56 protein-coding genes (1 of these 56 cut by a window edge) are annotated in these 55,969 nt (G+C 74.6%); 40 read left to right on the top strand and 16 right to left on the bottom strand.

The window, feature by feature from the left end; genetic code table 11:
* Positions 1-1,532, bottom strand: partial view of an AfsR/SARP family transcriptional regulator gene (locus tag IE321_RS02510; protein WP_190221551.1) — the 5' portion only. 1,792 nt of this gene lie to the left of the window's left edge; only the first 1,532 of its 3,324 coding nucleotides appear in the window; its start codon is at positions 1,530-1,532; its stop codon lies beyond the left edge, outside the window.
* A gap of 173 nt (positions 1,533-1,705) precedes the next feature.
* Here IE321_RS02510 and IE321_RS02505 point away from each other — a divergent pair, with 173 nt between their 5' ends.
* The gene (locus tag IE321_RS02505) at positions 1,706-3,091 is read left to right on the top strand and encodes an MFS transporter (protein ID WP_190221550.1); all 1,386 of its coding nucleotides are present in this window, start codon (positions 1,706-1,708) and stop codon (positions 3,089-3,091) included.
* A 21-nt stretch (positions 3,092-3,112) separates the two neighbouring features.
* Here the strand turns inward: IE321_RS02505 and IE321_RS02500 are convergent, their stop codons facing one another.
* The gene (locus IE321_RS02500) at positions 3,113-3,427 is read right to left on the bottom strand and encodes a hypothetical protein (RefSeq protein WP_190221549.1); all 315 of its coding nucleotides are present in this window, start codon (positions 3,425-3,427) and stop codon (positions 3,113-3,115) included.
* A 153-nt stretch (positions 3,428-3,580) separates the two neighbouring features.
* On the opposite strand from IE321_RS02500, the gene IE321_RS02495 reads away from it, so the two are divergent.
* Positions 3,581-3,946, top strand: a complete 366-nt coding sequence (locus IE321_RS02495) for a MarR family transcriptional regulator (protein WP_043227680.1) — start codon at positions 3,581-3,583, stop codon at positions 3,944-3,946.
* A 33-nt stretch (positions 3,947-3,979) separates the two neighbouring features.
* Here IE321_RS02495 and IE321_RS02490 read toward each other — a convergent pair whose 3' ends face one another.
* Positions 3,980-4,240, bottom strand: coding sequence for a lipopolysaccharide assembly protein LapA domain-containing protein (locus IE321_RS02490; RefSeq protein ID WP_043227679.1), 261 nt, complete (start codon positions 4,238-4,240; stop codon positions 3,980-3,982).
* 655 nt (positions 4,241-4,895) lie between these two features.
* On the opposite strand from IE321_RS02490, the gene recQ reads away from it, so the two are divergent.
* A complete protein-coding gene (gene recQ, locus IE321_RS02485; protein WP_373316597.1) occupies positions 4,896-7,016 on the top strand; it encodes a DNA helicase RecQ in 2,121 nt (706 codons plus the stop codon).
* Between the two features lie 130 nt (positions 7,017-7,146).
* On the opposite strand, the gene IE321_RS02480 is transcribed toward recQ, so the two are convergent.
* From IE321_RS02480 to IE321_RS02465, 4 genes are read right to left on the bottom strand one after another with little or no spacing between them, the layout of a single operon-like run.
* On the bottom strand, positions 7,147-8,592 hold the full coding sequence (locus IE321_RS02480) for an MFS transporter (RefSeq protein ID WP_190221548.1): 1,446 nt from the start codon (positions 8,590-8,592) through the stop codon (positions 7,147-7,149).
* Positions 8,579-10,348: a condensation domain-containing protein gene (locus IE321_RS02475; protein WP_229916277.1), complete on the bottom strand. Its 1,770-nt coding sequence runs from the start codon at positions 10,346-10,348 to the stop codon at positions 8,579-8,581. Before IE321_RS02475 ends, IE321_RS02480 begins: the two co-directional genes overlap by 14 nt.
* Positions 10,345-11,691, bottom strand: coding sequence for a DUF6271 family protein (locus tag IE321_RS02470; protein ID WP_226652681.1), 1,347 nt, complete (start codon positions 11,689-11,691; stop codon positions 10,345-10,347). Before IE321_RS02470 ends, IE321_RS02475 begins: the two co-directional genes overlap by 4 nt.
* On the bottom strand, positions 11,673-12,779 hold the full coding sequence (locus IE321_RS02465) for a phytanoyl-CoA dioxygenase family protein (protein ID WP_190221547.1): 1,107 nt from the start codon (positions 12,777-12,779) through the stop codon (positions 11,673-11,675). The genes IE321_RS02470 and IE321_RS02465 overlap by 19 nt, the downstream gene beginning before the upstream one ends.
* Before the next feature lie 447 nt (positions 12,780-13,226).
* Here IE321_RS02465 and IE321_RS02460 point away from each other — a divergent pair, with 447 nt between their 5' ends.
* From IE321_RS02460 to IE321_RS02450, 3 genes are read left to right on the top strand one after another with little or no spacing between them, the layout of a single operon-like run.
* Positions 13,227-14,084: a class-II aminoacyl-tRNA synthetase family protein gene (locus IE321_RS02460; RefSeq protein WP_043227677.1), complete on the top strand. Its 858-nt coding sequence runs from the start codon at positions 13,227-13,229 to the stop codon at positions 14,082-14,084.
* A gap of 54 nt (positions 14,085-14,138) precedes the next feature.
* Positions 14,139-14,369 carry an acyl carrier protein gene (locus IE321_RS02455; RefSeq protein ID WP_043227676.1) on the top strand — a complete coding sequence of 77 codons (231 nt, stop codon included), beginning with the start codon at positions 14,139-14,141 and terminating at the stop codon, positions 14,367-14,369.
* Positions 14,366-15,028: a 4'-phosphopantetheinyl transferase family protein gene (locus IE321_RS02450; protein ID WP_190221546.1), complete on the top strand. Its 663-nt coding sequence runs from the start codon at positions 14,366-14,368 to the stop codon at positions 15,026-15,028. The genes IE321_RS02455 and IE321_RS02450 overlap by 4 nt, the downstream gene beginning before the upstream one ends.
* Positions 15,029-15,055: 27 nt before the next feature.
* On the opposite strand, the gene IE321_RS02445 is transcribed toward IE321_RS02450, so the two are convergent.
* Positions 15,056-17,446: an ATP-binding cassette domain-containing protein gene (locus tag IE321_RS02445; protein WP_190221545.1), complete on the bottom strand. Its 2,391-nt coding sequence runs from the start codon at positions 17,444-17,446 to the stop codon at positions 15,056-15,058.
* A 135-nt stretch (positions 17,447-17,581) separates the two neighbouring features.
* Between IE321_RS02445 and IE321_RS02440 the strand changes: the two genes are divergently transcribed.
* Both IE321_RS02440 and IE321_RS02435 read left to right on the top strand, forming a co-directional pair.
* Entirely contained in the window at positions 17,582-17,875 is a 294-nt protein-coding gene (locus IE321_RS02440; RefSeq protein ID WP_043227674.1) for an ArsR/SmtB family transcription factor, read from the top strand.
* Positions 17,872-18,258 (top strand): VOC family protein, encoded by a 387-nt coding sequence (locus IE321_RS02435; RefSeq protein ID WP_043227672.1) that lies wholly within the window; start codon positions 17,872-17,874, stop codon positions 18,256-18,258. The genes IE321_RS02440 and IE321_RS02435 overlap by 4 nt, the downstream gene beginning before the upstream one ends.
* A gap of 63 nt (positions 18,259-18,321) precedes the next feature.
* Here the strand turns inward: IE321_RS02435 and IE321_RS02430 are convergent, their stop codons facing one another.
* Entirely contained in the window at positions 18,322-18,957 is a 636-nt protein-coding gene (locus IE321_RS02430; RefSeq protein WP_190221544.1) for a LysE family translocator, read from the bottom strand.
* Between the two features lie 94 nt (positions 18,958-19,051).
* On the opposite strand from IE321_RS02430, the gene IE321_RS02425 reads away from it, so the two are divergent.
* From IE321_RS02425 to IE321_RS02395, 7 genes are all read left to right on the top strand, one after another.
* Entirely contained in the window at positions 19,052-19,849 is a 798-nt protein-coding gene (locus IE321_RS02425; RefSeq protein WP_190221543.1) for an alpha/beta fold hydrolase, read from the top strand.
* Positions 19,850-20,030: 181 nt separating this feature from the next.
* Positions 20,031-21,686, top strand: a complete 1,656-nt coding sequence (locus IE321_RS02420; RefSeq protein WP_190221542.1) for a glycosyl hydrolase family 8 — start codon at positions 20,031-20,033, stop codon at positions 21,684-21,686.
* A gap of 465 nt (positions 21,687-22,151) precedes the next feature.
* Positions 22,152-22,505 (top strand): polyprenyl synthetase, encoded by a 354-nt coding sequence (locus tag IE321_RS02415; RefSeq protein ID WP_190221541.1) that lies wholly within the window; start codon positions 22,152-22,154, stop codon positions 22,503-22,505.
* A complete protein-coding gene (locus IE321_RS02410; protein ID WP_190221540.1) occupies positions 22,498-23,553 on the top strand; it encodes a polyprenyl synthetase family protein in 1,056 nt (351 codons plus the stop codon). Before IE321_RS02415 ends, IE321_RS02410 begins: the two co-directional genes overlap by 8 nt.
* A gap of 104 nt (positions 23,554-23,657) precedes the next feature.
* Positions 23,658-24,833, top strand: a complete 1,176-nt coding sequence (locus IE321_RS02405; RefSeq protein WP_190221539.1) for an oxygenase MpaB family protein — start codon at positions 23,658-23,660, stop codon at positions 24,831-24,833.
* A gap of 100 nt (positions 24,834-24,933) precedes the next feature.
* Positions 24,934-25,392, top strand: a complete 459-nt coding sequence (locus tag IE321_RS02400) for an STAS domain-containing protein (RefSeq protein WP_308076737.1) — start codon at positions 24,934-24,936, stop codon at positions 25,390-25,392.
* A gap of 29 nt (positions 25,393-25,421) precedes the next feature.
* The gene (locus IE321_RS02395; RefSeq protein ID WP_190221538.1) at positions 25,422-25,892 is read left to right on the top strand and encodes an ATP-binding protein; all 471 of its coding nucleotides are present in this window, start codon (positions 25,422-25,424) and stop codon (positions 25,890-25,892) included.
* Here IE321_RS02395 and IE321_RS02390 read toward each other — a convergent pair.
* Positions 25,840-26,763, bottom strand: a complete 924-nt coding sequence (locus tag IE321_RS02390; RefSeq protein ID WP_190221537.1) for a SigB/SigF/SigG family RNA polymerase sigma factor — start codon at positions 26,761-26,763, stop codon at positions 25,840-25,842. The two genes, IE321_RS02395 and IE321_RS02390, sit on opposite strands and share 53 nt — an antisense overlap.
* A 160-nt stretch (positions 26,764-26,923) precedes the next feature.
* Between IE321_RS02390 and IE321_RS02385 the strand changes: the two genes are divergently transcribed.
* From IE321_RS02385 to IE321_RS02375, 3 genes are all read left to right on the top strand, one after another.
* On the top strand, positions 26,924-27,373 hold the full coding sequence (locus tag IE321_RS02385; RefSeq protein ID WP_190221536.1) for an ATP-binding protein: 450 nt from the start codon (positions 26,924-26,926) through the stop codon (positions 27,371-27,373).
* 79 nt (positions 27,374-27,452) lie between these two features.
* Positions 27,453-27,803, top strand: a complete 351-nt coding sequence (locus IE321_RS02380; protein ID WP_190221535.1) for a DUF3040 domain-containing protein — start codon at positions 27,453-27,455, stop codon at positions 27,801-27,803.
* 20 nt (positions 27,804-27,823) lie between these two features.
* Entirely contained in the window at positions 27,824-28,147 is a 324-nt protein-coding gene (locus tag IE321_RS02375; protein ID WP_190221534.1) for a plasmid stabilization protein, read from the top strand.
* Between the two features lie 66 nt (positions 28,148-28,213).
* Here the strand turns inward: IE321_RS02375 and IE321_RS02370 are convergent, their stop codons facing one another.
* The 3 genes from IE321_RS02370 to IE321_RS02360 all read right to left on the bottom strand — a co-directional run bounded on the left by IE321_RS02370 (position 28,214) and on the right by IE321_RS02360 (position 30,601).
* On the bottom strand, positions 28,214-29,569 hold the full coding sequence (locus IE321_RS02370; protein ID WP_190221533.1) for a carboxyl transferase domain-containing protein: 1,356 nt from the start codon (positions 29,567-29,569) through the stop codon (positions 28,214-28,216).
* A gap of 86 nt (positions 29,570-29,655) precedes the next feature.
* Positions 29,656-30,033 carry a DUF6114 domain-containing protein gene (locus IE321_RS02365; RefSeq protein WP_190221532.1) on the bottom strand — a complete coding sequence of 126 codons (378 nt, stop codon included), beginning with the start codon at positions 30,031-30,033 and terminating at the stop codon, positions 29,656-29,658.
* Positions 30,034-30,142: 109 nt separating this feature from the next.
* The gene (locus IE321_RS02360; protein WP_190221531.1) at positions 30,143-30,601 is read right to left on the bottom strand and encodes a cyclic nucleotide-binding domain-containing protein; all 459 of its coding nucleotides are present in this window, start codon (positions 30,599-30,601) and stop codon (positions 30,143-30,145) included.
* A gap of 153 nt (positions 30,602-30,754) precedes the next feature.
* Here IE321_RS02360 and IE321_RS02355 point away from each other — a divergent pair, with 153 nt between their 5' ends.
* The 12 genes from IE321_RS02355 to IE321_RS02300 all read left to right on the top strand — a co-directional run bounded on the left by IE321_RS02355 (position 30,755) and on the right by IE321_RS02300 (position 42,812).
* Positions 30,755-31,447: an alpha/beta hydrolase gene (locus IE321_RS02355; RefSeq protein ID WP_190221530.1), complete on the top strand. Its 693-nt coding sequence runs from the start codon at positions 30,755-30,757 to the stop codon at positions 31,445-31,447.
* Positions 31,448-31,547: 100 nt separating this feature from the next.
* Entirely contained in the window at positions 31,548-32,318 is a 771-nt protein-coding gene (locus tag IE321_RS02350) for an amino acid ABC transporter ATP-binding protein (RefSeq protein WP_043227656.1), read from the top strand.
* Positions 32,319-32,338: 20 nt separating this feature from the next.
* Positions 32,339-33,187 (top strand): glutamate ABC transporter substrate-binding protein, encoded by an 849-nt coding sequence (locus tag IE321_RS02345; protein ID WP_043227693.1) that lies wholly within the window; start codon positions 32,339-32,341, stop codon positions 33,185-33,187.
* A gap of 10 nt (positions 33,188-33,197) precedes the next feature.
* Entirely contained in the window at positions 33,198-33,863 is a 666-nt protein-coding gene (locus IE321_RS02340; RefSeq protein ID WP_190221529.1) for an amino acid ABC transporter permease, read from the top strand.
* Entirely contained in the window at positions 33,860-34,831 is a 972-nt protein-coding gene (locus IE321_RS02335; RefSeq protein WP_190221528.1) for an amino acid ABC transporter permease, read from the top strand. Before IE321_RS02340 ends, IE321_RS02335 begins: the two co-directional genes overlap by 4 nt.
* Before the next feature lie 95 nt (positions 34,832-34,926).
* The gene (locus IE321_RS02330) at positions 34,927-36,999 is read left to right on the top strand and encodes an ATP-binding protein (protein ID WP_229916275.1); all 2,073 of its coding nucleotides are present in this window, start codon (positions 34,927-34,929) and stop codon (positions 36,997-36,999) included.
* Between the two features lie 44 nt (positions 37,000-37,043).
* Positions 37,044-38,171: a sulfite oxidase gene (locus IE321_RS02325; protein ID WP_190221526.1), complete on the top strand. Its 1,128-nt coding sequence runs from the start codon at positions 37,044-37,046 to the stop codon at positions 38,169-38,171.
* A gap of 76 nt (positions 38,172-38,247) precedes the next feature.
* On the top strand, positions 38,248-39,078 hold the full coding sequence (gene nadE, locus IE321_RS02320) for an NAD(+) synthase (RefSeq protein ID WP_308076735.1): 831 nt from the start codon (positions 38,248-38,250) through the stop codon (positions 39,076-39,078).
* A 121-nt stretch (positions 39,079-39,199) separates the two neighbouring features.
* A complete protein-coding gene (locus IE321_RS02315) occupies positions 39,200-39,595 on the top strand; it encodes a VOC family protein (protein WP_043227650.1) in 396 nt (131 codons plus the stop codon).
* 83 nt (positions 39,596-39,678) lie between these two features.
* A complete protein-coding gene (locus IE321_RS02310) occupies positions 39,679-40,986 on the top strand; it encodes an alpha/beta fold hydrolase (RefSeq protein ID WP_043227649.1) in 1,308 nt (435 codons plus the stop codon).
* Positions 40,987-41,130: 144 nt separating this feature from the next.
* Positions 41,131-42,063, top strand: coding sequence for an SIS domain-containing protein (locus IE321_RS02305; RefSeq protein ID WP_043227647.1), 933 nt, complete (start codon positions 41,131-41,133; stop codon positions 42,061-42,063).
* Positions 42,060-42,812: a PIG-L deacetylase family protein gene (locus IE321_RS02300; RefSeq protein ID WP_190221525.1), complete on the top strand. Its 753-nt coding sequence runs from the start codon at positions 42,060-42,062 to the stop codon at positions 42,810-42,812. The genes IE321_RS02305 and IE321_RS02300 overlap by 4 nt, the downstream gene beginning before the upstream one ends.
* Positions 42,813-43,029: 217 nt before the next feature.
* Here the strand turns inward: IE321_RS02300 and IE321_RS02295 are convergent, their stop codons facing one another.
* Positions 43,030-43,809 carry a VOC family protein gene (locus IE321_RS02295; RefSeq protein WP_190221524.1) on the bottom strand — a complete coding sequence of 260 codons (780 nt, stop codon included), beginning with the start codon at positions 43,807-43,809 and terminating at the stop codon, positions 43,030-43,032.
* Positions 43,810-43,933: 124 nt separating this feature from the next.
* Positions 43,934-44,896, bottom strand: a complete 963-nt coding sequence (locus tag IE321_RS02290; RefSeq protein WP_226652676.1) for an NAD(P)/FAD-dependent oxidoreductase — start codon at positions 44,894-44,896, stop codon at positions 43,934-43,936.
* 67 nt (positions 44,897-44,963) lie between these two features.
* Between IE321_RS02290 and IE321_RS02285 the strand changes: the two genes are divergently transcribed.
* The 4 genes from IE321_RS02285 (at position 44,964) to IE321_RS02270 (ending at position 48,856) form a co-directional block, all read left to right on the top strand.
* Entirely contained in the window at positions 44,964-45,551 is a 588-nt protein-coding gene (locus tag IE321_RS02285) for a helix-turn-helix domain-containing protein (RefSeq protein ID WP_043227642.1), read from the top strand.
* Between the two features lie 70 nt (positions 45,552-45,621).
* Positions 45,622-46,590, top strand: coding sequence for an NADPH:quinone oxidoreductase family protein (locus IE321_RS02280; protein ID WP_079022283.1), 969 nt, complete (start codon positions 45,622-45,624; stop codon positions 46,588-46,590).
* The gene (locus IE321_RS02275) at positions 46,587-47,774 is read left to right on the top strand and encodes an acyl-CoA dehydrogenase family protein (RefSeq protein ID WP_190221523.1); all 1,188 of its coding nucleotides are present in this window, start codon (positions 46,587-46,589) and stop codon (positions 47,772-47,774) included. The genes IE321_RS02280 and IE321_RS02275 overlap by 4 nt, the downstream gene beginning before the upstream one ends.
* A complete protein-coding gene (locus tag IE321_RS02270) occupies positions 47,771-48,856 on the top strand; it encodes an acyl-CoA dehydrogenase family protein (RefSeq protein ID WP_190221522.1) in 1,086 nt (361 codons plus the stop codon). Before IE321_RS02275 ends, IE321_RS02270 begins: the two co-directional genes overlap by 4 nt.
* 284 nt (positions 48,857-49,140) lie before the next feature.
* On the opposite strand, the gene IE321_RS02265 is transcribed toward IE321_RS02270, so the two are convergent.
* A complete protein-coding gene (locus IE321_RS02265) occupies positions 49,141-49,806 on the bottom strand; it encodes a class I SAM-dependent methyltransferase (RefSeq protein ID WP_190221521.1) in 666 nt (221 codons plus the stop codon).
* 124 nt (positions 49,807-49,930) lie between these two features.
* Here IE321_RS02265 and IE321_RS02260 point away from each other — a divergent pair, with 124 nt between their 5' ends.
* The 6 genes from IE321_RS02260 to IE321_RS02235 all read left to right on the top strand — a co-directional run bounded on the left by IE321_RS02260 (position 49,931) and on the right by IE321_RS02235 (position 55,325).
* A complete protein-coding gene (locus IE321_RS02260) occupies positions 49,931-51,544 on the top strand; it encodes an ABC transporter substrate-binding protein (RefSeq protein ID WP_190221520.1) in 1,614 nt (537 codons plus the stop codon).
* Complete coding sequence (locus IE321_RS02255; RefSeq protein ID WP_190221519.1) at positions 51,541-52,533, top strand: ABC transporter permease; 993 nt, start codon at positions 51,541-51,543, stop codon at positions 52,531-52,533. Before IE321_RS02260 ends, IE321_RS02255 begins: the two co-directional genes overlap by 4 nt.
* Positions 52,526-53,362, top strand: coding sequence for an ABC transporter permease (locus IE321_RS02250; protein WP_043227634.1), 837 nt, complete (start codon positions 52,526-52,528; stop codon positions 53,360-53,362). The genes IE321_RS02255 and IE321_RS02250 overlap by 8 nt, the downstream gene beginning before the upstream one ends.
* Entirely contained in the window at positions 53,359-54,351 is a 993-nt protein-coding gene (locus IE321_RS02245) for an ABC transporter ATP-binding protein (RefSeq protein ID WP_226652675.1), read from the top strand. The genes IE321_RS02250 and IE321_RS02245 overlap by 4 nt, the downstream gene beginning before the upstream one ends.
* Positions 54,344-55,012: an ABC transporter ATP-binding protein gene (locus IE321_RS02240; RefSeq protein WP_190221517.1), complete on the top strand. Its 669-nt coding sequence runs from the start codon at positions 54,344-54,346 to the stop codon at positions 55,010-55,012. Before IE321_RS02245 ends, IE321_RS02240 begins: the two co-directional genes overlap by 8 nt.
* A 118-nt stretch (positions 55,013-55,130) precedes the next feature.
* A complete protein-coding gene (locus tag IE321_RS02235) occupies positions 55,131-55,325 on the top strand; it encodes a hypothetical protein (RefSeq protein WP_043227631.1) in 195 nt (64 codons plus the stop codon).
* Positions 55,326-55,969 lie beyond the last annotated feature (644 nt).

The following is a 55,969-nucleotide window of genomic DNA, read 5'->3' as shown; positions in this document are numbered from 1 at the left end:
CGCACCCCCAGGGCGCGCACCCGGGTCGCGGCCAGTTCCAGGGCGAGCGGGATGCCGTCGAGGCGGCGGCAGATCTCCTCGACGGCGGTACGGTCCTCCGGGCCGACGGCGGCCGGGTCGGCGGGGAAGTCCGGTGCGGAGGCGGCGGCGCGTTCCGTGAAGAGGCGCACCGCGTCCGGCGCGGCGAGCGGCTCGACCGGGACCACCGTCTCGCCGCTCAGCCCCAGTGGCTCCTGGCTGGTGGCCAGCACCCGCACGCCGGGAGCGGCGGCGAGCAGCCGTGCGGCGAGTTCGGCCGCGGCGTCCACCACGTGCTCGCAGTTGTCCAGCACCAGCAGGCCCCGTCGGTCGCGCAGCGCGCCGGCCAGGTGCCCGAGGGCGGAGAGCGGGGCGGTGCCGGGCGCGGTCGTACGGGCGTCGTCCCGCAGTCCGAGCGCGGCGGCCACGACCTGGGCCAGGTCCGCCGCCGTGCCGGCCCGCACGCCGGCGAACTCCACCAGCCAGGCGTCCGTCCCCGCCCCTCGCGCCGACGCGACGGCGACCCGTGTCTTGCCGACCCCGCCCGGCCCGGTGAGCGTCACCTGCCGCGACGCTCCGAGCGTCCGGCGTACGTGGGAGACCAGGGCGTCCCGGCCGATGAGGGGGGTCAGGGGTGAGGGGAGTGGTTCAACCGCGGCCGGGGCGGGTGGGGTGGTGGGGACCGGCGGGGCCAGTGGGATGAGTGAGACGAGCGGGGCCGGTGGGACGAGCGGGACCAGTGAGGGGTCCGGGGCGTCCGGGGTGGACGAGGGCGCGCGTACGGCGAGCTCCGGGGCGTGCCGGAGGAGCGCGGTGTGCAGGGAGGCCAGTTCCGGGCCGGGGTCGACGCCCAGCTCCTCGGCGAGCCGGCCGCGCAGCTCCTCGTACGCGGCGAGTGCCTCGCCCTGGCGGCCCGCCGCGTACAGGGCGCGCAGGCGCAGGGCGTGCAGGGACTCGCGCAGCGGGTGCGCGGCGACGAGCCCGGCCAGTTCCCCGGCGAGCGCGGCTCCCGCGCCGGCCGCGAGGAGGGCCCGGGCCCGTTCCTCCTGGGCGGTCGCCCGCTCCTCGACCAGGCGGGCGGCGGCCGGGCCAGCATGGCCGAGGTCCGCGACGACCGCGAACGCGGGGCCCCGCCACAGCTCCAGCGCCTCCGTCAGCAGCGCGGCCCGGTCGCCGGGAGCGGGTGCGGCGGCGGCCTGTGCCACCAGCGCGCGGAACCGGGACGCGTCGACCTCCTCGGGGCGTGCGTCGAGGAGGTAGCCCGGCGGGCGGCGCACCACACGCTCCTTGCCCAGGACCCTGCGCAGCTGTGAGACCCGTGCCTGGAGCGCGCCGGACGGGTGGGCGGGCAGCCGGGTGCTCCACAGGACGTCGACGAGCCGGTCCGCCGCGACGGTCCCGCCCTCGTGGGCGAGCAGGAGGGCGAGCAGCGTGCGGACCTTCGCCTCGGGGACCACGACCTCCACGCCGTCGTCGTCCCAGACGGCGACCGGCCCCAGCACCCCAAACCGCATGTCGGCCACCCTATCCGCCCCGCGCCGGCGCCTCCGGGGGCGGTCGGCCTCGCACCGGAAGCGGAACCGAAGGATTTCCGAAGGGAGCTGACGCACAGTCGGGCTCGCCGGGAGGGCGGCGACGCCGGACCGGCGAGCCCGCCCCCTCCGGACGAACCGACTTGGAGCACCCCATGAGCACCGCACCGGACACCGCACCGAACTCCGTGCCGCCCGACGCGACCGCAGCGACCGCAGCGACCGAAGCGACCGAAGCCACCGCAGCGACCGCAGCGACCGCAGCGACCGCAGCGACCGCAGCGACCGCAGCGACCGAAGCGACCGAAGCCACCGAAGCGACCGAAGCGACCGAAGCGACCGCAGCGCCCCCGCCCGCCCCCGACCCGGCCGGTGGGCGGCAGGGGCTGCCGCTCCTCGCGCTGCTGGCCCTGGCCACCGCCGTCTTCGTCACCAGCCTCACCGAGACGTTGCCCGCCGGGCTGCTGCCCGCGATGAGCGGCGACCTCGGCGTCAGCACCTCGGTCACCGGGCAGACGGTGACCGTGTACGCGCTCGGCACCGCCCTGACCGCGATCCCGCTCACGGCGGCGACGGCCGGATGGCGGCGCAAGCGGCTGCTGCTGGTCTCCATGGCGGGCTTCGCCGCGGCCAACACCGTCACCGCCGTCTCCTCGGAGTACGGTCTGACGATGGCCGCCCGCTTCGTGGCGGGCGTCGCTGCCGGTCTGGCCTGGGCGCTGCTCGCGGGATACGCCAGGCGCCTGGCCCCGGAGCGGCTCCAGGGCCGCGCGATCGCCGTCGCGATGGCGGGCATCCCGGTCGCGCTCTCCCTGGGCGTGCCCGCCGGAACCTACCTGGGCAAGGTCACCGACTGGCGGGTCGCCTTCCTGGCGATGACCGGCCTGACCGTGCTGCTGCTGGGGTGGATCGCCGCCGCCGTCCCGGACCAGCCGGGCCAGCGGGCGGGCGAACGCCCGGGCATGATGCGGGCGCTGAGGGTTCCGGGCGTGCCGGCCGTGCTCTTCGTGACGCTGGTCTTCGTGCTGGCCCACACCGTCCTGTACGCGTACGTGGCCGCCTTCCTCGACGACCTGGGCATGGGTGACCGCACCGACCTGGTGCTGCTGGAGTTCGGCGCCGCGTCGCTGCTCGGCATCTGGGTCGTGGGTGCCCGCATCCACCGGCAGCTGCGCCTGCTCACGCTCGCCGGCACCCTGCTCGTGGCGGTGGCGGCCGCGCTGCTGGCGGTCCTGGCCGACCACACGGCCTTCGTCCACCTGGCCGCCGTCCTGTGGGGGCTGGGATGGGGCGGTGTGCCGACGCTGCTCCAGACGGCGGCGGGGGAGGCCGGTGGCGCGCAGGCCGACGGCGCGCAGGCCATGCTCGTGACCCTCTGGAACGTGGCGATGGCCGCGGGCGGGGTCCTCGGCGGAGTCCTCCTGGACGCGGCGGGCAGCGGCTCCTTCCCGTGGACGCTGCTGGCCCTGCTCGTACCGGTCCTGGTGGTGGTGCTCCGGGCCCGCTCGCACGGCTTCCCGCCCGGCGGGGCCGAGACCTGAGCCGGAGAACGGCGAGGGGGTTCAGCCGGCCGGAGAGGCGGCTCGGACGGCCGTGACGCTGATGAAGCCCTCGGGGTGGCTGAGCGGGACCAGGCCGGCGGCGAGGAAGACGCTGGTGAGGGCGGCGTCCAGGGCGCTGCGGATGCCGGAGATCTCGGCGGCGGCGTGCACGTCCGGGTCGTCGGCGTGGGCGGTGATGGTGGGCCGGATCAGCCGGTCGGGGTGCCAGGAGACGATGACCGCCGAGCCGTCGCTCTGGGCGGTCAGTCCACTGCCCGGGCCGAAGCCGGCGTCGGCGAGGGCGGTCCGGACCCGTTCGACGAGTTCACCGCTCATGAGGTGCTCCGGTCGTGGGGTGCGCCGCTCGCCCGTGCGCGGGGGACGTCACCGGGATGTCTCACTCCGAGTGTCTGCCTTCCCGGCATATGCGTCAATGTTTCACGAAACGTGTCTCGCATGATCCTGTCCGGTACAGGGGAGGTGCTCCCTATGGGAGAGAACGGAAGCGGACAGTCGGGGTGGACCTTCCTCACCAACCACGCCCGGGTCCTGCTCACGGTCGCCCGGGATCCCGAGATGCGCCTCCGGGACGTGGCCGCCCGCTGCGGGGTGACCGAGCGGACCGTCCAGGCGATCGTCGCCGACCTGGAGCAAGGCGGGTACCTCGCCCGGGCCCGCGCCGCCGACGGCCGCCGCAACCGCTACCGCGTGAACCCGGACGCCCCGTTCCGGCACCCGGCCGAGGCCGGACACGAGATCGCCGGACTGCTGGAGCTCCTCGCCCGCGAGGACGACCGCGAACCGGGCCGTACCCCCGATCCCTCGTCCGCCATGGACGAGGGGGCGGACGCCTGAGCGTCGGATGCCCGGGGCCGGGTGCTCGCGCGGTCAGTCGCGCGCGGCGCGGCGGCGCGCGATGAAGAGGCCGAGCAGGACCCCGACGAGGAGCGTCACGGTCAGGACGCACCAGAGGGGGAGGGTGACCGTCGGAACCCAGAGCCGGATGGTGACGGAGCCGGTGTTGGCGGCGATGAACCAGATGGCGAGGGCCGCGACCAGCAGGAACCCGATGGTTCGGAACCGCATGTTCCGCCCCTTGACCGTGACGCTCGCCGGCTGGTGCGGCTTCTTCGCGGTGTTCCGCGACATGAGTCGGTCCTCTCTCGGGGGAGGAGGGGTGCCCTCCCCAGTATCGGCGCCGACGAGACCTCTGTCCCGCCCAGCGGAGGTCCTCCGGCCCGGCCGTCCGGCCCTTTCGGGCCGTACGCGCCGATCGCCCCGGAGAGGCGGCCGCTCGACCCCGCAATCGACAACCGCGTTCATCAGGGTGGGTTCCTTCCCGCCCGGACGGCGGGCCGCCCCGCCGCCGCACCCACGGAGGAGGCCGGAACGTGCGACACCACCGGGAGGCGTCGGACCCCCTCGGGGAGCACGTCGACCGCAGGGGCGTCTGCGCCGTGCCCTGCGTGGCGCTGTGTGATCTGCTGCTCGGCCGGGAGGCGCGCCTGCTGCCGGCCACGAGGGCGCCGACGACCGCGCCCTGCTCCTGGTCGAGTACGCGGGCGGCCCCGCGCCCGGGCGGGGTGAGCCGGACGCGGCAGCGCCCCCGGGCCCCTCACCCGCGCCCACCTGGGCTGCGCGGTCTGCCCGGTGCCCGACTGCCCCCTCGTGGCGAGCCTGGAGACGGGCGGCGGCAGGGCTCGCACTCACCCCACCGAGTGACCGGAGCACCCCGCTGACGCGCGTTGTCCACAGGTCGCGGCGGGCGGCCCGGGCGGGGTGTCCGGGCGGATAGGCTTTTCGGGTGGCCCTCATCGACGCTTCTTCCGACGCCTCCTCCTCGCCGAGCCCCGACGGATCCTCCGACGCCCTGGAGGTCCTCCACCGGGTCTTCGGCTACAGCTCCTTCCGGGGCGAGCAGCAGGAGATCATCGAGCACGTCGTGGCCGGCGGCGACGCCCTCGTGCTCATGCCGACCGGCGGCGGCAAGTCGCTGTGCTACCAGATCCCGGCACTGGTGCGGCCCGGCACGGGCGTGGTGATCTCGCCGCTGATCGCGCTGATGCAGGACCAGGTGGACGCGCTGAACGCGCTCGGCGTCCGGGCGGGCTTCCTCAACTCGACCCAGGACCCGTACGAGCGGCAGACCGTCGAGCAGGCCTTCCTCGCCGGAGAGCTGGACCTCCTCTACCTGGCCCCCGAGCGGCTGCGCACCGAGGGCGCCCAGCGGCTGCTCGACCGGGGCACGGTCTCCGTCTTCGCGATCGACGAGGCGCACTGCGTCTCCCAGTGGGGCCACGACTTCCGGCCCGACTACCTCGCCCTCTCGATGCTCCACGAGCGCTGGCCCAAGGTGCCGCGGATCGCGCTGACCGCGACGGCCACCGAGGCCACCCACGGGGAGATCGCCACCCGTCTCGGCCTGGACGAGGCGCGGCACTTCGTCGCCAGCTTCGACCGGCCCAACATCCAGTACCGGATCGCCGGCAAGAACAACCCGACCCGGCAGCTCCTCGACCTCATCCGCGCCGAGCACGCGGGGGACGCCGGAGTCGTCTACTGCCTGTCACGCTCCTCCGTGGAGAAGACCGCCGCCTTCCTCGCCGAGAACGGCGTCGACGCCATCCCGTACCACGCGGGCATGGACGCCGCGACGCGCGCCGCCAACCAGGCGCGGTTCCTCCGCGAGGACGGCGTCGTGGTCGTCGCGACGATCGCCTTCGGCATGGGCATCGACAAGCCCGACGTGCGCTTCGTCGCCCACCTCGACCTGCCCAAGTCCGTCGAGGGCTACTACCAGGAGACCGGCCGTGCGGGCCGCGACGGCGAGCCGGCCACCGCCTGGCTCGCGTACGGCCTCCAGGACGTCGTCCAGCAGCGCAAGATGATCGACGGCTCCGAGGGCGACGAGAACCACCGGCGCGCCCTCGCCGCCCACCTCGACGCCATGCTCGCCCTGTGCGAGACCGTCGAGTGCCGCCGCGTCCGCCTGCTCGCCTACTTCGGCCAGAAGTCCGGGCCCTGCGGGAACTGCGACACGTGCCTGACCCCCGCCGAGTCCTGGGACGGCACCGTCGCCGCGCAGAAGCTGCTGTCCACCGTGTGGCGGCTGGCCCGCGAGCGGCGCCAGAAGTTCGGCGCCGGGCAGATCATCGACATCCTCCAGGGCAAGAAGACCGCCAAGGTCATACAGTTCGACCACGACAACCTCTCGGTCTTCGGCATCGGCGCCGACCTTGGCACCCCCGAGTGGCGGGGCGTGGTCCGGCAGCTCCTCGCCCAGGGGCTGCTCGCGGTGGAGGGCGACTACGGCACCCTCGTCCTCACCGAGGCCAGTGGCGACGTCCTCGGCGGGCGGCGCCAGGTCCCGATGCGCAAGGAGACCGCGAAGGCGGCGCCCCGCAAGGAGAGCGGCGGCCGCTCCGGCAAGTCCCGCGTCCCCGTCGACCTGCCCGCCGCGGCCGTGCCCGTCTTCGAGGCCCTGCGCGCCTGGCGCGCGGCGACCGCGCGCGAGCAGGGCGTGCCCGCGTACGTGGTGTTCCACGACGCGACGCTGCGTGAGATCGCGACCGGCCTGCCGCGGAGCGTGGCCGAGCTCGGCACGGTCGGCGGCGTCGGCGAGGCCAAGCTCGCCAAGTACGGCGAGGGCGTCCTGGAGGCCCTCGCCGAGTTCGCCGGAGCGGGCGGCGGCGACACGCCGGCGGCCGCGGCGGCCGAGGCGGCCGAGATGGCCGAGACCCCGGCCCGTCCGGCGGCCCGGGCGACGGACCGGCGGGCGGCCCGCTCGGTCGGCACCTCACCGGCCCCGGCCGCCCGTCCCGCCCCCGCGGCGGCCCGCCCCGCCGTCGCGGCCCCGGCAGCCGGGGACGAGCCCCTCTTCTTCGGCGACGACGAGACCGAGCCGTCCTGGGACGACTGGGAGTGACACGCCCCGGGCGCGGCCGGACGGCGACCGCCCGCCGGTGACACAGCACGGGCCCGGCCGGACGGTCACCGTCCGGCCGGACCCGAGGATTCGGGGCCGCCGCCCCACGGGGGCCGCTCTCGGGGCTCCCTCACACCTCCGCCGCAGCCGACTCCTTCCCGGACACCGGCGCCGTGGCCGTCCCCGGCGCTGTCTCCGTCTCCGTCTCCGTCTGCGACTTCGACTTCGACTCCGGTATCGACTGGGTCGTCGTCTCCCCGTCCCCGTCCCCGTCCCCGTCCCCGTTCCCGTTCCCGTTCGTGTCCTTGTCCGCGTCCGCCGCCGGCCGGTCGCGGCGGGTGAGGCCCCGGATCGCCGGGACGCAGAGCATGGCGCCCAGGAGGACGAACGACACCGCCGAGGAGAAGAGCAGCACCCGGTCCGCGCCGAACGACTCCGCCACCGGGCCCGCCAGCGCACGGCCCAGCGGGATCACCATGATCGACCCGGCGATGTCGTAGGCCGACACCCGGCTCAGCACGGCCAGCGGGATGTGGGACTGCACGCTCGTCGCCCACATCACGCCCCAGAAGGCGAAGCCGCAGCCGGCCACCATGCCCGTGACGGCAGTGACGGCGAAGTTCCAGCCCAGCGCCGGTGCCAGCGGGTTCAGGGCGAAGAAGAACATCGCGCAGACCCCCGCCACCAGCGGGCGGCGCGGCCTGACCCGCATGCCGAGCAGGCCGCCGATGATCGTGCCCAGTCCGTCGGCCGAGGCGATCCAGCCGTAGCCGGTGGCGCCGTGCTGCTCCGTGAGGAGCGCCGCGCCGAGCGGCAGCGACGGGCCGAAGACGAAGAGCCCGTACACCGCCCACAGGGAGATGACGCCCCACAGCCAGGACCGCGACCGGAACTCGTGCCAGCCGGTGGCGAGCCTGCGCCACATCGGAGCGTCGCTCTCGTCGGCCCCGTCGCCGTCCCGTCCGGAGGCCAGCCCCCGCAGCGGCAGCAGCCCGCCGGCGCTGACCGCGTACGCCGCCGCGATCACCACGAACGACCCGGCCAGGTCCCAGTAGGCCACCAGGAAGCCGGCCAGACCCGGGCCGATGAGGGTGGCCATCGACTCGGAGATCCGCAGCAGCGCGTTGGCCCGCTGGATGTCGTCGGCGACCCGCGGGACGATGCTCGCGAGCCCCGGCTGGAACATCGCCGTCGCCGCGCCGCTCACCGCCATCAGGGCCATGATCTGCCAGAGCCGTACGCCGCCCCCGGCGAACAGCGCCGCCATCACGAGCATCGCCACCACCCGGACCGCGTCCGCGCCGACCATCATCACCTGCGGGGTGAACCGGTCGGCGAGGACTCCGCCGAAGAGGATGAGCAGCACGATCGGCGCCATCCAGGCGGCGAGCGCGTAGCCCACCCCGGTGGCCCCGAACCCGGCGCCGAGGACCGAGGTGGTCACCGAGACCATCAGCATGCCGTCGGCGAGCAGCGAGGCGCTGCGCGCGGTGAAGAAGAGCCGGAAGCGACGCGACCGCCAGGGGCTGGGCAGCGGCCCGGACCCGTGCGCCGCGGCGGTGTCAACGGTGGTCATGTGGCATCTCCCGGCTCCGGCCGGTCCCTTCGCTCAGAATCCGCCGCGCCGCGGCGGGGTGCCGCGGCGGGCCCTCGACGAACACGTACCGGTGCGGGGCCAGCACCCCGGGCCGCCCCGGCAGCGCCGTCATCAGCGCGGTGTGCGCCGCCTCGGGCGTCAACGCCCCGTCCGGCCAGGTCCGTTCGTCCGCGCCGATGTACGCGGTGAGTCTCCGGCCGCTCTCGTCGCCGTCGGCGCCCTCCACCACGACCTCGACGGGCCGCCCGCCCAGCGCCTCGGTGAGGGCGGCGGCGACGGCGGCGGGGGAGACCCAGCAACCGTCCACCCGGGTCCACTCCGGGCCGCGCTCCACCGGGCGCACGCCGGTCACCTCGGTGAGCGGCCCGGGGGCGTCGAGCGGGACGTCGGCCTCGGCGACGGCCTCCAGGAGCCGCACCAGACCGGTGGCCAGCTCCTCGGCCGCCGGCCGCGGGAACAGCACGGGGTCGGCCCAGGTGGCGAGGCGCAGCACGGGCTCCGTCTGGTAGACGAAGGTCAGCAGCCGTGTCGGCAGTGACTGGGCCTCGCCCCAGGCCAGTTCGAGCTCGGGGGTGTGCGCGTCCGGTGCCGTCGCGCCGGCGAGGGTGCTGGGCAGGGCGCTGATGTCGTTGAAGACGGCGTCGCGCGCGAACTGGCTGCCCCGCTCGGTGGTGACCCGGCCGATCAGCTCCCACAGGGCGAGCGCGTCGAAGCGGCTGTGGCGGTACGCGTTCATCGCCGCGCCCCACGCCTTGGCGAGCAGCGCGTCGAACGACGGCGCCCGGACGTCGAGGCCCAGCAGGGCGTCCTGGGAGAGGGTGCTCACCGAGCGCGCGAGCTTGGGCCGGAAGCGGTTCGAGGTGGGCACCGCCGCGACGCAGACGGACTGGCCCGCCCGGTGGGCGGTGAGGACGCACCAGGCGGTCAGCAGGACGGTGCCGGGGAGGGCGCCGGTGCGCCACGCGGCGCCGGCCAGCGCGCGGCCGCCGCGCGCCGAGCGGAGGGTGAGGCCGGGGGTGTCGGTCTCGGTGCCGGCGGCGCCGTCCTCGGCGAACATCGCCTGCGGCCCGGTGCGCAGGATCCCCTCCCAGTGGGCCAGGGAGTCCGCCGACCTGCGCCGTCCGGCCGGGGTGTGCTCCTCGGCGGCGAGGTCGAGCGGGGTGACGGTGACCGGCGGCAGCGGCTCGCCCGCCAGGAGGGCGAGCCATTCGTCCCGGAGGACCCCGAGGGCGCTGCCGTCGGTGACGGCGTGGCTGGCGGCGAGGGCGACGCGGACGGGCCGGCCGGCGCGGGCGATGATCCGCAGCCGCAGCGGGAAGTCGAGGTCGAGGCGGAAGCGGGTGTCGCGGGCCGAGCGGGCCACGGCCTCGGCGTAGGTGTCGGGGTCCTCGGGGAGCGCGTCGTGGTCGAGGACGGTGACGGTGAAGGAGCCGGCGGGGGCCACGACCTGCTCGGCGGGGGCGGCGCCGCCCTCCTCGTACGGGAAGGTGGTGCGCAGGGCCTCGTGGCGGGCGGCGAGTTCCGCGAGCGCGGTGAGGGCCGCGTCCATCGCGGTGCCGTCGGGGACCGGCCACACGTCGTGGATGTTGATGCTGTCGGGCTCGTCGCGCAGGATGCAGCGGATCATGTTGGCCTGGCCCATGGTGACCGGGCCCCGGCGCGCGCCGCCGCCCGCGTAGCGCACGGTGAGGGTGCGGGCCCCGGTGACGCCGTCGGCGACGGGGGCGGCCGTCACGGCGTCACGGCCGGGGCGGACGCGGCCCGGGGGACGGGGAGGTGGTTCACGGCGGTGCCTTTCGCGTGCGCGGTCAGGGAGTCCCAGGCGTCGACGAGCAGGGCGAAGTCCTCCATGTCGGAGCGGGCCTCGGCGAGCATCCGGTCGCGCCGTTCGGCGAAGAGCGCGGCGGCGGTGGCGTACCGGCCGCCGAGGGCGCGGTAGCGGCGGTCCAGGACGTCGAGCCGGGCCTCGTCGGCCGCGGGGTCGAGTCCGGCGCTCTCGCGGACGAGGGCGGAGACGGCGTCGGGCCGCACCCGGCCGCTGGTGTCGAGGAGCGCGTCGCCGGCCGCGGCGAGTCCCGTGTACACCGCTTCGAGGCGCGGGGCGGCGAGCAGGTACTTGGCGAAGCGGAGCTGGTAGGCGAGGAAGCCTTCGTCCGAACGTCGTTCGCCCGTGTAGTAGTTGACGATGTGCCGGTTGTGCAGCACGCCTGGCAGCCGGGCGTGCCGCACCACGTGCAGGAGGAAGTAGTCGGTGCCGATGGTGTCGGTGGCGGGCGGCAGCGGGATCCGGCCGTAGACCTCCCGGCCGAGCGCCACGTTGCACATGTCGACGCGGGTGGGGCTGACCAGGGTCAGGGTGGACAGGTCGGTGGTGAACGGGGTGGTGCCGGCGCCCCGGAACGCCTCGTCGATCAGGTTCCGGCGCCAGATCTCCGGATGCCCGGCGGGCACGGACAGGCCGACGACCTCGTGGTACGCCTCCGGGTCGAGCGTCCGGATCTCGGCGACGTCCACGGACGGCTCGCCGATGAAGGACGCGCCGGCGAGGGCGACGGTCCGGTCGGCGCAGCCCGGGTCGAGCCGGCTGCGGGTGACCGAGCCCGCCACGTCCGCCGCCCGCCGACCGAGGGCGGCCAGTTCGTGGCGGATCGGGAAGACCGGCGCGCCGTCGTGGAGTTGGTAGCGGCTGTCGGAGTCACGGCGGTGCACCGAGGCGCAGCCCAGGGCCTCGGCCAGCAGGAAGGCGCGGTTGGTGCAGGCGCCGTACGAGACGGTGGCGGGCAGCATCAGGTCGAGCAGCCGGTCGGCTCCGGGGAGTCCGGCCGCCGCGACGGTCTCCCGCAGGAAGGCGCGCTGCCGCTCCTCGTCGAGGTGGTGGACGACGACGCCGGGGGCCGGGGGCAGCGCGGCGACCGCGGTGCGGTGCGCGGCGAGGTCGGCGGGGGCCGAGGAGTCGAGGACGAGCAGGTGCACCTCGACGCCGAACTCCCTTGCGCCGTAGGCCGCTTCCTCGGCGACCGCCGCGATCGTCGCCGTACAGGCCCGGTTGGTGGGGAGGGTCAGGCAGACGCGGCGCACGCGGGCTCCCCGGTCGGCGCGGCGGGTTCCGCCTCGGCGGCGGCCTCCTCGTGCCAGGAGGTGAGGCCCAGCAACCGGGAGCCGAGAGGGCTGAGTTCGGCGGTCGGGTAGCGCTTGGACTCGTGCAGGACGGGGTCGCCGACGAGGGTGCGGTTCCAGCGGGGGGTGCGCAGGTGGCGCCAGGACTCGACGCGGGAGCGGCGCAGCTTCGCGTGCTCCTCCAGGGCGGGCATCATCGAGAGGTACTGGACCGCGCGGACCCCGTTCTCGGAGGTGTTGCGGGCCACCCCGTGGGCGAGCAGGCCGTTCCAGATCAGCAGGTCGCCGGGGTGCAGGTCGGGGCGGACGACGGGGTACTTGGCGCGGTCGATGTCCGGGCGGATCGGGTCGCGGCCGTCGGGCTGGGCGAGCTTCCACTCCTCGAAGCGGCGGAAGAGCTCGGGGTCGCACTGGAAGCCGCCGGTCTCGGGGCTGGTGTCGTTGAGCGCGATGATGCCCTGGACGCGCTGCGGAGGCACCCCGAGGGTGGTGTCGATGTCCCAGTGCAGCTCGATGTCGAAGCCCCGGTCGGTGGGTTCGATGAGGGCGCGGTCGCGGTTGCGGACGTTGGGCGGGTTGAGGTTGAGCCGGTCGAGGGTGACCCACAGCTCCTCGCAGTCCCACACGTCGACGAAGGCGTCGTAGACCCGCTGGGCCTGACGGCTGTCCCAGAGCAGCTGGTGGTGGTACGCCTCGACGAAGCCGTAGATGAGCAGCTGCTGGTCGAGCTCGGAGCGCAGCGGCCGCTCCTCATACCAGCTTTCCGGCCGCTCCGGGTCGAGTCCCTGGAAGTCCCAGGTGAAGTCGAGGAGCCGGCGGGCCGCCTCGGCCGGGATCGCCTCGCGCACGATGACGTAGCCGTACGTCTGCCAGTGCGCGAAGTCCGCCTCGGAGAGCACCCGCAGCGGGCGGGTCTTCTCGAGCTCCCGCAGGGTCGTCGCCGCGAGGTAGGACTCGCCGTCGTCGCTGAAGTACGGGCGCTCGGTCGCGGCCCGGTGCAGATACGGGGTGCGGGGGCGGCGCGGGGCGGGTGCGGGTGTCGTCGTCAAGGGTCCCTCCAGGCGGGAGTCGGGCGGCGTGCGGGCTCGGGGTGCGGGGGGCACGGCGGGACGGGAGCGGGGGCGCGGACCTGGCGACGGTGGAGGAGCCGCGGGGGACGAGGGACAGAATTGGTGTAGACCAACGCCGGTGTCAAGTGACCCGGCGGTATGCCCCGCGTGTCGGACAACGGCTTGAAATCGAGCCCTCCGAAGGCCCGTTGGTCAGCGATCTTTGGTCTAGACAACCATCGGCGAACTGGCCTACTGTCCTGCTTGCGCAGCGCCGGAACGACCCGACCAGTCGACCCCGGCCCGACCGCTGCGCCCCGGTCGACGGCGACCGCGAGCGAGGCCCCGCCCGCCGCCCCGTCCGCATACCGGCCCGGGGACGGTGCCGGCCGCGCCCGCACGAGCGACGCCCTTGACCGACCACCCACGCCGAGAGGGAACGGTTCCATGAGCACACCCAGCGCCACGACCCCGTCCGTCGCCGGTCTCCGCAGCCCCGGCCCGGGACTGATCACGCTGGACCCGGTGCACACCGCCCTGCTGCGCGGCCTCGACACCCTGCTCACCGGACTCGCCGCACGGCTCTCCGCCCCCGAGGTCACCGGCCCGCCGTTGCTCGCCGCCGACGGGCTCGCCCGCCTCGACTACTTCCGCAACTTCCCCCACCTCGGCGTCTCCGCCGGCCGGTTCGCCCCCGACGCCCACGACAGCCTCGCCGCGGGCCAGGCGCCCGGCGGCCGGCCCCTCGAACCCACCGGCTATCTGCTGCCCTCCGCCACCTGCTACGGACTGCTGCTCTCCCTGGAGGGCACCGACGTCGGCGAGGAGGGCCTGCGGATCTCCGCCGCGGGCCGCTGCTTCCGCAACGAGACCCACTACGACGGCCTGCGCCGCCTCTGGGGCTTCCACATGCGCGAGGTCGTCTACCTCGGCACCAAGGAAGGCGCCGTCGAACACCTGGAGCGAGGCGGGGAGTTCATCCAGGAGACCGCCGGACTCCTCGGCCTCGACCTCACCCGCGCCACCGCCGACGACCCCTTCTACGACAAGGGCGGCTCCCGGGCCCGGCTGATGGCGCTCGACCCGGTCAAGCACGAGTACAGCGCCCCCGACGGCACCGCCATCGCCTCCGTCAACCGCCACCGCAACTTCTTCGGCGAGCGCCTCGACATCCGCGCCGGCAGCCACGGCCCCGCCTACAGCGCCTGCGTCGCCTTCGGCCTCGAACGCTGGGTGCACGCCATGCTCCGGGCCCACGGCGGCCCCGAGCGCGCCCTCGACCGGCTCCGCGCCGCCACCGACTGACGCACCGTCACCACCATCGACCCCATCGACCCGCAAGGAGTGGAGAACCGCACCATGGAACGTGTCGCCGCCTGGATCCAGGAGAAGAACCCCGGCCTCGACGGGCCGATCGACGCCGACGAGGACCTCATCGAGGCCCGGCTCATCGACTCCATGGACTTCCTGGAGTTCATCGACCTCCTGGAGGACATCTCCGGCACGTCGATCGACCTCCAGGAGGTCACCATCGACGACTTCCGCACCCTCGCCCGCGTCCGGGAACGCTTCCTCACGCCCGCCGGGTGACCCCCGGCGCCTTCGCGGTGGTGGCGACCACCCGGGAGGTCCTGGACACCCCCGGCCTCGGCCCGCACCTCCTCGCCCCCTGGGAGCGCCGCCGCCTCTCCGCGATCCGCGTCCCGTCCCGCCACGACGACGTCCTGGCCGCCCGCCTCCTGCTCCGCCTCTGCGCCGCCCGCCTCACCGGCCGCCCCCCGGCGGCCACCGGCCTTGCCCAGCGGTGCCCGGACTGCGGCCGGGACGGCCACGGACGCCCGTACCTCGCCGACGGCCCCGGTCTCGGCGTCAGCCTCGCCCACGCCGACGGCCTGGTCGCGGCGGCGGCGGCCCCCGGCCCCGACGGTGTCGACGTCGAACCGGCCGCCCGCCGCCCCGGCCCCCTCCCGGTCCTCCGCCGCGTCCTGCCCGGACCCGAGCTCGACGAAGCCCTGGCCCGTCCGGACCCGGGCCCGTCCCTGCTGCGCGCCTGGGTCCGCGCGGAAGCCCGCTTCAAGGCGGGACCGCCGCCCCCGGAGACCGCCCACCACCTCGCGGAGTGGACCGACCGCCGGCGCGGCGCGGTGGCGGCGACGGTGGCGGCCAGGGCCCCGCCGTCCCTCCTCCCGCCGTCGGCGGTCCTCGGCGGGCGGGCGCGGCGGGACCGCGTCCGCCCGGCCGGAGCCTGATCGGCCCCCGGCCGGGCGGGTCGGCGATCAGGCCCCGACGTACCGCGCCAGGTGCTCGCCCGTGAGGGTCGAGCGGGCGGCGACCAGGTCGGCGGGGGTGCCCTCGAAGACGATCTGGCCGCCGTCGTGACCCGCGCCGGGACCGAGGTCGACGATCCAGTCCGCGTGCGCCATCACTGCCTGGTGGTGTTCGACCACGATGACCGACTTGCCGGAGTCCACGAGGCGGTCCAGCAGCCCGAGGAGCTGCTCCACATCGGCCAGGTGGAGACCGGTGGTCGGCTCGTCGAGCACGTAGACCCCGCCCTTGTCGCCCATGTGCGTGGCCAGCTTCAGCCGCTGCCGCTCACCGCCCGAGAGCGTCGTCAGCGGCTGTCCCAGCGTGAGGTAGCCCAGGCCGACGTCCACCAGCCGCTCCAGGATCCGGTGCGCCGCCGGCGTGCGCGCCTCGCCCGCGCCGAAGTACTCCTCCGCCTCGGACACCGACATCGCCAGCACCTCGCTGATGTCCCGGCCGCCGAGCCGGTACTCCAGCACCGAGGCCATGAACCGCCGGCCCTCGCACTCGTCGCAGGTGGTGGCCACGCCCGCCATCATCGCCAGGTCGGTGTACGTCACCCCGGCACCGTTGCAGGTCGGGCAGGCGCCCTCCGAATTGGCGCTGAACAGCGCCGGCTTGACGCCGTTGGCCTTGGCGAACGCCTTGCGGATCGGGTCGAGGAGCCCGGTGTACGTCGCCGGGTTGCTGCGCCGCGAGCCTCGGATCGGGGTCTGGTCGACCGAGACCACCCCGGCGTCCGCCGGGATCGAACCGTGCACCAGCGAGCTCTTGCCGGAACCGGCGACGCCGGTGATCACGGCGAGGACGCCGAGCGGCAGGTCGACGTCCACCTTCCGCAGGTTGTTGGCGGTCGCGCCGCGGATCGGCAGCACCCCGCTCGGCGTCCGGACCGCGTCCTTCACCGACGCCCGGTCGTCCAGGTGCCGTCCGGTCACGGTGCCGCTGCCGCGCAGCCCGTCGAGCGTGCCCTCGTAGCAGATCGTGCCGCCACCGGTGCCGCCGGCGGGCCCGAGGTCCACCACGTGGTCCGCGATCGCGATCGTCTCCGGCTTGTGCTCCACGACCAGGACGGTGTTGCCCTTGTCCCGCAGCCGCAGCAGGAGTTCGTTCATCCGCTGGATGTCGTGCGGGTGCAGCCCCGCCGTCGGCTCGTCGAAGACGTAGGTGACGTCCGTGAGCGAGGAGCCGAGGTGACGGATCATCTTCACCCGCTGCGCCTCGCCGCCCGACAGGGTGCCCGCCGGCCGGTCGAGGGCCAGGTAGCCCAGGCCGATCTCCACGAACGAGTCGAGCGTCTGGCGCAGCGACTCCAGCAGCGGGGCCACCGAGGGGTCGTCCAGCTCCCGCACCCAGGCGGCCAGATCGCTGATCTGCATCCGGCAGGCGTCCGCGATGCTGATGCCCTTGATCTTCGAGGAGCGGGCCCCCTCGTTGAGCCGGGTGCCGTCGCACTCGGGACAGACCTGTGTGGTCGTGGCCCGCTCGACGAACGTCCTGATGTGCGGCTGGAGCGACTCGACGTCCTTGGCCAGGAACGACTTCTGGAGCTTGGGGATCAGGCCCTCGTACGTGACGTTGACGCCCTCGACCTTGACCCGGGTCGCCTCCTTGTACAGGAGCGTGTCCAGCTCCCGCCCGGTGTACTCCCGGATCGGCTTCGCCGGGTCCAGGAGACCGGAGAGGCGGTAGGTCCGGCCGTACCAGCTGTCCGCCGTGTAGCCGGGGATGGTCAGCGCGCCGTCGTCGAGCGACTTGGTGTCGTCGTAGAGCTCGGACAGGTCGATGTCGGAGACCCGGCCGCGGCCCTCGCAGCGCGGGCACATGCCGCCGGTGATCTGGAAGCTCGCCTTCTCCTTCACCGTCCGGCCGCCGCGCTCCACGGTGACGGCGCCCGCGCCGCTCACCGACGGGACGTTGAACGAGTAGGCCCGCGAGGAGCCGATGTGCGGGGTGCCGAGCCGGCTGAAGAGGATGCGCAGCATCGCGTTGGCGTCGGTGGCGGTGCCGACGGTGGAGCGCGGGTCGGAGCCCATCCGCTGCTGGTCGACGATGATCGCGGTGGTCAGGCCGTCGAGGACGTCGACGTCGGGCCGCCCGAGCGTCGGCATGAAGCCCTGGACGAAGGCGCTGTACGTCTCGTTGATCAGCCGCTGGGACTCGGCGGCGATCGTGTCGAAGACCAGCGAGCTCTTGCCGGAGCCGGAGACCCCGGTGAAGACCGTCAGCCGGCGCTTGGGGATCTCGACGCTGACGTCCTTGAGGTTGTTCTCCCGGGCGCCGAGCACGCGGATCAGCTCGTGACGGTCGGCGATGTGCGTGGCGGACGACGTCGCGCCGTTCCGCTTGGCCGTGCTCAAAGGTTTCTCCCTCGTCAGGGCGGGCGCGTATCCGCCCCACCTTAGGCCGAGGGTCCGACAGCGGTCCGGCCGTCGCCCGATCCGGGTCCGCGTGCCCGCTTGATAGGCAAGTGGCTACTTGCCTATCGTGGCGGCATGGAGGAGGATCTGTTCAAGGCGCTGGCCGACCCGACGCGCCGGGTGATCCTCGACGAGCTGACCGACCGCAGCGGGCAGTCGCTCTTCGAGATATGCGCCCGGCTGGCGACCCGGCACGGCCTCGCCATCTCCCGGCAGGCCGTCAGCCAGCACCTCGCCGTGCTGGAGGCCGCCGGTCTGGTCACGACCCGTCGCGAGGGCCGCTACAAGTTCCACGACCTCGACACCCGACCGCTGGAGCACATCGTCTCGCGATGGCTCACCCCCGCACCCCCGGAGGACACCCCATGAGGATCAACCTGGCCAGCGTCTTCGTCGACGACCAGGAGCGCGCGCTCCGCTTCTACACGGACGTGCTCGGTTTCGCGCTCAAGCACGACGTGCCCATCGGCGAGGACCGCTGGATCACCGTCGTCTCCCCGGAGGACCCCGACGGCACCGAACTCGTCCTGGAGCCCTCCGGCCATCCCGCCGTCCCCCCGTACAAGGAGGCCCTGGTCGCCGACGGCATCCCCGCGACCTCCTTCGCCGTCGACGACGTCCGTGCCGAACACGCCCGCCTCACCGCGCTCGGGGTCCGCTTCACCCAGCCCCCCGTCGACATGGGCCCCGTCACCACCACCGTCCTCGACGACACCTGCGGCAACCTGATCCAGCTTGCGCAGTACGCGTAGCCGTCGACCGAGTCCCGTGCCCGCGTCCCGCCGCCGGGGCGATCGGGCGCGGGCCCGCTCCGGTCAGTCGCCGACCGCCAGCCGGACCGCGAAGGCTCCGATCACCGTGCCCGTGACGCGGTCCAGGACGCGCCGTGCCCGGGCTCCGCGCAGCCAGGTGCCGAGGGCGGTGGCGGACGCGATCAGGACCGTCGACCAGATCATGCCGAGCACGACGTGCACCGAGGTCAGGGCGAGGCCCATCGCGAAGTGCGGGGCCTCGGCCGGGATGAACTGGGGGAGGACGGCGACGTAGAAGACGCCGACCTTGGGGTTGAGCAGGTTGGTGAGGGTGCCCTGGCGCCAGCCGCCGGAGAGGGTGTCGGCGCCGCCGACCTCCACCTCCGCGCTCGCGCCCGCCCCGCCGCGCCGGAACGTCTCGGCGATCATGCGTCCCGCCATCCACAGCAGGTAGGCGGCGCCCGCCCAGCGGAGGATCTCGTACGCGAGGTGCGAGGCGGTCAGGAGGGCCGTCACGCCCAGCGAGGTCAGCGCGCCCCAGGTCAGGGTGCCGGTCTGGATGCCGAGGACGACGCCCCAGGCGCGGGTGCGGCGGCCGAGCGCGGCCGTGCGCAGGATGAGGGCCGTGTCGAGGCCCGGGGTGAGGGTGAGGAGGCCCACGACGAGGGCGAAGGACCAGAGTGCGGTGCTCGATGCCATGGAATGTCACCGTACCGCAGGGATCCGGTCGCCTGTCAGGTCCCTGTCGGTTCCGGCGGCCGGGCCGGAACCGCCGCCTTCGTAGGCTGCCCCCATGAGAGAACTGTTCCTGCCGGAGCGCCGGGCGTACCTGCGGTGGCTCGACCTCCCGGGCGCCGTGCCGGGCGGACCCGTCCGCGTGTACCTGCACGGCCTCGGGTGCACCGCCGCCTCCGACTTCGCGCACATCGCCACCCGTCCGGCGCTCGGCGGGGGCCGGGCGCTCCTGGTGGACCTGCTCGGCTACGGGCTGAGCGACCGCCCCGCCGACTTCGACTACCGGCCCGAGGGGCAGGCCGCCGCCGTGGCCGCGCTCCTCGACCACCTGGACCTGACCGGGGTCGACGTGGTCGGCCACTCCATGGGCGGCGCTGTCGCCATCCACCTCGCGGCGGCCCGGCCCGGCCGCGTCGCCCGGCTGGTCGTCGCGGAGCCCAACCTGTACGCGGGCGGCGGGGCGTTCAGCAGCCCGGTGGCGCGCCAGTCGGAGGAGGCGTTCGTCCGGAGCGGGTTCGGGAGGTTGCTGGCCGTCGCGGGCCGGCCCGACTACGCGGCCCGGCTGCGGCTCGCCGACCCGCGGGCCGTGCACCGCAGCGCGGTCGCCCTCGTCGAGGGCGGCGACCCGGAGGCGGGCGACGTCCTGGCGGCGCTGACGCTTCCCCGGGCGTTCCTGGTGGGGGAGGAGAGCCTGCCGGACCCGGCGGCGGAGCGGGCGGCGGCGATGGGCGTGCCGGTCCTCGAAGTGCCCGCGGCCGGCCACAACATGATGCTCGACAACCCCGACGGCTTCACCGCCGCCCTGGCCCGCGCCCTCGCCGCCGACGCCGGGCCGCGCTCCGCGCCGGTGGCCTGAACCGAAGCCTCCGGACAGGGATCTGACGCTCACTCAGCAGGCGGCCGAAAGGCCCGTCTTGTCGACAGGGCTCCGCGCAGAGGGCTTGCGCGGGGCCCCCGCCTCTCTCTACGCTCGGCCGCGCCGATAGTTAGGAACGTTTCCTAACGAGCGATTGCCCCGAAGAGAATAGGGAGTTGCCATGCGCCGACGAAGCGTCATCCCGCTCGGACTCGCCGCTCTGCTGGCCCTGCCCCTCGCCGTCCTGCCCGAGAGCGAGGCGGAGGCCGCCGACGCCCTCGTCTCCGCGGGCAAACCGGCGACCGCCTCGTCTGTGGAAGGCTCCGGATTCGCTCCCGGCCTCGCCGTGGACGGCGACCGCGCCACCCGCTGGGCCAGCCTGGAGGGCGTCGACCCGCAGTGGATCCGGATCGACCTCGGAGCCGGCCACACCCTCTCCCGGGTCAAGCTCGACTGGGAGGCGGCGTACGCCAAGACCTACCGCGTCCAGACCTCGGCCGACGGCACCACCTGGACCGACGTCTACTCGACCACGACCGGCGACGGAGCCGTCGACGACCTCGCCGTCTCCGGCACCGGCCGCTACGTCCGCGTGTACGGCACCGGGCGGGGCACCCCGTACGGCTACTCGCTCCACGAGTTCGAGGTCTACGGCTCCCCGACCGGCACCGGAGGCGGCGGCACCGGCCCCGGCGTGCCCTTCGGCAGCCACCTCAAGCCCTACGCGGCCGGCACGCTCAAGCCCTCCGGCGCCCAGTCCGGCATCGACCAGAAGGTCGTCGACTACTACAACCGCTGGAAGGCCGCCTTCGTCCGGCAGAACTGCGGCAACGGCTGGTACCAGGTCATCTCGCCCGACGCCGACCACCCGTACGTCGCCGAGGCGCAGGGCTACGGCATGGTCATCGCCGCCACCATGGCCGGCGCCGACCCCGACGCCAAGAAGATCTTCGACGGCCTGGTCAAGTGGAAGATCGACCACCCCTCGTCGATCAACCCCGACCTCCTCGCCGCCGAGCAGGACGTCAACTGTCGCAGCGTCAACGGCGGCGACGGCGCCACCGACGGCGACATGGACGTCGCCTACGGCCTGCTCCTCGCCGACAAGCAGTGGGGCAGCACCGGCACGTACAACTACAAGGCGCTCGCCCTCAAGCACATCGCCGCCATCAAGAAGGACGAGCTGAACGCCACCACCAAGCTCCTCAAGCTCGGCGACTGGTCCAGCTCCGGCGACCAGTACTACTACATCTCCCGCACCTCGGACTGGATGGTCGACCACTTCCGCGCCTTCCGGGCCGCCTCGGGCGACACCACCTGGGACGCCGTCCGCACCGCCCACCAGACGCAGATCGCCAACCTCCAGTCCGGCTACGCCCCGAGCACCGGCCTGCTGCCCGACTTCGTCGTCGACACCAACACCAGCCCCAAGCCGGCCCCCGGGGAGGTCCTGGAGGACCCCAACGACGGCCAGTACTGGTGGAACGCCTGCCGCACCCCGTGGCGCATCGCCGACGACGCCGTGACCAGCGGCGACGCCAAGTCCCTGGCCGCCGCCCGCAAGCTCAACGGCTGGATCAAGTCGAAGACCGGCGGTGACCCGAACAAGATCGCCATGGGCTACAAGCTCAACGGCACCCAGATCTCCGCCGGCAGCGAGGCCGCCTTCTTCGCCCCCTTCGCCGTCGCCGCCATGACCGACTCCGGCAGCCAGGCATGGCTCGACGCGCTCTGGAACAAGATGGTCGCCACCCCGATCGAGACCGGCAGCTACTTCTCCGCGAGCATCCAGCTCCAGGTGATGATCACGGTCTCCGGCAACCACTGGGTCCCGTAGGCCCCCGCGGGATCAGCCGCCGGCACCGGCCCCTCCCGGGGACCGGCGCGGACGTCCGCCCGCCGGGCGGTGGGTTCGCGCCGATCCCCGTCCGGAGTGAGCCCGCGCGGCGAGAACGGTCCTGAGAACGCGCGCACGACCCGGCCGCCGTCGGCCGGGTCGTACGCGGATCCCCACCGGATCCAGCCTTCCGGATCCCGGATCGAGCCCTGCTCCCCCTCTTCCGGATCCCGGATCGAGCCCCGCATCCCACCGCCCGACCCCGAGACCGGGCCCCGCGCCCCACTCCCCGGCCCCGGAGCCGGCCCCGCCTCCCACCGCCCGGACCCCTCCGGCCGGAACTCGCCCCCATGATCACCTGAACGAGTGAGCGGACCACCGAGACGCCCCCGTCCGTGGTCCATGCTGGCCCGGTACGCGCCCCGAGCGGGCGCCCAGCCCCTCCCTCCCGAGGAGTCCGCCGGCATGACCGACCGCACGTCCCCAGGTGAACGCCCCGACGAGAAGGCCCTGTTGCTCGCCGCCGGTCTCGCCGACCTCGTGGTGGAGACGATCGGCACCGCCGCCGGATCGCTCCGCTCCCTCCTGGGCCGTTCCGACTCCGCCGACCTGGCGCAGGACGCCGCCGCCGACCTCCGCGCCCGCGGCCGCCTCGCCGTCGACCGCCTCGCCACCGACCGGGAGGGCCCCGGCGGCCCGGCGCACATGGAGGTCCTGGCCCGCGAGGCCGCCGCCCGCCGCGCGGCGGGCGGGCACACCGGCGAGACCTCCCCGCCCTCCCGGGAGCCGGCCGCCCCCACCGGTGCCCCCGGTGAGTGACGTCTGGGCCCCGGAGGCGTTCAAGAGCCGTACCGACGCCGTCCTCGCCGACTTCCTCGACGACGAGGCCGCCGAACTCCTCGCCGTGGACGACGCCCTCGACCCGCTCGCCGAAGCGCTGCGCGGCACCGCCCGGCACGGCAAGCGCCTCCGGGCCGCCTTCTGCTACTGGGGCTGGCGTGCCGCCGGACAGCCCGACAGCGAGGCCCTGATGCGGGCCGCCGCCGCGATGGAACTCGTCCACGCGGCCGCGGTCGTCCACGACGACCTCATCGACGACAGCCCCCTCCGCCACGGCCGCCCCACCGCCCACCACGCCTTCGAGGGGCTGCCGGGGACCCTCCGGCGGCCCCGGGCGGCGGCCCGCTCGCTCGCCCTCCTCCTCGGCGACCACCTGGTGGCCCTCGCGGGCCGGCTCTACGCCGAGTCCGGGCTGCCCGCCGCGTACCTCTCCCGGGGCAGGCCGCTCTGGGCCGCCCTCGCCAGGGAACTCGTCGCGGGGGAGGCCCTGGAGATCCTGCACACCGGAGGGCTCCCCGACCTCGACACCTCCCTCAAGGTGATCCGCTACAAGACCGCCAAGTACACCGTCGAGCAGCCCCTCCTCCTCGGCGCCCTGCTCGCCGGCGCCCCCGCCGCGCTCCGCGAGGGGCTCTCCCGCTACGGGCTGCCGCTCGGCGAGGCGTTCCAGCTCCGCGACGACCTGCTCGGCCTCTTCGGCGACCCCGCCCGCACCGGCAAGGAACCGCTCGACGACCTGCGCGCGGGCCGGCCCACCGTGCTCCTCGCCGAGACCTGGCGGGCCGCGGACCCCGACCGGCGGGCGCTGCTGCGCCGGACCCTCGCCGGGGACGCGCCCCCGGACGACGCCGCGCTGCGCGAGGTGCGGGCGCTGATGACCACGCTCGGCGCGCCCGACCGCGTCGAGCGGATGATCGCCGGCCGTGTCGAGGAGGCCGTGCGCACCCTCGACGAACTCGACCTCCCCGCCGCCGCCCACCGCGCCCTCACGGACCTGGCCCACCGCGCCGCCGTCCGTCACTCCTGAACCCCCGGCGCCCGCCGTGCCCGCGCACCCGGCCGTCCCCCACCCCGCAGGGCCCGCCGCGAGCACGCGCCGGGCCGCCGCCCCCTGACCCCGGAGCGCCCGTCGTGACCACCCCCCGCGCCACCCCGTACACCGAGGCGGACCTCGACGCCCTGCGCCACAGCGGCGACGAGCTCGCCGACGCGGTCGTCGCCACCCTCTTCGAACGCGGCGAGGTCGGCCTGTTCAACTCCCTCATGCGGTACGTCTCCGTCTCCGGCCAGGAGCTGCCCGCCGGCCTGCCGGACGTGGCCCGCGAGTACCTGGAGACGACGGCCGTCCCGCCCGCCTGGGTGGACTGGAACGAGATGGAGAAGGCCCGGCTCTTCTTCACCGACAACAACGTCCACATCAACACCGCGCTGTCCTTCGCCTCCATGCCCGCCTGCTACGTCGTCCCGCGCGTCGCCCGGCTGCTCTCGGCCACCCACGGCCTGCACTACCCGAGCAAGCGCATGGCGGAGACCGGCCAGTTCACGACGTACCTGATGCGGCCCGACGCCTTCGAGGCGGGCGGGCGGTTCGCGCCCGCCGCCCAGAAGGTCCGGCTGCTGCACGCCTCCATCCGCCATCACCTGGTCCGCGCGGACCGCTGGGACACGGCCGCCGAGGGGGTGCCGATCTGCCAGGAGGACATGATCGGCGGGCAGATGTTCTTCTCCCTGCTCGTCCTCGACAGCCTCCACCGGCTCGGCGTCCACATGTCCACCGAGGGCGCCGAGGCGTACTACTACGCCTGGCGGGTCGTCGGCGCGATCCTCGGCGTCGACCAGACGGCCGTGCCGAAGACCCTCGACGAGGCGCGCCGCTTCCTCGACCTCTACCTGGTGCGGCACATGGGCCCCTCGGAGGAGGGCGTGGTGCTGACCCGCCAGCTCATCGACCTGTACGAGGAGGTCGTCCCGGGCACCCTCTTCGACCCGGTGGTCTCCGCCCTGATCCGCCACCTCGTCGGCGACACCTGCGGCGACTGGCTCGACGTGCCCCGCAGCCGCTGGGACACCGCCGTGAAGGCGCTGCCGACGCTGCTGGGCGTCCTGGAGTCGGTGGAGGACGCGTCGCCGTTCGCCGCCTGGGCGCTCGACCGGATCGGCCACCTCACCTCGGTCTTCGAGCTCTCCACGCTGACCAGGGGCCGCGTGATGCACTACGCGATCCCGGAGCACCTCAGGAAGGAGTACGGCGTCGACACCGGCGTCGCCCGCCACCACCGCTGGACCCCGCCGCCGGTCACGGTCTGACCCGCCGCCCCGGGCGCCGTCCGGCCCGTCAGGAGCGCTCTCCTCGCACAGAGGGACGTACTGGCAGAAAATGGACTCACCTGAGGAAGGTGAGGTGCGCATGGACGGCGAGCAGGGAATGCCGGGGAGCGGTCCGCCGCCCGGTCGGCCGGCCCGGTTCAGGGTGGACGTGCGGCCCGCCTGGGGGCGGGAGACCGTCGTGATCGCCCCGTTCGGGGAGCTGGACCACGACACGGTCGAGCCGCTCGGGACCGCCCTGGAGAAGAACTCCGGCGCGGCCCGGATCGTCGTCGACTGCGCGGGTCTCGACTTCTGCGACTCCACCGGCCTGAACCTGCTGCTCAGGGCCCGTGCCCGGGCGGTGGAGGCGGGTGCGGAGCTGGACCTGGCGGGGCTGCGGCCCCCGGTGGACCGGATGTTCGAGATCACCGGAGCGCTGCGCGTCTTCCGGGTGTACGCGGACGTCCGCGAGGCCCTCGCCACCGACGCTCCCGCCGTCCACGAGCCCGGCCGCCCCGCCGACGGGGCCGGTGGCGCCCGTCCCGGGGACCCGGAGTGACGGGCCCGCCGGCCGTGCGGGAGGGCGACATGACCCAGGGCGACGGGACCCCCGCGCAGACCCGCCGGCTGCTGCTGCACGGCAGCGCGGGCGCGGTCTCCCGCTGCCGCGACTTCACCGCGCGGGCGCTCGCCGACTGGGGCTGGATCCCGGCCGCGAGCCCGCAGGCCCGCGAGCGGGTGGAGGACGTCCTGCTGCTCGTCTCCGAGGTGGTCACCAACGCCTGCCTGCACGGCGGCGGCCCGGAGGAGTTCGTCCTGCGGCACGCGGACGGGCTCCTGCGGGTCGAGGTCGCCGACCGGAGCCCCGAGCACCCCCGTCGGCTGGCCCCGCGTTCGCCGTCCCTGCCGGGCGGTCACGGTCTGATGGTGCTCGACCGGCTGGCGTCCGACTGGGGCTCCTCGGACCGGGGCCCCGGGGTGGCGGGCAAGGTGGTGTGGCTGGAGGTCAGCAGGCCGTCCCGGCCGCCGTGGCGTCGTCGTCCAGCAGACCCGACCTGAGTTCGCCGAGGATCCGGGCGAGCAGCCGGGAGACGTGCATCTGGGAGAGGCCGATCCGCCGCCCGATCTCGGCCTGGGTCAGCTCCTGGCCGAAGCGCAGGGTGAGGATCAGCCGGTCGCGGGCGTCGAGCCGGGCGAGCAGCGGGCGCAGCGAGTCCAGGTCGTCGATCAGCTCGTAGGCGGGCTCGTCGACGGCGGTCCGCCGGCCCGAGGTGCCCCGCGGGGCGCGGGACTCCTCGTCGCCGACCGGGGCGTCCAGCGAGTGGGCGGTGTACGCGTTGGAGGCGAGCTCTCCCTCGGCCACCTCCTCCGGGGTGAGGTGCAGCCGTTCGGCCAGCTCGGCGCGGTCCGGGCGGTGCCCGTCGCGCTGTTCCAGGGCGTCGGACGCCTTGGCCATGTCGATCCGCAGTTCCTGGAGGCGCCGCGGCACCCGGACCGCCCAGCCGGTGTCCCGGAAGAACCGCTTCATCTCGCCGACGATCGTCGGCAGCGCGAAGGCGGAGAACTCGACCCCGCGCTCGGGGTCGAACCGGTCGATCGCCTTGATCAGCCCGATGGTCCCCACCTGGACGATGTCCTCCATCGGCTCGGGACGCGCGCGGAAGCGCCGGGAGCCGAACTTCACCAGGCTCAGGTTCAGCTCGACCAGGGTGTTGCGCACGTACGCGTGCTCGGGGGTGCCCTCGTCGAGTTCGCGGAGCCGCAGGAACAGCGCCACGGAGAGGGTCCTGGCGTCGTCGGTGGAGGACGCCAGGGGGTTCTCCGGCTCCGGAAGGCCGCCGAGCGCGCGGCGCCGGACGGCGGCCGGCGAGGGCGTGCGCCCGTGCCCGGGGGAGAGGGAGGGGGCGTGTACGACTCGGCCGATGGCCATGAGGGTCCTTCGACGGTTCCGCCGGACCGGCGCCGCCTCCGGAGGGGAGGCAGGTGTCACGGTCCTTCGGTTGAACGTCCTTGTGAGGAGGATGCCCACCACGGAGATTTTGATGCATTTCTCCATGTTTATCCCTTTTCTTCAGGGTCAGGCGCGGGGCATGGCGGTACGGGAGAGCAGGCGCACGACAGGCTCGCGGCGGTACGCGCTCGGCGGCGGACCGGGCACGGCCGCCGTCTCGCGCGAGCTGTCGGCCCAGGCCGTGAGCGACTGGTACGGGCCGCTGTCCCCCGCCGCGAGGACGGCCGCGATCGACGTGCAGCTGCTGGTCACCGAGCTCGTCGCCCACGCGGTGCGGCACGGGGGAGTCCCGTACGAGCTCCGCATCGACCGCTCCGTGGACGGCGTCTGGCTCCAGGTCTCCGACACGGAGTCCGCCGGGCCCCGGCCCGAGGGCGGGCACCGTCCGGGCGTCCCGTCCCGGCACGGCCTCTACCTGGTCCAGCGACTCGCGGCGGCCTGGGGCTGGGTGCCGCGGAAGGCGGGCAGGACCGTGTGGTGCGAGGTCCGCTTCCCGCCCGCGGAGAGCGGCGGCGCCCGCGCCGTCTGAACCCGACCGGGCCGGGTAGCCGCCCGGAGGGAACGACCCCGCCGCCCGCGCGGGATCCGGACCGGAGGAGGTGCCCGCGATGGACGAGGTCCGGCTCTCCGCGTACGAGCGGCGCGTGCTCGCCGAGATCGAGGAGGAGCTGAGCGCCGACGACCACCTCGCCCGGCGCATGGCCGGACGCCGGCCCTCCCTCCGCCCCCGGCTGCCCCGCCCCCGGCTGCCCCGGCACCGGATCACCGTCCGCGGCGGCCCGGCCGCCGCGGTCCTCGGGGCCGCGACGCTCACCCTGCTCGTCCTCGCGGTGGCCACCTCGACCCCGGCCCTGATCTGGGGGTTCGCCGCCGCCTGGATGCTGACCCTGATCCTGCTGCTGCGCCTGGTGCTCCGCTGGACCCGGCGGCGCGCGGACGTCGGACGGCCCGACGCATGACCGAACGAGAGGAGCGCACGATGCCCCGCGGATCCGACGCCAAGCGCGAGCGGCAGTACGAGCACATCAAGGAGAGCGTCCTGGAGCGCGGCGAGAGCGAGGACCGCGCGGAGGAGATCGCCGCCCGCACCGTCAACAAGGAACGCGCCCGGGCGGGGGAGTCCAGGACGGCGAGCAAGAGTTCGACCGAGGACATGTCCTCCTCGCGGCGCGGCGGGCTGCGCTCGCACAGCGGCGCCCAGGGACCCACCTACGACCAGCTCTACGCCGAGGCCCGGCGCCGCAACCTGCACGGCAGGTCACAGATGAACAAGGCCGAACTCGAGCGGGAGCTCGGCCACTGACCGCCCACCGCACCGCCGGGGACCCGAGCGCCTGACGACGGCCGGGTCCCCGGTCCCGCACCGTCCTCAGCCGCCGGGCCCGGCCGGCGGCCGGGCGCCGACCACGCCCCGTACGACCCCGAGGGCGACCAGGTCCTCCGGGCGCAGCCGGAGCCGGTCGGCCGTCTCGTCGGCCTCCTCCGGCGGGCGTTTCAGGATGGCCGCGGCGAGTTCGGGCGCGATCACGGAGAAGTACGAGTCCGGCGTCGCCCAGGTGTCGCCGGGCGCCGCGAGGGCGAGCGCGCCGCCCGAGCCGCCCTCGCCGACGAGCAGGGCGGTGCCCGGGACCCGGGCCTCCGCGACCGCCCCGAAGAGCTCCGCGATCGCCGGCCCCGCGCCCGCCCGCTCGGCGGTGGCGTCGATGGCGGCGCCCGGGGTGTCGATCAGCGTCAGCACCGGGATGCCCAGCCGGTCCGCGAGCCGCACCAGCCGGGCGGCGGTGCGGAAACCGGCCGGCCGGGTCGCCGTGCCGCACTGCGCCGCGTAGGCGGCCGTGCGCCCGTCCGGGAGACGGCCGAAGCCGCACCGGGTGCCCGGATCGGTGCCGCCCGCGCGGTCGCCGGACAGCTCCGCCCGTTCGGTGAAGACCTCGGCGAGGTAGCGGTCGGCCCGGGGCCGCTCGGGGCGGCGGGCGCGGGCCACCGCCTCGCGCCCGCTCGCGGCCGGAGCGGTGCCGCCCAGCGCGTACGGCGGCGGGACGCGGCCCTCGGCGGGCCGGGTCAGCAGCGACAGCCAGCGGCCCAGCACCCCGCGCAGCTCCTCGGCCGGGACCACCGCGTCGACGTGCCCGTGGGCGAGCTGGGAGGCGGCGGTGTACGCGGCCGGGTCGGCGTCCGGCGGCCGGACCCGGGAGCCCGCGAAGCCGACCTGCGCGCCCGGCAGCGCGAGGACGACGTCGGACCCCGCGCCGAGGGTGGCCCATCCGCCGCCGGTCGTCGGATCGCGCAGGACCGCGAGCTGGGGCAGCCCGGCGGCCCGGGTGCGCGCGGACTCCCCGGCCAGCCGCTGGAGCTGGACGAGCGCCCGCATGCCCTCGTGCATCCTGCTGCCGCCGGTCGCCAGGAGGACGGTCACGGGCAGCCGGTGCGCCCGGGCGTGGGCGTGGGCGGCGGCGATCCGTGCGCCCGTGCCCTCGCCGATGGACCCGCCCAGGAAGCCGAACTCGAAGGAGACGAGGACCGTCCGCGTCCCGCCGACGGTGCCGGTGCCGCAGACCACCGACTCGGACTCGCCGGAGCGGGCGGCGGCCGCCGCCCGGGTCCGGTCGTAGCCGGGCCAGCCGATCGGCCCGTCACCGGCGGACGGGCCCTCGGCGGCGGGGAGTTCGGTGAAGTCGTCGCAGACGAGGGCCAGGGCCTCGCGCGCGCTCACAGGTGCTGTCATCGGGGTCTCCCGCCCGTCGCCAGGTCACGTCACCGTACCGCCGGGTAGCCCCCGTCGCGGGGCCCGCGGGCCGGGTGCGGCGGAGATCACGCCGGACCGGCCGGCCGGGCCGTTCCGGGGCCCGGGGGCGCGGGGTCGGGCGCCCCGCCGAGGGCGAGCGCTCCGCCCAGGATCCCGAGCGCCGCCCCGAGGAGGAAGCCGCCCAGGTCGGACGCCACCCAGGAGGCGAGGGAGGCGAGCACGCCGACGACCGCGTACGGCCGCCGGCGGCGCGGATCGGTCACGACCAGCACCCCGCAGACGACCATCAGGAGCGGCACCACGTACCGGACCTCCGCCGTGCCCAGCTCGGCCGGCCCGGCCCGCTGGACCAGCAGGATCTCGGCGCCCCCCAGCGCGAGGGCGAGCCCCGCGCCGAACGGCCTCCGGCGGCCGGGTGTCGTTCTCGCGTCGGACCGGGCCACGGCGTGCTCCTGACGTCGGCGGCGGAGCGGTACGGGGCCGCCCGCGCGGGCGGCCGTCCGGACCGTACGGCCGGCACCGCGAGAGGTCAACGCCCGTGCGGCGGGAAGCTCAGGCCATGATCCCGCTGCCGTGCGGCGCGTACAGGTCGAGCAGGCGGACCCGGGTCACCTGGAGCCGGTGCGCCAGGATCGACCCCACCCAGTAGTAGACCGCCGACCCGAACTCCTGGTCCGTCTGGCACATCGCCCGCACCGCCGTCGCGTCGAACGCGTGCGCCCGGACGGGCGTCATCGCCTCCGCCCCCGACTGGCACAGGTACGGCGGGAACAGCCAGGACAGCCCCACCAGCTCGCCGTGGCGCAGGGTCTCGATCACCGGCGACCCCCGCCCCGGCACCTTGGCGTCCAGGTTCACCGCGCCCGTCTTCACGATCCAGAACCGGTCCGCGTGGCGCTGCTCCTCGAAGAGCCGGTCCCCGGCCTCGAAGTACACGTCCTCGGCATAGGCCATCAGCCGCTCGCGGTGCTCCGCGGGCAGGGCGCTGACCTTGGGTGCGGGACTCCTCATGACGGGCCCTCCTCCTCGCGCGTACGGCTCCGCTCCCAGTCTCCGCCCACCGGGCCCGGAACGCAGGCGGCGGACGTGCGGGGCCACCCCGACGGCCGTAGCGTCGCCCGGGGCGGGACCCGCACATCCCCCAGCGAGAACGGCAGCACCGTCATGGCAGACCAGCCCACCATCGTCCTCGTCCACGGCTTCTGGGGCGGCGCCGCCCACTGGGCGAAGGTCGTGGTCGAACTCCACCGCCGCGGCCACGACCGCCTCCACGCCGTCGAGAACCCGCTCACCTCGCTCGCCGACGACGCCGAACGCACCCGGAAGATGGTCCGCCAGGTGGACGGTCCCGTCCTCCTCGTCGGCCACTCCTACGGCGGAGCCGTCATCACCGAGGCCGGCGACCTCCCGAACGTCACCGGCCTCGTGTACGTCGCCGCCTTCGCGCCCGACGCGGGGGAGAGCCCCGGACAGCTCAGCCAGGAACACCCGCCCGCCGCCTTCGACGCCATCGCCCCCGACTCCGACGGCTACCTGTGGATCCGGCAGGACGCCTTCCGGGAGAGCTTCGCCCAGGACCTCGACGCCGACGAGGCGCTCGTCATGGCGGTCACGCAGAAGGCCCCGCTCGGCTCCACCTTCGGCGACGCCGTCACCGCCCCCGCCTGGCGGGCCAAGCCCAGCTGGTACCAGGTGTCCACCCAGGACCGCATGATCCACCCCGACAACGAACGCCGCATGGCCGCCCGCATGAGCCCGCGCGAGACCGTCGAGCTCGACGCCTCCCACGCCTCCCTCGCCTCCCGCCCCCGGGAGATCTGCGACCTGATCGACCGCGCCGTCAGCGCGACCTCCTGACCCGGCGCCCCGCACCGTCCGGCGTGCGCCCGGGCGGTGCAGGGCGGAGCATGAGACCGAGGAGGGAACGGCACGAGGGGGCGTGAGCCAGGAGGGTGACATGCCCGTCCCGGAAGGGTCCGTCCCGGACGACGGCGACGCGCTCGTCGTCCTGCGCGGGGTCGACAAGCACTTCGGCACCCTCCACGTCCTCCAGTCCATCGACCTCACCATCCGGCGCGGCGAGGTCGTCGTCGTGATCGGGCCCTCGGGGTCGGGGAAGTCCACCCTCTGCCGGGCGATCAACCGCCTGGAGACCATCGACGGCGGCGAGATCCGCATCGACGGCAGGCCCCTGCCCGCCGAGGGCAGGGAACTCGCCCGGCTCCGCGCCGACGTCGGCATGGTCTTCCAGTCCTTCAACCTCTTCGCCCACAAGACCGTCCTGGACAACGTCACCCTGGGACAGATCAAGGTCCGCAAGAAGGACCGCAGGAGCGCCGAGGAACGGGCCCGCTCGCTCCTCGACCGGGTCGGCGTCGCCGCCCAGGCCGACAAGTACCCGGCCCAGCTCTCCGGCGGGCAGCAGCAGCGCGTCGCCATCGCCCGCGCGCTCGCCATGGACCCGAAGGTGATGCTCTTCGACGAACCGACCTCCGCCCTCGACCCCGAGATGATCAACGAGGTCCTGGAGGTCATGCGGCAGCTCGCCCGGGACGGCATGACCATGGTCGTCGTCACCCACGAGATGGGCTTCGCCCGCTCCGCCGCCAACCGCGTCGTCTTCATGGCCGACGGGCGGATCGTTGAGGAGACCACCCCCGAGGAGTTCTTCGGCAACCCGCGCAGCGAACGCGCCAAGGACTTCCTCTCCAAGATCCTCCACCACTGAGCCCCCACGGGGTGATCACCATGAACGCGCTCAGGACCACCAGGACCCTCGTGGCCTCCGCCACGGCCGTCGTCCTCGCCCTCGGCTCCGCCTCCCTCGCCCACGGCGCGGTGCCCGCCGACCACTCCGACGACGACCAGATCACCATCGGCATCAAGTTCGACCAGCCAGGCATCGGCCTGAAGACCCCCGACGGCACCTACACCGGCTTCGACGTCGACGTGGCCACCTACATCGCCAAGCAGCTCGGCCACGAACCCGACCAGATCGTGTGGAAGGAGGCCAAGAGCGCCGACCGCGAGACCATGCTCCAGCGCGGCGACGTCGACTTCATCGCCGCCTCCTACTCCATCAACGACGAGCGCGCCGAGAAGGTCGACTTCGCCGGCCCCTACCTCCTCGCCCACCAGGACGTGCTGATCCGCGCCGACGACGACTCCATCAAGCAGCCCTCCGACCTGAACGACAAGAAGCTCTGCTCCGTCACCGGCTCCACCTCCGCGCAGAACGTCAAGGAGAAGATCGCCCCCGACGCCCAGCTCCAGGAGTACGGCGGCTACTCCGAGTGCCTGACCGGCCTGGAGAACGGCGTCATCGACGCCCTCACGACCGACGACTCGATCCTCGCCGGATACGCGGCCCAGGACGAGTTCAAGGGCAAGTTCAAGCTCGGCGGCTTCGAGATGAGCAACGAGAACTACGGCATCGGCGTCCAGAAGGGCAGCGAACTCAAGGGCAAGATCAACACCGCCCTGGAGAAGATGGTCGCCGACGGCTCCTGGGACGCCGCGGTCGAGAAGAACTTCGGCCCCGCGAACTACCAGAACGAACCCGCCCCGAAGATCGGTGTGATCGTCGAGAACGACTGAGCCGGCCGCCGTGTTCGACTTCCTCGAAGGCTACGACCTGCTGGGCGCCTTCTGGGTGACCGTCCAGCTCACCTTCTGGTCCGCCCTCGGCTCCCTGGTGTGGGGGACGCTGCTCGCCGCCATGCGCGTCGGCCCCGTCCCCCTCATGCGGGCCTTCGGCACCGCGTACGTCACCGTCGTCCGCAACATCCCCCTCACCGTCATCATCGTCTTCACCTCCCTCGGGCTCTTCCAGACCCTCGGGATCAGCCTCGGCGCCGACCGCTTCACCACCATCAACTTCCGGCTCGCCGTCCTCGGCCTCACCGCCTACACCAGCGCCTTCGTCTGCGAGGCGCTGCGCTCCGGCATCAACACCGTCCCCCTCGGCCAGGTCGAGGCCGCCCGCGCGATCGGGCTCAGCTTCCCCCAGATCCTCCGGATCATCGTGCTCCCGCAGGCCTTCCGCTCCGTCGTCGGCCCGCTCACCAACGTCCTCATCGCCCTCACCAAGAACACCACCGTCGCCGCCGCCATCGGCGTCGCCGAAGCCGCCCTGCTCATGCGGGAGATGATCGAGAACGAGGCCCAGCTCATCCTCGTCTCCGCCGTCTTCGCCTTCGGCTTCATCTGCCTCACCCTGCCCACCGGCCTCCTCCTCGGCCGGCTCGCGAAGAAGGTGGCGGTCAAACGGTGAGGCGCGTCCCCGCGTCCGACGAGAAGGCGCCCCCGGCGAAGGCGAAGCCCCCGGCGCGGACCGAGGCCGAGTCCGCCACCGTCCTCTACGACGTCCCCGGCCCCCGCGCCCGCCGCCGCAACCTCCTCTGGACCGTGCTCTTCCTCGCCGCCCTCGCCGCCGTCGCCTGGTGGGTGATCGCCGGACTCGACGCCAAGAACCAGCTGGAGGCGGCCAAATGGGAGCCCTTCGTCACCGACGGACGCGTCTGGGAGACGTACCTCCTGCCCGCCCTGAAGAACACCGTCATCGCCGCCGGGCTCGCCATGGTCCTCGCCCTGCCGCTCGGCGCCCTCCTCGGCATCGCCCGCCTCTCCGACCACCGCGCCGTGCGCGCCGTCGCCGGCACCGTCGTCGAGTTCTTCCGCGCGATCCCCGTCCTCATCCTCATGCTCTTCGCCAACGCCGCCTACGCCGAGTTCACCGACATCAGCCCCGAGACCCGCCCCCTGTACGCGGTCGTCACCGGCCTCGTCCTCTACAACGCCTCCGTCCTCGCCGAGGTCGTCCGCGCCGGCATCCTCGCCCTGCCCGCCGGCCAGACCGACGCCGCCAAGGCCATCGGCATGCGCAAGGGCCAGACCATGGCGTACGTGCTGCTGCCCCAGTCCGTCACCGCCATGCTCCCCGCCCTCGTCAGCCAGCTCGTCGTCATCGTCAAGGACACCGCCCTCGGCGGCGCCATGCTCGGCTTCGCCGAACTCCTCGCCTCCGTCCGCCCCATGAGCGCCAACTACGGCGCCAACACCATCGCCTGCTTCACCGTCGTCGCCGTCCTCTTCGTCCTCCTCAACCTCGCCCTCACCACCTTCGCCTCCCGGCTCGAACGCCGGCTGCGCCGCGGCAAGCGCTCCACCGGCGCCGTCGTCGGCGCCGAGGCCGTCGACGACCTCGCCACCCCCGGCCCCGGCGAACGCCCGCCCCCGTGACGCCCCCCCCGCGCGCCGTGTCCCGCGCCCCCCGCGCCCCGTAACGAACGGATTCCACGGGAGCTTTCGGCGCGGAGTTGAGGGACACTGCTCCCGTGCGTGGACATCTACCGGACGAGAACCCGGGATTCGCAGGCCGCCGCACGGAACTGAAGCGCATCACCGCCGCCCTGGCGGAGCACCGCCTCGTCACCGTGACCGGCGTCGGCGGCGTCGGCAAGACCCGCCTCGCGCTGCGCGCCGCCCACCGGGTGCGCCACCGCCACCCCGACGGCGCCTGGTGGACCGACCTCGGACAGCTCGACGGCGAACGCCTCCTCGTCGCCCTCGTCGCCGACTCCGTCGACCTCGCCGACCACACCCCCGGCACCGACACCGGCGCCCTGCGCCGCCGGCTCGCAGAGACCCGCCTCCTCCTCGTCCTCGACTGCTGCGACCACCTCGCCGACGCCTGCGGCCGGCTCGTCACCGAACTCCTCGACGCCGCCCCCGGCCTCACCGTCCTCGCCACCTCCCGCCGCCCCCTCGGCGTCCCCGGCGAGCACACCGTCCTCCTCGACCCCCTCCCGCCCACCGGCGACGACGCCCTCGCCCTCCTGCGCACCGCCACCGGCCAGGACCTCCCCGCGGCCGGACCCGCCGGCGAGATCTGCGTCCGCCTCGAAGGCATACCCCTCGCCCTGGAGCTCGCCGCCGCCCAGATCCGCCTCCAGGGCGCCGAAGCCGTCCGCGACCAGCTCGGCAGCCGCCTCACCGCGCCCCCCGACGCCCGCTTCGACCTCCTCGCCCACCCCGAGCGCGTCTGGCCCGCCCGCCACCAGACCCTGCGCGCCGCCATCGGCTGGAGCCACGAACTCGCCGACCCCCTCGAACGCCTCCTCTGGGCCCGCCTCTCCGTCTTCCGCGGCCCCTTCGACCTCGCCACCGCCACCGCCGTCTGCACCGGCGGCCCCCTCACCCCCGCCACCCTGCCCACCGCCCTCGACGGACTCGTCCGCGCCTCCGTCGTCCGCCCCGCCGACACCGCCGGCCGCCACCGCCTCCTCGACACCATCCGCGAGTACGGCGCCGGCTGGCTGGACCGGCTCGGCGAGACCGGCACCGTCGCCGACCGCCACGCCGCCCACTTCCGCGCCCTCGCCGCGGAGGGCAGGGCCGCCTGGCACGGCCCCCGCCAGCTCCACTGGCACCACGCCGTCGACACCCACCACACCGACCTGCGCACCGCCCTCGACCGCCTCCTGCGCACCGACCCCGACGCCGCCCTCGACCTCGTCGGCTCCGTCGCCTTCGCCTGGTCCAGCCGCGGCCGCCTCCGCGAGGCCCGCGACGGCCTCGAACAGGCCCTCCTCCTCAGCGACGCCCGGGGCCGCGCCCGCACCCGCGCCCTGTGGGCCCTCGGCGTCACCCTCGTCCTCCAGGGCGACCTCGGCCCCGCCCAGGAGATCAGCGAACGCTGCGCCCGCGAGGCCCGCCACACCGAGCACCCGCCCGAGCGGCCCTGGGCGCCCTCGGAGCCGTACGGCCCCGGCGAACTCACCCTCGACGCCGCCGCCCTCGCCGGCCTCCTCGCCCTGGCCACCGGCCGGGCCCGCGCCGCCCTCCTGGTCGTCGACCACGTCCTCGGCTCGGCCCGCGGCCGCCCCGCCGACTCCGCCGCCACCCTCCGCTGCCACCTCGTCCGCGTCTTCGCCCTCACCGGCCTGGGCCTGCTCGCCGAGGCCCGGGAGGCCGCCCTCGCCCTGCTCGCCCTCTGCGACACCCTCGACGAACACTGGACCCGCACCGCCCTCGCCTACCAGCTCGCCCTCACCGACCTCCTGGAGGGCGACCCGGCCGCCGCGGCCCGGCACGCCCGCGCCATGCTCGCCGGCACCCGCGCCCCGGGCACCGGCCTCGGCACCGCCCTCGGCCTCGACGTCCCCGCCACCGCCTACGCCACCGCGGGCGACGCCCCCCGCGCCGCCGACGTCTCCGGCACCGGCGAGGCGTACTGGCGGGCCACCGGCCAGCCCCGCAGGGGCCTGCCCGGCCTGCGCGCCCTGCACGCCCACCACACCGCCGGGGTCCGCGCCACCCTCGGCGAACCCGCCTACGAGGAGATCTTCCTGCGCGCCCTCACCGACCGCCCCCAGGCCGGCCTCGACCGGGCCCTCGGCACCGGCTGACCGCCCACCGGGCGGCCCCCCGCCCACCGGCGCACCATGGGGACATGGACCGAACGCCGGGCGACCTGGGCGCCCTCAGCACGCCGGCGCGGGTCGCGGGGGAGGACGAGGGCCTCAGCCCGCAGGAGCTGGCCCTCGCCACCCGCAACCACGGACTCCCGCTCGAAGCCCTGCGCTACGAGCTCACCCCGCCCGGCCTCCACTACGTCCTCGTCCACTACGACATCCCCGACACCGACCCCGACGGCTGGCGGCTCACCCTCGGCGGCCGGGTGCTCCGCCCGCTCGACCTGGACCTCGACGCCCTGCGGGCCCGGCCCGCCGTCACCCGCCGCGTCACCCTGGAATGCGCCGGGAACGGCCGCGCCCGCCTCAGCCCCCGCCCCGTCAGCCAGCCCTGGCTCGTCGAGGCCGTCGGCACCGCCGAGTGGACCGGCGTCCCCCTCGCCGCCCTCCTCGCCGAGGCCGGCACCGCCGAGGACGCCGTCGAGGCCGTCTTCACCGGCGCCGACCACGGCGTGGAACGCGGCGTCGAGCAGGAGTACCGCCGCTCCCTCCCGCTCGTCACCGCCGCCGACCCCGCCCGGGACGTCCTCGTCGCCTACGCCATGAACGGCGCCCCGCTGCCCCCGCAGCACGGCAGCCCGCTCCGCCTCGTCGTCCCCGGCTGGTACGGCATGGCCCACGTGAAGTGGCTGCGCGACATCACCCTCACGGCCACCCCCTACACCGGCTTCCAGCAGACCGCCGCCTACCGCCTCCGCCAGGAACCCGGCGAGCCCGGCGAACCCGTCACCCTGATCGCCCCGCGCGCCCTCATGGCCCCGCCCGGCTTCCCCGACTTCATGTCCCGCACCCGCGTCGTCCGCCCCGGCCCCGTCCCGCTCGCCGGCCGCGCCTGGTCCGGCCACGGCCCCGTCACCCGCGTCGAGCTCAGCGAGGACGGCGGCGCCGCCTGGACGGACGCCGAGGTCGTCCGCGATCCCGCCCACCCCTGGGCCTGGGCCGCCTGGCGCACCACCTGGACCGCCACCCCGGGGCTGCGCCACCTCACCGTCCGCGCCACCGACGCCACCGGCCGCGTCCAGCCCCTCGCCGCGCCCTGGAACCGCGGCGGCTTCGCCAACAACCTCGTCCAGCGCGTCGAGGTCCTCTGCGCCCCGGAGCCGTAGGCCGCGACGGCGGGCGCCGCGGGGCACCCCGTAAAGTCGGTTCCGTCGCCCCTACCGCCTCGACGAGGAGATTTCCGTGACCGACCCGGCGCCCATCGCCCGCCAGCAGCAGATCGCCCGGGAGCTCCAGGTCTCCGACACCTTCGACCCGGCCGCCGAGATCGAGCGCCGGGTGGCCTTCCTCGCCGAGCGCCTCACCACCACCGGGCTGCGCTCCCTCGTCCTCGGCATCAGCGGCGGCGTCGACTCCACCACCGCGGGCCGGCTCTGCCAGCTCGCCGTCGAGCGCGCCCGCGCCGCCGGCCACGAGGCCGTCTTCTACGCCATGCGCCTGCCGTACGGCGTCCAGGCCGACGAGAGCGACGCGCGGACCGCCCTCGACTTCATCCGCGCCGACCAGGTCCTCACCGTCGACGTCAAGGCGGCCAGCGACGCCGCCCTCGACGCCTGCGTGGCCTCCGGAGTCACCTTCCGCGACGCCCACCACCAGGACTTCGTGCACGGCAACATCAAGGCCCGCCAGCGCATGATCGCCCAGTACGCGGTCGCGGGCGCCAGGGACGGCCTCGTCGTCGGCACCGACCACGCCGCCGAGGCCGTCTCCGGCTTCTTCACCAAGTTCGGCGACGGCGCCGCCGACCTCGTCCCGCTCACCGGCCTCACCAAGCGCCGGGTCCGCGCCGTCGCCGCCGAGCTGGGCGCCCCCGCCGGCCTGGTCTGGAAGGTCCCGACCGCCGACCTGGAGACCCTGGACCCGGGCAAGCCCGACGAGGACGCGCTCGGCGTCACCTACGACGAGATCGACGACTTCCTGGAGGGCAAGCCGGTCACCGAGACCGCGCACGCCTCGATCGTCCGCCGCTACGACCTCACCGAGCACAAGCGGCAGCTGCCGATCGCCCCCTGAGTGCCCCCCGTGCGCCCCGGGCGTGCCGGCCGACCCCCGGCCGGCCCCGGGCGCCCCTCGCCGAACAGGCGGATCCTGGAAGGGTGAGCCCCGTCGCCCGGGGCCCGGAAGGGAGCACGCCATGTTCGGCGAGACGACGGCGTACAGCAGCTTCTCGGTGGACGACCTGGACGCCGCGCGCGACTTCTACGGCGACCGGCTCGGCCTGACCGTGGAGGAGACCGGGGGCGGGGACATGCGGATGCTGTTCCTGACCCTGCCGGGCGGTGCCCGGGTCTTCGTCTACCCCAAGGAGAACCACACCCCGGCCTCCTTCACCGTCCTCAACTTCGAGGTCGACGACATCGACCGCGCCGTCGACGACCTGGTCGCCCGCGGCGCCACCTTCGAGCGCTACCCCGACTTCGACGCCGACGACAAGGGCGTCCTGCGGGGCGACGGCGAGGGCGGCCCGGCCGGCATCGCCTGGTTCACCGACCCCGCCGGCAACGTCATCGCGGTGATGCAGGCCCGGTAGGGCGGTGCGGCGCCGGGCGCCGCCGTGTGATCCACTGTGCGGGCGGGGGAGCACGGAGCAGGATCGGCACAGCAGGAGCACCGTTGACCACCTACCGCCAGCCCGGCGTCGTCGTCACCGACCACCACTTCCCCGTCCCCCTCGACCACGCCCGCCCCGACGGCGAGCAGATCGAGGTCCACGCCCGCGAACTCGTCGCGAGCGGCCTCGGCGACCGGGAGCGCGAGCGGCTGCCCTGGCTGGTCTACCTGGAGGGCGGCCCCGGCTTCGGCGCCCGCCGCTTCGTCGGCACGCAGGCGTGGATCGGCCGGGCCGTCCGCGAGTTCCGGGTGCTGCTGCTCGACCAGCGCGGCACCGGCCGCTCCACGCCCGCCAACCGCCAGACCCTCCCGCTGCGCGGCGACGCCGCCGCCCAGGCCGACTACCTCGCGCACTTCCGCGCCGACGCCATCGTCAGGGACTGCGAGCTCATCCGCCGCCGGCTCACCGGCGGCGCCCCCTGGACCGTCCTCGGCCAGAGCTTCGGCGGCTTCTGCGCCGTCCACTACCTCTCCACCGCCCCCGAGGGCCTGGAGCGGGTCCTGATCACCGGTGGCCTGCCGTCCCTCGACGCCCCCGCGGACGAGGTCTACGCCGCCGCCTACCCGCGCGTCCGCCGCAAGAACGAGGCCCACTTCGCCCGCTACCCGCGCGACGCCGAGCGCGTCCGCGCGATCGCCGGCCACCTCCTGGAGCACGAGGTCACCCTGCCCGGCGGCGGCCTGCTCACCGTCGAGGCGTTCCAGTCCCTCGGCATCCTCCTCGGCTCCGGCGAGGGCACCCACCAGCTCCACCACCTCCTGGAGGGCGCCTTCGTGCCCACCCCCGCCGGGCCCGCCCTCGCCGACGCCTTCCTGGAGCAGGTCCAGAACCACCTCTCGTACGCGGGACACCCGCTCTACGCCGTCCTCCACGAGGCCATCTACGCCCAGGGGCAGGGCCCCACGGCCTGGGCCGCCGAGCGGGTCCGCGCGGACTTCCCCGAGTTCGACGCCGCCGCGGCGCTCGCCTCCGGGGCGCCCGTCCTGCTCACCGGCGAGACCGTGCACCCCTGGCACTTCACCACCGACCCCGCGCTCCGCCCGCTGCGCGAGACCGCCGAACTCCTCGCCCGGCGCGACGACTGGACCCCGCTGTACGACCCCGAGCGGCTCGCCGCCAACCGGGTGCCGGTGGCCGCCGCCGTCTACCACGACGACATGTACGTCGACACCGCCCACTCCCTGGAGACCGCCGCCGCGATCCGGGGGCTGCGCACCTGGGTCACCGACGAGTTCGAGCACGACGGGGTGCGCGCCGGCGGCCCGCGCGTCCTCGACCGGCTCCTCGCCCTCTCCCGCGACGAGCTCTGACGGCCCGTCCGGTCCTCCGCGGCACGCCTTCGGACCCGGTATGCCCGGGTCCGGCACCCTTCCCGGCGGCCGCGCGTGAAAATCCAAGCACCGGATATCGATCACCCATGGTCGGCAGCCGTCCGGACCGCTACAAGTGACTCCATGAGCGCACACGTCACCGCCGAGATCGCCGGCCAGCCCGACTGCTGGCGCCGAGCCGCCGCCCTCGCCGGGCCGCTCGCCGACCGGTTGCCCCGGCCCGGCGAGCGGGTCGCCGTCGTCGGCTGCGGCACCTCCTACATGATCGCCCGCGCCTACGCGGCCCTGCGCGAGTCGCTCGGCGCGGGCGAGACGGACGCCTTCCCCGCCTCCGACCCGACCCCGCTCGGCCGCGGCTACGAACGCGTCGTGGCCCTCACCCGCTCCGGTACGACCACCGAGGTCGTCGACCTGCTCGCCGGTGCCGCCGGACGCCTCCCGACCCTCGTCCTCACCGGCGTCCCCGACAGCCCCGCCGCGCGTCTCGCCGACCAGGTCGTGGACCTGTCCTTCGCCGACGAACGCTCCGTCGTCCAGACCCGGTTCGCCACCACCGCCCTCCAACTCCTGCGCGCCGGACTCGGGGAGGACCTCGCGCCCTCCGTCGCCGACGCCGAACTCGCCCTGTACGAGCCCCTCCCCGCGGCCTGGGAGCGGCGCGGCCAGTTCACCTTCCTCGGCACCGGCTGGACCGTCGGCCTCGCCGAGGAGGCGGCCCTCAAGCTCCGCGAAGTGGCCCGCGTATGGACGGAGTCGTACCCGGCGATGGAGTACCGGCACGGTCCGATCAGCGTCAGCGACCGCGACAGCCTCGTCTGGTGCATCGGCCCCGTCCCGGCCGGGCTCCGCGAGGAAGTCGAGTCCACCGGTGCCCTGTTCACCGCCGACGCCGTCGACCCGGTCGCGGCCGTGGTTCGCGCTCAGCGCCTCGCCGTCGCCCTCGCCGCCCGGCGCGGCCTCAACCCCGACCGCCCCCGCCACAAATCACGCTCCGTCATCCTCGCCGGAGCGTTCCGCCCCACCGCCGCGGACGCCGCCCGTATCCTGCGGGCATGATCGACACCGAAGCCACCGACCTGCCGGAGCTGCCCGACGACTGGCAGCGCGCCCTCGCCGTCGTCGCCCACCCCGACGACCTGGAGTACGGCTGCGCGGCGGCCGTCGCGAGCTGGACCGACGCCGGCAAGGAGGTCGTCTACCTGCTGGTCAGCCGGGGCGAGGCCGGCATCGACACGCTCGCCCCCGAGGTCTGCGGCCCGCTGCGCGAGCGCGAGCAGCGGGCGAGCGCCGCCGTCGTCGGCGTCGACACCGTCGAGTTCCTCGACCACCGCGACGGCGTCATCGAGTACGGCACCGGGCTGCGCCGCGACATCGCCGCCGCGATCCGCCGGCACCGCCCCGAGCTCGTCGTCACCCTCAACCACCGCGACGGCTGGGGCGACGGCCCCGGCGCACCCCGCAACACCCCCGACCACGTCGCCGTCGGCCGCGCCACCCTCGACGCGGCCTCCGACGCGGGCAACCGCTGGATCTTCCCCGAACTGACCGAGCGGGGCCTGGAGCCGTGGGACGGCGTCCGCCGGGTCGCGGTCGCGGCGTCCAGCACCCCGACCCACGCGGTGGACGCGGGTCCCGGCCTGGAGCGCGCGGTGGAGTCCCTCCTCTGTCACCGCGCCTACATCGAGGCCCTGACCGACCAGGAACCGGAGGAGTACGTACGGGAGTTCATGACCGCGACCACCTCCCGCGCCTCCGCCCGCTTCGCCGGCCGCCCCGCGGTGACCTTCGAGGTCTTCCCTCGCTAGGGTCTGTCTGACCATTCCCGTCGGGTCCGGCCCGCCCGGCACGCACGCTCGCCGCACGGCCGAAACCCCCAAGTAGCTCCTTCCCCGAGCTCTCGGCTTCGCTCGAGCAGGGGAGACCCCATCCGAGGGCGCCCCGGCCGCACGCCGATCGCACGCGCCGGACGACCCGGCCTGATCCGACGCCAATGGTCAGACAGACCCTAGAACCTGAGGCCGGTCAGCCCATCGGCGCCGGCTTCAGGACGGCGAACTCGGCACCGGCGGGGTCCTTGAACCAGGCGAGGCGGCCGACGTCGGGGATGTCCGCCGGGGGCAGCAGCACCGTGCCGCCCGAGACGGTCACCGCGTCGGCCGTGCCGTCGGCGTCCTCGACCTCGAAGTACGGGATCCAGCGCGGGCGTTCGCCGGAGTCCTGGAGGGCGGCGACGCCGCCGAAGGAGGCGTCCTCCTGGTCGCCCTCGGCGGTGGAGATCACCCGGTAGGTCATTCCGGGCGCGTCCATCGACGCCCATCGCCACTCGAAGAGCGAGCCGTAGAAGGCGAGCGCGGCCTCCGGGTCGGGGGTGTGCAGCTCGACCCAGACGAGGGTGTTCCGCGAGGAGGTGCGGTCCAGGCCCTTCACCGACCCCGGCTGCCAGACGGCGAACTCGGCCCCGGCCGGGTCGGTGAGCGCGGCGATCCGGCCCGCGTCCATCACGTCCATGGCGCGCATCCGGACCCGGCCGCCCTCGGCGGCCGTGACCATCTGGGTCGTGTCCGCGTCCGAGGTCCGGAAGTACACCGTCCAGGCGCTGCGCGCGCCCTCCTCGGTGAGCGGCCCGAGCGCGGCCACGGTCGCGCCGTCCTGCTGGAAGAAGCCGTAGCCGCCGGCCTCGGGGCCCGCCGAGCGGAACTCCCAGCCGAACACGGCGGTGTAGAACTCCGCCGCGGCGGTGGTGTCCGGGCTGCCGAGGTCGATCCAGCTGGGGGAGCCGTGGGTGTACTGGGTGCCGAGCATGGGCGGGTGCCGTCCTTCCGTCGTCCTGCCTCCGGGCCGGTTTCCGGCCACCATGGCCGATCCTCGGGCCTCCGTCCGGGCGACGCGACCGCTGCCGGGGCGGTTCATCCGACCGGCGCAGGGGTCAGCGGGGGAGCCCGTCCGCCCGGGCGGCCAGGTCGCCCATCAGCAGCTCGGCGTTGATCACCGTGCCGGCCCGGTAGCCCGCCCCCGCCGCGTTGACGACCTGCTCGGTCGGGCCCGTCACGTTCCCCGCCGCCCACACGCCGGGCACGCTCGTCCGGCCGGTGTCGTCCACCTTCACGAAGGACCCGAAGGGCGTCTCGTACAGCTCCGCGCCCAGCCGGCGCAGCACCCCGTCGCGGGTGACGAGCCGGGTGGCCGCCGCGAAGACCACCTCGCGGCCGACGGTCCGCCCGTCGGCGAGCCGGACCCCGGTCAGCCGGTCGTCCTCGGTCACGACCGCCTCGACCGAGCCCTCGACGGTGGTGACGCCCGCCGCGGCGAGCAGCCGCGCGTCCTCCTCCGTGACCTCGGCGCCGTTCAGGAAGAGCGTCACGTCGGGGGACCAGTGCGAGACCATCAGCGCCTGATGGGCCGGCATGGTCGCACCGGCGATGACCCCGAACGCCCGGTCCCGGACCTCCCAGCCGTGGCAGTACGGGCAGTGCAACACGTCCCGGCCCCACCGCTCGGCCAGGCCCTCGATCTCCGGCAGCTCGTCGACGAGGCCGGTGGCGACGACCAGCCGCCGGGCGGTCAGCGAGGTCCCGTCGGCGAGCCCGAGCACGAAGCCCTCGCCGTCCGCCGCGGCCTCCGTGACCTCACCGGGCCGTACCTCGACGCCGTACTCCTGCAGCTCGCGGCGGCCCGCCGCGAGGAACTCCGCCGGGCTCATGCCGTCCCGCGACAGATAGCCCTGCATGTGGGCGCTGGGCGCGTTGCGCGGCTCGCCCGCGTCGACGACCAGGGTGCGCCGCCGCGACCGGCCGAGGATCAGCCCGGCGCTCAGCCCGGCCGCCCCGCCGCCGATCACCACGACCTCGTAGGCGTTCTCGTCCATGCTCTCTCCCAGGGGTGCGTCCATGCCGTGAGCCTCACCCGGGACCCGCCTCGACGGCAAGGAAACTTGCCGTTCCTGCAACACTGGACGCATGACCGAAGACGACCGCATCGACGCCGTGCTCACCGAGGTCGGCCCCCGGCTGCGCCGGGTCCGCCGCGACCGCGGGGTGACCCTGGCCGAGCTCTCCGCCGCCACCGGCATCTCCGTCTCCACCCTCTCCCGCCTGGAGTCCGGGCAGCGCAGGCCGAGCCTCGAACTGCTCCTCCCGCTGGCCCGTGCCCACCAGGTCCCGCTGGACGAGCTGGTCGGCGCCCCGCCGGTCGGCGACCCCCGGGTGCGGGCCCGGCCGATCGTCCGGCACGGCCGCACGATGTATCCGCTGACCCGCCAGCCCGGCGGCCTCCAGGCGTACAAGGTGATCCAGGAGAAGGCGTCCGAGCAGCCGGACCCGCGGGTCCACGAGGGGTACGAATGGCTGTACGTCCTCTCCGGGAGGCTGAGGCTCGTCCTGGGGGAGCACGACGTGGTGCTGGCCGCGGGGGAGGCGGCCGAGTTCGACACGCGGGTGCCGCACTGGTTCGGCCCGACCGCCGACGGTCCGGTGGAGTTCCTGAGCCTGTACGGACCGCAGGGCGAGCGGATGCACGTCCGGGCGCGGCCCAAGAAGTCCGGCTGAGTGGTTCCCCCGAAGGCAAGCGACCGCTTAGTATGCGGCCGACCGCTCGGTACGGACGGAGGCTCGACGGATGCAGGCATGGCGAGTGCACGAGAACGGCGAACCCGGCGCGGTGATGCGCCGCGAGGAGGTGGACGTCCCCGAACCCGGGCCCGGCCAGGTCCTCCTCAGGGTCCGCGCCGCCAACGTCAACTTCCCCGACGCGCTGCTCTGCCGCGGCCACTACCAGGTCCGGCCGCCGCTCCCCTTCACCCCCGGCGTCGAGATCTGCGGCGAGACCGAGGACGGCCGCCGCGTCATCGCCACCGCCGCCCTCCCGCACGGCGGCTTCGCCGACCACGCCCTCGCCGACGCCACCGGCCTCCTCCCGGCCCCCGACGCCCTGGACGACGCCGAGGCCGCCGCCCTCCACATCGGCTACCAGACCGGCTGGTTCGGCCTGCACCGCCGCGCCGCCCTCCGGGAGGGCGAGACCCTCCTCGTGCACGCCGCCGCCGGCGGCGTCGGCAGCGCCGCCGTCCAGCTCGGCAAGGCCGCCGGCGCCACCGTCATCGGCGTGGTCGGCGGCCCCGCCAAGGCCGCCGTCGCCCGCGCCCTCGGCTGCGACGTCGTCATCGACCGCCGCTCCGAGGACGTCGTCGCCGCCGTCAAGGCAGCCACCGGAGGCCGCGGCGCCGACGTGATCTACGACCCCGTCGGAGGCGAGGCGTACCAGCAGTCCGCCAAGTGCGTCGCCTTCGAGGGCCGCATCGTCGTCGTCGGCTTCGCGAGCGGCACCATCCCCGCCCCCGCCCTCAACCACGCCCTGGTGAAGAACTACACGATCATGGGCCTCCACTGGGGCCTCTACGCCCGGCTCGACCCGGCCGCCGTCCTCCGGTGCCACGACACCCTCACCGCCCTCGCCGCGAAGGGCACCGTCAAGCCGCTCGTCGCCGAACGCGTCCCCTTCGCCGGCGCGGCCGACGCCGTCCAGCGCGTCGCCGACGGCACCACCACCGGACGCCTGGTCGTCCTCCCGGAAGGAGCCCGCGCATGACCGACGCCGCAGAACTCCGGCAGCGCACCCGGGACCTGCTCGCCGAGCACCCGCCCGCCACCACCGACCGGCTCGACTTCCTCCGCGCCCGCTTCGACGCCGGCCTCGCCTGGGTCCACTACCCCGTCGGCCTGGGCGGACTCGACGCCCCCCGCGCCCTCCAGGCCGTCGTCGACGCCGAACTCACCGCCGCCGGCGCCCCCGGCAACGACCCCCGCCGCATCGGCATCGGCCTCGGCATGGCCGCCCCCACCCTCCTCGCCTACGGCTCCGACGAGGTCAAGGCCCGCTTCCTGCGCCCGCTGTGGACCGGCGAGGAGGTCTGGTGCCAGCTCTTCAGCGAACCCGGCGCCGGCTCCGACCTCGCCGCCCTCGGCACCCGCGCCGTCCGCGACGACGCCACCGGCGACTGGACCGTCGACGGCCAGAAGGTGTGGACCTCCAGCGCCCACACCGCCCGCTGGGCCATCCTCATCGCCCGCACCGACCCCGACCTGCCCAAGCACCGGGGCATCACCTACTTCGTCTGCGACATGACCGACCCCGGCGTCGAGGTCAGGCCGCTGCGCCAGATCACCGGCGAGGCCGAGTTCAACGAGGTCTTCCTCACCGGCGTCCGCATCCCCGACGCCCACCGCCTCGGCGAGACCGGCGACGGCTGGCGGGTCGCCCAGACCACCCTCATGAACGAACGGGTCTCCATCGGCGGCGCCCGCATCCCCCGCGAGGGCGGCATGATCGGCAAGGCCGCCGCCGTCTGGCGCGACCGTCCCGAACTGCGCACCCACGCCCTGCACCGCCGGCTCCTCGACCTCTGGGTGGACGCCGAGGTGGCCCGCTTCACCGGCGAGCGGCTGCGCCAGCAGCTCGTCGCCGGCCAGCCCGGCCCCGAGGGCAGCGCCATGAAGCTCGCCTTCGCCCGCCTCAACCAGGCCATCAGCGGCCTGGAGGTCGAACTCCTCGCCGACGACGGCCTGCTGTACGACGACTGGACCATGCGTCGCCCCGAGCTGGTCGACTTCACCGGACGCGAGGCGGGCTACCGCTACCTGCGCTCCAAGGGCAACTCGATCGAGGGCGGCACCAGCGAGGTGCTGCTCAACATCGTCGCCGAGCGGGTCCTCGGACTCCCGCCGGAGCCCCGCAACGACAAGGACGTCCCCTGGAAGGACCTCGCCCGATGAGCCACGAGCCGGACCTCCTGTACTCCGACACCGAGGACGCCCTGCGGGACGCCGTCCGCTCCCTGCTCACCGACCGCGCCGGGCACCAAACCGTGCTCGACCGGATCGAGACCGGGGACCCGTACCCCGCCGGCCTCTGGTCCGCGCTGGCCGCCGGCATCGGCGCCGCCGGCCTCCTCGTCCCCGAGAAGCTCGGCGGCCAGGGCGCGAGCCACCGGGAGGCCGCGGTCGTCCTGGAGGAGCTGGGCCGCGCGGTGACCCCCGCCCCGTACCTCACCGGCGCCGTCGTCGCCACCGAGACCCTGCTCGCCCTCGGCGCCACCGACGGCCCGGCCGCCGCCCTCCTCGCCGAACTCGCGGCGGGGGAGCGCACCGCCGTCCTCGCCGTCCCCTTCACCACCGCGCCCGGGACGCCCTTCGAGGCCACCGGCCCGGTGCGGGCCGTCGCCGACGCCCAGGCCGCCGACGTCCTCCTCGTGCCCCGCCCCGACGGCCTGTACGCCGTACCCGCCGCCGAGGCCGCCGTCACCCCGCTCACCCCGCTCGACCTCACCCGCCCCCTCGCCGTCGTCGACGCGAGCGCGGCGCCCGGCACCCTCCTCGCCGGTCCCGAGGAAGCGCGGGCGGCGGTGCGGCGCGGCCTGCTCGCCGGGGCGGGACTGCTCGCCTCCGAGCAGCTGGGACTCGCCGAGTGGTGCCTGGAGGAGACCGTCCGGCACACCAGGGAGCGGTACCAGTTCAACCGGCCGGTCGGCTCCTTCCAGGCGCTCAAGCACCGGATGGCCCAGCTCTGGCTGGACGTCGTCGGGGCCCGCGCCGCCGCCCGCGCCGCCGCCGACGCCCTCGCCACCGGAGCGGCCGACGCCGAGCTGACGGTCGCCGTGGCCCAGGCGTACTGCTCCGGGGTCGCCGTCCGCGCGGCCGAGGAGTGCGTCCAGCTGCACGGCGGGATCGGCATGACCTGGGAGCACCCGGCCCACCTCGCGCTCAAGCGCGCCAAGGCCGACCAGCTCGCCCTCGGCTCGGCCGGCCACCACCAGGACGTCATCGCCGCCCTGACGGACCTCCCGGCCCCCGCCTGACCCACGCCACGACGACCCGGCCGGAACGGCACCCGGCCGGGTCGTCGTGCGTCCGGGGCCGACTCGCCCGTCCCCGTACGAGTCGGGGTTCACGGCCGGGGGCAGCCGCCCGGACGCGCACCGGCCTCCGCGGCCGGGACAGCCGCCCCCCTAGGAGTCGCCGTCCGCCGGCGGGGGCAGCCACCCCGTACGTTTCGGCGCTCCCCGCCGGCGGCGGCCGCCGCGTGCGCACCGGCCTCCGCGGCCGGGACAGCCGCCCCCCGTACGGCCGGACCCCCGCCCGCTCAGCCGTCCTCGCCCGCGCGGCGGGCGTAGACGAACAGGTGCTCCTCGGGCTCGCCGCCGGCCACCTCGGGCCGGAAGACCGACAGTTCGGCACGGAGCACCTCCAGGCCGCACTCCTCCCGCAGCAGCCCCAGGTACGCCTCGGCGGAGAAGCTGGAGACCCGGGCCCGGCGTCCCATCCAGACGATCTCCAGCCCCTCGACGTCGGCGGGCACCGTCGCCGACACCAGCAGCCCGCCGGGCGCCAGCCACGACGCCATCCGCCGCAGCGCCCCGATCTGCTCCTTCCGGTCCATCATCAGCAGCGGGAAGAAGGCGCAGACGGCGTGGTAACCCCCCTCCGGCGGGGTGTGCCCGCGCAGATCGCCCTGTTCGAAGCGGGCCCCCGGCACCTGTGCCCGCGCCAGCTCCACCATCGTCGCGGAGACGTCGACGCCGGTCACCCGGTGGCCCGCGGCGACGAGCAGTTCGGCGACCGGCCGCCCCGTACCGCTGCCCGCGTCCAGGACCCGGGAACCGGGGGAGAGCCGCCCGGTCAGCCAGTCGACCGCCGCGAGCTGCGCGGGCAGCCGCCCGAACGCCCGCTCGTAGTCGAGCCCCACCCCGTCGAAGAGCTCGGCGGCCCCCAGCACGCCGGGGCCGTTCTCCTGGTGCGTCTCGCTCATCGTCACTCCCGGTCTCGTGGATGTCCGGGGCGGACTACCCCGCCAGGAGCGCCCTCGCACCCGTGCTGTTTAATTGCATGCTGTTCGCAATAGCATTTAATCTTCAAAAAGGGGTGTGGACCCGATGGCCGCCCGAACCGTCCGCCGCGCGACCGCCGCGCTCGCCACGGGGGCCCTCGCCCTCACGACCGCGGCCTGCAGCAACCCCGGCGCCGACACCGCCGGCTCCGGCCCCAAGGACTCCGCGGTCGTCGGCATCGCCTACGAACCCGACACCCTCAGCCCCCTCCTCGGCTACGGCAAGGACGGCAACTCCAAGATCTTCGACGGCCTCCTCGCCTTCGACGCCGACATGAAGCTCCAGCCGGCCCTCGCCGCGAAGCTCCCCCGCGTCAGCGACGACGGACTCACCTACACGTACACCCTCCGCCCCGGCGTCACCTTCAGCGACGGAGCCCCCTTCACCGCCAAGGACGTCGTCTTCACCTACGAGACGATCCTCGACCCGAAGACCAACAACCCCTCCCGCACCGAACTCGACGCCCTCAAGAGCGTCGAGGCCGTCGGCGACGACACCGTGGTCTTCCACCTCAAGTACCCCTACGCCCCCTTCGCCGAGCGCACCGTCCACGCCATCGCCCCCGAACACGTCGCGGGCGGGCAGGACGTCAACACCGGCGCCTTCACCACCAAGCCCATAGGCACCGGCCCCTACGTCCTCACCGGCTGGTCCAAGGGCGAGAAGCTCACCTTCAAGGCCAACCCGACGTACTGGAACGGCGCCCCCGCGGTGAAGCGGTTCACCATGGCGATCATCAAGGACGACGACGTCCGCGCCACCCGCCTGCGCGCCGGCGACCTCGACGGCGCCATCCTCCCGCCCAACCTCGCCGCCGGCTTCGGCAGCGACAAGGGCAGGAAGACCTACACCGCCAAGACGTACGACTACCGCACGGTCACCCTCCCCACCCACAACCCCGTCGCCGGCGACACCGCCGTCCGCCGCGCCCTCGACGTCGCCGTCGACCGCCAGACCATGGTCGACAAGATCCTCGAAGGCGCCGGCAAGCCCGCCTACGGCCCCGTCCCCACCGACAGCCCCTGGTTCGCGAAGGGCACCGAGCGCCGCCACGACCTCGCCGGCGCCCAGAAGATCCTCGACGAGGCCGGCTGGAAGCCCGGCGCCGACGGCGTCCGCGTCAAGAACGGCGTCCGCGCCTCCTTCCCCCTCTGGTACCTCTCCGGCGACAAGCTCCGCCAGGACCACGCCCTCGCCTACGCCTCCGACGCCCGCAAGGCCGGCATCGAGATCAAGACCCAGGCCGGCACCTGGGAGGTCATCGAACCCCGCATGAAGACCGACGCCGTCCTGGCCGGCGGCGGCTCCCCCGGCGACCCCGACTTCGACCAGTACCTCCTGCTCAAGTCCACCCTCGCCGGCGACGGCTTCAACAACATGGCCTGGTACGACAACGGGACCGTCGACCGCGCCCTGGAAGACGGCCGCCGCACCGACGACCCCGCCAAGCGCAAGGCCGCGTACGACACCGTCCAGCGCGCACTCGTCGCGAACCCCGGCTACACCTTCCTCACCCACATCGACCACCTCTACGTCGTGAACGACTCCTGGGACGGCCTCAGCACCCAGATCGAACCCCACGACCACGGCCTCGCCGCCGGCCCCTGGTGGAACGTCGAGACCTGGCAGCCGAAGAACAGCGGGGGCACGAAGAAGTGAGCCGCCGCCTCCCCTGGGGGGCCATGGCCCGGATGACGGGACGGCGCGCCCTCGCCGCCGTCCCCGTCCTCCTCGGCGTCACCCTGGCCGTCTTCGCGGTCGCCGAAGCCTCCCCCTTCGACCCCGTCAAGGCGTACGCCGGCACCGCCGGCCTCACCGCCTCACAGGACAACCTCGACCAGCTCCGCCACAACCTCGGCGTCGACCAGCCCCTCCTCACCCGCTGGTGGGAATGGCTCACCGCCGCCGTCACCGGCGACCTCGGCGACTCCGCCGTCATGCGCCGCCCCGTCGCCGACGTCATCACCGAACGCCTCGGCTGGTCCGTCCTCCTCGCCGCCACCGCCTTCCTCGTCGCGATCGCGCTCGGCACCCTCCTCGGCGTCCTCGCCGGCCGCCGCCGCGGCGGCCTCCTCGACCGGACCGTCAGCGCCCTCGCCTACACCCTGGAAGCCGCCCCCGCCTTCTGGCTCGGCCTCCTCGCCATCTGGTTCTTCGCCCTCCGGCTCGGCGTCCTGCCCGCCGGCGGCCTCACCGACACCGCCAGCGACACCGTCACCCCCGACCAGGTCGCCCGCCACCTCGTCCTCCCCGCCCTCGTCCTCGGCGTCTCCCAGCTCCCCTGGTTCTTCCTCTACGTCCGCCAGGGCGTCGGCGACGCCCTCGACGAGGACCCGGTCCGCGGCGCCCGCGCCCGCGGCCTCGCCGAACGCACCGTCCTCACCGGCCACGCCCTGCGCGCCGGCATGCTCCCGATGCTGACCCTCATCGGCTCCCGCGTCCCCGAGCTCATCACCGGAGCCCTCCTCGTGGAGACCGTCTTCAGCTGGCCCGGCATCGCCGCCGCCACCGTCCAGGCCGCCACCGCCGTCGACTTCCCGCTGCTCGCCGCGCTCACCGTGCTCGCCACCGCGGCCGTCCTCCTCGGCAACCTCCTCTCCGACCTCCTCTACGGACTCGCCGACCCCAGGGTGGGCTTCGATGGCTGACCCCCGCACCCACCGCCTCCGCCTGTGGACCTCCGCGCTCGTCGTCGGCGCCGTCGTCCTCGCCGTCCTCCTCGTCCCCCCGCTCGTCCAGCTCGACGAACAGGCCGTCGACCTCTCCCAGAAGCTCCTCCCGCCCTCCTGGGAGCACCCCTTCGGCACCGACGACGTCGGCCGCGACCTCCTCCTGCGCTGCGTCTACGGCCTGCGGATCTCGCTCCTCGTCGGCCTCGTCGCCGCCCTCGTCGCCACCGTCCTCGGCACCGCCGTCGGCGCCGCGGCGGGCGCCCTCGGCGGCTGGACCGACCGCACCCTCATGCGGCTCGTCGACGCCTTCTCGTCGGTGCCGCACCTGCTCCTCGGCATCTTCGTCGTCGCCCTCTTCCGCCCCGGCGTCTGGCCCGTCATCGCCTCCGTCGCGGTCACCCACTGGCTCTCCACCGCCCGCATCGTCCGCTCCGAAGTGCTCTCCCTGCGCACCCGCCCCCACATCGAGGCCGCCATCTCCGGCGGCGCCTCCCGCCGCCGGGTCGCCACCCGTCACCTCCTGCCGGCGGTCCTCCCCCAGGCCGGCCTCGCCGCCGTCCTGATGGTGCCGCACGCCATGTGGCACGAGTCCGCCCTCTCCTTCCTCGGCCTCGGCCTGCCCAGCCACCAGGCCAGCCTCGGCAACCTCGTCCAGTCCGCCCGCTCCTCCCTCCTCTCCGGCGCCTGGTGGCCCACCCTCTTCCCCGGCCTCTTCCTGATCCTCCCGACCCTCGCCATAGCCGGCCTCGCCGGCACCTGGCGCGACCGCCTCAACCCCCGCCGCCGATCGGAGCTGATGCTGTGAACGCCCGCGTGGCCCGCGCGCTGGACGCCGTCACCGCCGAACGCGCCGAGAACGCCCTCCTCAGCGTCCGGGGCCTCACCGTCCGCTTCCGCCTCCGCGGCGGGCGGACCGTCGCCGCCGTCACCGACGCCGACTTCGACCTGGCGGCGGGGGAGTGCCTGGCCCTCGTCGGCGAATCCGGCTGCGGCAAGTCCGTGCTCGCCTCCGCCCTCCTCGGCCTGCTCCCCGCCAACGCGGAGACCAGCGGCACGGCCCTGACCGACGGCACGGACCTGCTCGCCGCCGACGAGAAGACCCTCGCCCGCTCCGTACGGGGCCGGCGCGTCGGACTCGTCCCCCAGAGCCCCGCCGCCCACCTCACCCCGGTCCGCACCGTAAGGGCGCACCTGGAGGAGACCGTCCGCGCCCTCACCGACACCCCGCGCGCCGGGCGGCGCAAGGCCGCCGAGGACGCCGCCGACCGCGCCGCCTTCCCCGCCACCCACCTCGACGCCTACCCGCACGAACTCTCCGGCGGCCTCGCCCAGCGCGCCGCCACCGCCCTCGCCCTCATCGGCGACGCCCCGCTGCTCCTCGCCGACGAACCCACCACGGGACTCGACCGCGACCTCGTCGAGCGCACCGCCGACGAGCTGCGGCGCCACACCGACGACGGCCGCGGCCTGCTCCTCATCACCCACGACCTCACCGCCGCCGCCCGCATCGCCGACCGGGTGGCCGTCATGTACGCCGGCCGGATCGTGGAGATCGCCCCCGCCCACCGCTTCTTCGGCACCACCGGCCCCGCCCACCCCTACGCCCGCGGTCTCCTCGACGCCCTCCCCGACCGCGCCTTCACCCCCATCCCCGGCATGCCCCCGGAACTCTCCGACCTCCCCGAGGGCTGCGCCTTCGCCGCCCGCTGCCCCCGAGCCACCGACCTCTGCGCCACCGTCCCGGCCCTCCGCGCCGGCGTGGCCTGCCACCACCCGGAGCGGCCCCGTGCTTGAACTCGACGCCGTCACCGCCGGCTACACACCCCGCGAGCCGGTCTTCCGGGGCGCCTCCCTCACCCTGGCCCCCGGCGAGTCCGTCGGCCTCCTCGGCCCCAGCGGCTGCGGCAAGTCCACCCTCGCCCGCGTGGCCGCCCTCCTCCACCGCCCCGACGCCGGCCGCCTCGTCCTCGACGGCACCGAGGTCACCGCCTGGCGCCACCGCGCCCCGCGCGAGCAGCGCACCGCCGTCGGCGTCGTCTTCCAGCAGCCCCGCACGGCCGCCGACCCCCGGCTCTCCCTCGCCGACCTCATCGCCGAGCCGCTGCGCGCCACCGGCCGCAAGGCCGAGGCGGCCGCGCGGGTCGCCGAGCTCGCCCCGGCCGTCGGCCTCACCCCCGAACTGCTGACCCGCCGCCCCCACGCGGTCAGCGACGGACAGCTCCAGCGCGCCTGCCTGGCCCGCGCGCTCAGCCTGAGGCCCCGCTGGCTGGTCTGCGACGAGATGACCGCGATGCTCGACGCCTCCACCACGGCCGCCCTCGTCGCCGCCGTCGAGTCCTACCGCCGGGAGACCGGCGCGGGCCTCCTCGCCGTGGGCCACGACCGCGTCCTCCTGAACCGCTGGTGCGACCGCACGGTGGAGTGGAAGGACTGCCTCCGCACCCCCGGCGCATGATCCACGCGGATCTCACCCGTATGGCCGCCCCGCCGTTCCCTCGGACGGATCGCCCATTCCGCCACACTGTCCGCCGAACGCCGCAATTCCGGTGCGGCAGACGAAGGACGTGAGACCGATGGCCGTTTCCGTTTCCGTGGTGGTGCTGCTCCTCGTACTGACCGTGATCTACCTGCGCAGCGGCGGCCTCAAGGTCACCCACGCCATCGTCTGCGCCCTGCTCGGCTTCTTCCTGGCCGGCACGAGCATGGCCCCCACGATCCAGAACGGCGTGGCCGCCACCGCCGAGGTCGTGTCCAGCCTCCGTCCGTGATCACCCGGGGGTGGCGTCCCACCCCCGGGGTTGACACGGCCTCGCCCGATCCGTAATGTTCTCCGAGCTGTCCGACGTGAGTACCGACTCCAGTCGGCCCCGGACGGCCATTCCGCAAGAACCACTGAGCCCTACGATCACGATTCGTCGTGTCGTTCTGCTTTCCGTTCGTTTTTGCGAAATGAGGATCCAAACCCCCCGATTCGCATCGGGGGCGGGGAATCCGCTAAAGTCTCACTCGTCGGAACGGCCCGAAAGCCGGGAAGACAACCCCCTTCTGACGGGGAATCGGACGCCGAAAGGGTCTGATAGAGTCGGAAACGCCGGAAGGGCCCGGAGCGAAAGCGAAAGGGACCGGAAAGCACCGAGGAAATCGGGTCGGAAAGATCTGATAGAGTCGGGAACGCAGGAAGCGCCCGGAGGGCCTGGGAACAGGAACGAAGGAAGCGTCCGCACCTTGAGAACTCAACAGCGTGCCAAAAATCAACGCCAGATTAGTTGATACCCCGTCCAGCCGGTTTCGGTTGGTCGAGGTTCCTTTGAAACAAAACACAGCGAGGACGCTGTGGACAGCGGGTCCTATTCCGGTCCGTCTGTCCCGCTCAACGCGAGTGTCACCCGATCACGGGTAAACATTCACGGAG

The organism is Streptomyces hydrogenans (assembly GCF_014656075.1).
Lineage (GTDB): Bacteria > Actinomycetota > Actinomycetes > Streptomycetales > Streptomycetaceae > Streptomyces > Streptomyces hydrogenans.
This window is presented reverse-complemented; position numbering and strand designations above follow the sequence as displayed.

Bases quoted from the DNA above. Each gene is read 5' to 3' on its own strand.
- IE321_RS02265 (WP_190221521.1), bottom strand. From the start codon at position 49,806: ATGAGCGAGACGCACCAGGAGAACGGCCCCGGCGTGCTGGGGGCCGCC.
- IE321_RS02235 (WP_043227631.1), top strand. From the start codon at position 55,131: ATGGCCGTTTCCGTTTCCGTGGTGGTGCTGCTCCTCGTACTGACCGTG.
- IE321_RS02490 (WP_043227679.1), bottom strand. From the start codon at position 4,240: ATGTCGCGGAACACCGCGAAGAAGCCGCACCAGCCGGCGAGCGTCACG.
- IE321_RS02480 (WP_190221548.1), bottom strand. From the start codon at position 8,592: ATGACCACCGTTGACACCGCCGCGGCGCACGGGTCCGGGCCGCTGCCC.
- IE321_RS02460 (WP_043227677.1), top strand. From the start codon at position 13,227: ATGAGCACACCCAGCGCCACGACCCCGTCCGTCGCCGGTCTCCGCAGC.
- IE321_RS02440 (WP_043227674.1), top strand. From the start codon at position 17,582: ATGGAGGAGGATCTGTTCAAGGCGCTGGCCGACCCGACGCGCCGGGTG.
- IE321_RS02425 (WP_190221543.1), top strand. From the start codon at position 19,052: ATGAGAGAACTGTTCCTGCCGGAGCGCCGGGCGTACCTGCGGTGGCTC.
- IE321_RS02435 (WP_043227672.1), top strand. From the start codon at position 17,872: ATGAGGATCAACCTGGCCAGCGTCTTCGTCGACGACCAGGAGCGCGCG.
- IE321_RS02270 (WP_190221522.1), top strand. From the start codon at position 47,771: ATGAGCCACGAGCCGGACCTCCTGTACTCCGACACCGAGGACGCCCTG.
- IE321_RS02380 (WP_190221535.1), top strand. From the start codon at position 27,453: ATGGACGAGGTCCGGCTCTCCGCGTACGAGCGGCGCGTGCTCGCCGAG.
- IE321_RS02285 (WP_043227642.1), top strand. From the start codon at position 44,964: ATGACCGAAGACGACCGCATCGACGCCGTGCTCACCGAGGTCGGCCCC.
- IE321_RS02430 (WP_190221544.1), bottom strand. From the start codon at position 18,957: ATGGCATCGAGCACCGCACTCTGGTCCTTCGCCCTCGTCGTGGGCCTC.
- IE321_RS02275 (WP_190221523.1), top strand. From the start codon at position 46,587: ATGACCGACGCCGCAGAACTCCGGCAGCGCACCCGGGACCTGCTCGCC.
- IE321_RS02295 (WP_190221524.1), bottom strand. From the start codon at position 43,809: ATGCTCGGCACCCAGTACACCCACGGCTCCCCCAGCTGGATCGACCTC.
- IE321_RS02300 (WP_190221525.1), top strand. From the start codon at position 42,060: ATGATCGACACCGAAGCCACCGACCTGCCGGAGCTGCCCGACGACTGG.
- IE321_RS02495 (WP_043227680.1), top strand. From the start codon at position 3,581: ATGGGAGAGAACGGAAGCGGACAGTCGGGGTGGACCTTCCTCACCAAC.
- IE321_RS02375 (WP_190221534.1), top strand. From the start codon at position 27,824: ATGCCCCGCGGATCCGACGCCAAGCGCGAGCGGCAGTACGAGCACATC.
- IE321_RS02250 (WP_043227634.1), top strand. From the start codon at position 52,526: ATGGCTGACCCCCGCACCCACCGCCTCCGCCTGTGGACCTCCGCGCTC.
- IE321_RS02290 (WP_226652676.1), bottom strand. From the start codon at position 44,896: ATGGACGCACCCCTGGGAGAGAGCATGGACGAGAACGCCTACGAGGTC.
- IE321_RS02455 (WP_043227676.1), top strand. From the start codon at position 14,139: ATGGAACGTGTCGCCGCCTGGATCCAGGAGAAGAACCCCGGCCTCGAC.
- IE321_RS02395 (WP_190221538.1), top strand. From the start codon at position 25,422: ATGACCCAGGGCGACGGGACCCCCGCGCAGACCCGCCGGCTGCTGCTG.
- IE321_RS02350 (WP_043227656.1), top strand. From the start codon at position 31,548: ATGCCCGTCCCGGAAGGGTCCGTCCCGGACGACGGCGACGCGCTCGTC.
- IE321_RS02360 (WP_190221531.1), bottom strand. From the start codon at position 30,601: ATGAGGAGTCCCGCACCCAAGGTCAGCGCCCTGCCCGCGGAGCACCGC.
- IE321_RS02390 (WP_190221537.1), bottom strand. From the start codon at position 26,763: ATGGCCATCGGCCGAGTCGTACACGCCCCCTCCCTCTCCCCCGGGCAC.
- IE321_RS02385 (WP_190221536.1), top strand. From the start codon at position 26,924: ATGGCGGTACGGGAGAGCAGGCGCACGACAGGCTCGCGGCGGTACGCG.
- IE321_RS02315 (WP_043227650.1), top strand. From the start codon at position 39,200: ATGTTCGGCGAGACGACGGCGTACAGCAGCTTCTCGGTGGACGACCTG.
- IE321_RS02260 (WP_190221520.1), top strand. From the start codon at position 49,931: ATGGCCGCCCGAACCGTCCGCCGCGCGACCGCCGCGCTCGCCACGGGG.
- IE321_RS02325 (WP_190221526.1), top strand. From the start codon at position 37,044: ATGGACCGAACGCCGGGCGACCTGGGCGCCCTCAGCACGCCGGCGCGG.
- IE321_RS02500 (WP_190221549.1), bottom strand. From the start codon at position 3,427: ATGAGCGGTGAACTCGTCGAACGGGTCCGGACCGCCCTCGCCGACGCC.
- IE321_RS02505 (WP_190221550.1), top strand. From the start codon at position 1,706: ATGAGCACCGCACCGGACACCGCACCGAACTCCGTGCCGCCCGACGCG.
- IE321_RS02370 (WP_190221533.1), bottom strand. From the start codon at position 29,569: ATGACAGCACCTGTGAGCGCGCGCGAGGCCCTGGCCCTCGTCTGCGAC.
- IE321_RS02280 (WP_079022283.1), top strand. From the start codon at position 45,622: ATGCAGGCATGGCGAGTGCACGAGAACGGCGAACCCGGCGCGGTGATG.
- IE321_RS02345 (WP_043227693.1), top strand. From the start codon at position 32,339: ATGAACGCGCTCAGGACCACCAGGACCCTCGTGGCCTCCGCCACGGCC.
- IE321_RS02400 (WP_308076737.1), top strand. From the start codon at position 24,934: ATGGACGGCGAGCAGGGAATGCCGGGGAGCGGTCCGCCGCCCGGTCGG.
- IE321_RS02420 (WP_190221542.1), top strand. From the start codon at position 20,031: ATGCGCCGACGAAGCGTCATCCCGCTCGGACTCGCCGCTCTGCTGGCC.
- IE321_RS02305 (WP_043227647.1), top strand. From the start codon at position 41,131: ATGAGCGCACACGTCACCGCCGAGATCGCCGGCCAGCCCGACTGCTGG.
- IE321_RS02355 (WP_190221530.1), top strand. From the start codon at position 30,755: ATGGCAGACCAGCCCACCATCGTCCTCGTCCACGGCTTCTGGGGCGGC.
- IE321_RS02415 (WP_190221541.1), top strand. From the start codon at position 22,152: ATGACCGACCGCACGTCCCCAGGTGAACGCCCCGACGAGAAGGCCCTG.